Origin of the sequence: Sinomicrobium oceani (assembly GCF_900119185.1) — a bacterium.
In the GTDB taxonomy this organism is placed as follows: Bacteria; Bacteroidota; Bacteroidia; order Flavobacteriales; family Flavobacteriaceae; genus Sinomicrobium; species Sinomicrobium oceani.
This window is the reverse complement of record NZ_FPJE01000002.1, coordinates 139,988-197,658: the sequence shown is the minus strand read 5'-3', so window position 1 is coordinate 197,658 and position 57,671 is coordinate 139,988. Positions and strand designations below refer to the sequence as shown.

49 protein-coding genes are annotated in these 57,671 nt (G+C 45.4%); 32 read left to right on the top strand and 17 right to left on the bottom strand.

Features of this window, described 5'->3' with window-relative positions:
* Positions 1-214 precede the first annotated feature (214 nt).
* The 3 genes from BT112_RS02445 (at position 215) to BT112_RS02435 (ending at position 4,055) form a co-directional block, all read left to right on the top strand.
* Complete coding sequence (locus BT112_RS02445; protein WP_072315779.1) at positions 215-1,222, top strand: EndoS/ChiA family endoglycosidase; 1,008 nt, start codon at positions 215-217, stop codon at positions 1,220-1,222.
* A 139-nt stretch (positions 1,223-1,361) separates the two neighbouring features.
* Positions 1,362-2,363, top strand: a complete 1,002-nt coding sequence (locus BT112_RS02440) for a glycosyl hydrolase family 18 protein (protein ID WP_083564741.1) — start codon at positions 1,362-1,364, stop codon at positions 2,361-2,363.
* Positions 2,364-2,834: 471 nt separating this feature from the next.
* Complete coding sequence (locus BT112_RS02435) at positions 2,835-4,055, top strand: M48 family metalloprotease (protein ID WP_072315777.1); 1,221 nt, start codon at positions 2,835-2,837, stop codon at positions 4,053-4,055.
* 192 nt (positions 4,056-4,247) lie between these two features.
* On the opposite strand, the gene BT112_RS02430 is transcribed toward BT112_RS02435, so the two are convergent.
* Positions 4,248-4,817, bottom strand: coding sequence for a hypothetical protein (locus tag BT112_RS02430; protein WP_072315776.1), 570 nt, complete (start codon positions 4,815-4,817; stop codon positions 4,248-4,250).
* A gap of 193 nt (positions 4,818-5,010) precedes the next feature.
* Positions 5,011-5,427, bottom strand: coding sequence for a DoxX family protein (locus BT112_RS02425; RefSeq protein WP_072315775.1), 417 nt, complete (start codon positions 5,425-5,427; stop codon positions 5,011-5,013).
* Positions 5,428-5,631: 204 nt separating this feature from the next.
* Here BT112_RS02425 and BT112_RS02420 point away from each other — a divergent pair, with 204 nt between their 5' ends.
* Positions 5,632-5,997 carry a winged helix-turn-helix transcriptional regulator gene (locus BT112_RS02420; RefSeq protein WP_072315774.1) on the top strand — a complete coding sequence of 122 codons (366 nt, stop codon included), beginning with the start codon at positions 5,632-5,634 and terminating at the stop codon, positions 5,995-5,997.
* Positions 5,998-6,568: 571 nt separating this feature from the next.
* On the opposite strand, the gene BT112_RS02415 is transcribed toward BT112_RS02420, so the two are convergent.
* The 3 genes from BT112_RS02415 to BT112_RS02405 form a co-directional block, all read right to left on the bottom strand.
* The gene (locus BT112_RS02415; protein WP_072315773.1) at positions 6,569-8,095 is read right to left on the bottom strand and encodes a glycosyltransferase family 39 protein; all 1,527 of its coding nucleotides are present in this window, start codon (positions 8,093-8,095) and stop codon (positions 6,569-6,571) included.
* Positions 8,096-8,467: 372 nt separating this feature from the next.
* Entirely contained in the window at positions 8,468-9,472 is a 1,005-nt protein-coding gene (locus BT112_RS02410; RefSeq protein ID WP_072315772.1) for a helix-turn-helix domain-containing protein, read from the bottom strand.
* 48 nt (positions 9,473-9,520) lie between these two features.
* Positions 9,521-9,913, bottom strand: a complete 393-nt coding sequence (locus BT112_RS02405) for a DUF7793 family protein (protein ID WP_072315771.1) — start codon at positions 9,911-9,913, stop codon at positions 9,521-9,523.
* 353 nt (positions 9,914-10,266) lie between these two features.
* Here BT112_RS02405 and BT112_RS02400 point away from each other — a divergent pair, with 353 nt between their 5' ends.
* The 5 genes from BT112_RS02400 (at position 10,267) to BT112_RS02380 (ending at position 14,055) form a co-directional block, all read left to right on the top strand.
* Complete coding sequence (locus BT112_RS02400; protein WP_072315770.1) at positions 10,267-11,082, top strand: RteC domain-containing protein; 816 nt, start codon at positions 10,267-10,269, stop codon at positions 11,080-11,082.
* Between the two features lie 659 nt (positions 11,083-11,741).
* Positions 11,742-12,206: a hypothetical protein gene (locus BT112_RS02395; RefSeq protein ID WP_072315769.1), complete on the top strand. Its 465-nt coding sequence runs from the start codon at positions 11,742-11,744 to the stop codon at positions 12,204-12,206.
* Positions 12,125-12,643 carry a C40 family peptidase gene (locus BT112_RS02390; protein ID WP_139275954.1) on the top strand — a complete coding sequence of 173 codons (519 nt, stop codon included), beginning with the start codon at positions 12,125-12,127 and terminating at the stop codon, positions 12,641-12,643. Before BT112_RS02395 ends, BT112_RS02390 begins: the two co-directional genes overlap by 82 nt.
* A gap of 210 nt (positions 12,644-12,853) precedes the next feature.
* Complete coding sequence (locus BT112_RS02385; protein ID WP_072315768.1) at positions 12,854-13,492, top strand: fibronectin type III domain-containing protein; 639 nt, start codon at positions 12,854-12,856, stop codon at positions 13,490-13,492.
* Positions 13,493-13,494: 2 nt separating this feature from the next.
* Positions 13,495-14,055: a hypothetical protein gene (locus BT112_RS02380; protein ID WP_072315767.1), complete on the top strand. Its 561-nt coding sequence runs from the start codon at positions 13,495-13,497 to the stop codon at positions 14,053-14,055.
* A 229-nt stretch (positions 14,056-14,284) separates the two neighbouring features.
* On the opposite strand, the gene BT112_RS02375 is transcribed toward BT112_RS02380, so the two are convergent.
* Both BT112_RS02375 and BT112_RS02370 read right to left on the bottom strand, forming a co-directional pair.
* Positions 14,285-14,569, bottom strand: coding sequence for a hypothetical protein (locus tag BT112_RS02375; protein ID WP_072315766.1), 285 nt, complete (start codon positions 14,567-14,569; stop codon positions 14,285-14,287).
* Positions 14,570-14,908: 339 nt separating this feature from the next.
* Entirely contained in the window at positions 14,909-15,496 is a 588-nt protein-coding gene (locus tag BT112_RS02370; RefSeq protein WP_083564740.1) for an RNA polymerase sigma factor, read from the bottom strand.
* 521 nt (positions 15,497-16,017) lie between these two features.
* Here BT112_RS02370 and BT112_RS02365 point away from each other — a divergent pair.
* The 5 genes from BT112_RS02365 to BT112_RS02345 all read left to right on the top strand — a co-directional run bounded on the left by BT112_RS02365 (position 16,018) and on the right by BT112_RS02345 (position 19,233).
* Positions 16,018-16,662: a carboxypeptidase regulatory-like domain-containing protein gene (locus BT112_RS02365; protein ID WP_175545727.1), complete on the top strand. Its 645-nt coding sequence runs from the start codon at positions 16,018-16,020 to the stop codon at positions 16,660-16,662.
* Complete coding sequence (locus BT112_RS02360) at positions 16,625-17,146, top strand: hypothetical protein (protein WP_072315764.1); 522 nt, start codon at positions 16,625-16,627, stop codon at positions 17,144-17,146. The genes BT112_RS02365 and BT112_RS02360 overlap by 38 nt, the downstream gene beginning before the upstream one ends.
* Before the next feature lie 81 nt (positions 17,147-17,227).
* A complete protein-coding gene (locus BT112_RS02355) occupies positions 17,228-17,500 on the top strand; it encodes a hypothetical protein (RefSeq protein ID WP_072315763.1) in 273 nt (90 codons plus the stop codon).
* Between the two features lie 7 nt (positions 17,501-17,507).
* Positions 17,508-17,825, top strand: coding sequence for a hypothetical protein (locus BT112_RS02350; protein WP_139275952.1), 318 nt, complete (start codon positions 17,508-17,510; stop codon positions 17,823-17,825).
* 370 nt (positions 17,826-18,195) lie between these two features.
* Entirely contained in the window at positions 18,196-19,233 is a 1,038-nt protein-coding gene (locus tag BT112_RS02345; RefSeq protein WP_072315761.1) for a TlpA disulfide reductase family protein, read from the top strand.
* A 302-nt stretch (positions 19,234-19,535) separates the two neighbouring features.
* Here the strand turns inward: BT112_RS02345 and BT112_RS02340 are convergent, their stop codons facing one another.
* Entirely contained in the window at positions 19,536-20,657 is a 1,122-nt protein-coding gene (locus BT112_RS02340; protein WP_083564759.1) for an ISAs1 family transposase, read from the bottom strand.
* Positions 20,658-21,819: 1,162 nt separating this feature from the next.
* Between BT112_RS02340 and BT112_RS02335 the strand changes: the two genes are divergently transcribed.
* From BT112_RS02335 to BT112_RS02295, 9 genes are all read left to right on the top strand, one after another.
* Positions 21,820-22,971, top strand: a complete 1,152-nt coding sequence (locus BT112_RS02335; protein ID WP_217652318.1) for a FecR family protein — start codon at positions 21,820-21,822, stop codon at positions 22,969-22,971.
* Between the two features lie 701 nt (positions 22,972-23,672).
* Complete coding sequence (locus BT112_RS02330) at positions 23,673-24,755, top strand: TlpA disulfide reductase family protein (RefSeq protein WP_072315759.1); 1,083 nt, start codon at positions 23,673-23,675, stop codon at positions 24,753-24,755.
* Positions 24,756-24,791: 36 nt separating this feature from the next.
* Positions 24,792-25,979, top strand: a complete 1,188-nt coding sequence (locus tag BT112_RS02325; protein ID WP_217652317.1) for a TlpA disulfide reductase family protein — start codon at positions 24,792-24,794, stop codon at positions 25,977-25,979.
* 255 nt (positions 25,980-26,234) lie between these two features.
* Positions 26,235-28,187 (top strand): protein-disulfide reductase DsbD family protein, encoded by a 1,953-nt coding sequence (locus BT112_RS02320; protein WP_072315757.1) that lies wholly within the window; start codon positions 26,235-26,237, stop codon positions 28,185-28,187.
* Between the two features lie 289 nt (positions 28,188-28,476).
* Entirely contained in the window at positions 28,477-31,269 is a 2,793-nt protein-coding gene (locus BT112_RS02315; RefSeq protein ID WP_083564738.1) for a M16 family metallopeptidase, read from the top strand.
* Between the two features lie 104 nt (positions 31,270-31,373).
* Positions 31,374-32,825 carry an aminotransferase class V-fold PLP-dependent enzyme gene (locus BT112_RS02310; RefSeq protein ID WP_072315755.1) on the top strand — a complete coding sequence of 484 codons (1,452 nt, stop codon included), beginning with the start codon at positions 31,374-31,376 and terminating at the stop codon, positions 32,823-32,825.
* A 77-nt stretch (positions 32,826-32,902) separates the two neighbouring features.
* The gene (gene trxB / locus BT112_RS02305) at positions 32,903-33,856 is read left to right on the top strand and encodes a thioredoxin-disulfide reductase (RefSeq protein WP_072315754.1); all 954 of its coding nucleotides are present in this window, start codon (positions 32,903-32,905) and stop codon (positions 33,854-33,856) included.
* A gap of 360 nt (positions 33,857-34,216) precedes the next feature.
* Entirely contained in the window at positions 34,217-34,765 is a 549-nt protein-coding gene (locus tag BT112_RS02300) for a hypothetical protein (protein WP_072315753.1), read from the top strand.
* An 87-nt stretch (positions 34,766-34,852) separates the two neighbouring features.
* Complete coding sequence (locus BT112_RS02295; protein WP_072315752.1) at positions 34,853-35,830, top strand: AraC family transcriptional regulator; 978 nt, start codon at positions 34,853-34,855, stop codon at positions 35,828-35,830.
* Positions 35,831-35,872: 42 nt separating this feature from the next.
* Here BT112_RS02295 and BT112_RS02290 read toward each other — a convergent pair whose 3' ends face one another.
* From BT112_RS02290 to BT112_RS02280, 3 genes are read right to left on the bottom strand one after another with little or no spacing between them, the layout of a single operon-like run.
* Positions 35,873-37,702, bottom strand: coding sequence for a heme ABC transporter ATP-binding protein (locus BT112_RS02290; RefSeq protein WP_072315751.1), 1,830 nt, complete (start codon positions 37,700-37,702; stop codon positions 35,873-35,875).
* Positions 37,703-37,722: 20 nt separating this feature from the next.
* Positions 37,723-38,766 carry a FecCD family ABC transporter permease gene (locus BT112_RS02285; protein ID WP_072315750.1) on the bottom strand — a complete coding sequence of 348 codons (1,044 nt, stop codon included), beginning with the start codon at positions 38,764-38,766 and terminating at the stop codon, positions 37,723-37,725.
* 4 nt (positions 38,767-38,770) lie between these two features.
* Positions 38,771-39,625, bottom strand: coding sequence for a heme/hemin ABC transporter substrate-binding protein (locus BT112_RS02280; RefSeq protein WP_072315749.1), 855 nt, complete (start codon positions 39,623-39,625; stop codon positions 38,771-38,773).
* 386 nt (positions 39,626-40,011) lie between these two features.
* Here BT112_RS02280 and BT112_RS02275 point away from each other — a divergent pair, with 386 nt between their 5' ends.
* The 7 genes from BT112_RS02275 (at position 40,012) to BT112_RS02245 (ending at position 47,612) form a co-directional block, all read left to right on the top strand.
* Positions 40,012-40,728, top strand: a complete 717-nt coding sequence (locus tag BT112_RS02275) for an HmuY family protein (RefSeq protein WP_072315748.1) — start codon at positions 40,012-40,014, stop codon at positions 40,726-40,728.
* Positions 40,729-40,748: 20 nt separating this feature from the next.
* Positions 40,749-41,540 carry an HmuY family protein gene (locus BT112_RS02270; protein WP_217652316.1) on the top strand — a complete coding sequence of 264 codons (792 nt, stop codon included), beginning with the start codon at positions 40,749-40,751 and terminating at the stop codon, positions 41,538-41,540.
* Between the two features lie 30 nt (positions 41,541-41,570).
* Positions 41,571-42,326 carry a hypothetical protein gene (locus tag BT112_RS02265; protein ID WP_139275950.1) on the top strand — a complete coding sequence of 252 codons (756 nt, stop codon included), beginning with the start codon at positions 41,571-41,573 and terminating at the stop codon, positions 42,324-42,326.
* A gap of 196 nt (positions 42,327-42,522) precedes the next feature.
* On the top strand, positions 42,523-43,311 hold the full coding sequence (locus tag BT112_RS02260) for a hypothetical protein (RefSeq protein WP_072315745.1): 789 nt from the start codon (positions 42,523-42,525) through the stop codon (positions 43,309-43,311).
* 74 nt (positions 43,312-43,385) lie between these two features.
* Positions 43,386-44,369, top strand: a complete 984-nt coding sequence (locus tag BT112_RS02255) for a hypothetical protein (RefSeq protein WP_072315744.1) — start codon at positions 43,386-43,388, stop codon at positions 44,367-44,369.
* A gap of 115 nt (positions 44,370-44,484) precedes the next feature.
* The gene (locus BT112_RS02250) at positions 44,485-46,839 is read left to right on the top strand and encodes a TonB-dependent receptor (protein WP_072315900.1); all 2,355 of its coding nucleotides are present in this window, start codon (positions 44,485-44,487) and stop codon (positions 46,837-46,839) included.
* Positions 46,840-47,042: 203 nt separating this feature from the next.
* Positions 47,043-47,612, top strand: a complete 570-nt coding sequence (locus BT112_RS02245) for a biliverdin-producing heme oxygenase (RefSeq protein ID WP_072315743.1) — start codon at positions 47,043-47,045, stop codon at positions 47,610-47,612.
* A gap of 238 nt (positions 47,613-47,850) precedes the next feature.
* On the opposite strand, the gene BT112_RS02240 is transcribed toward BT112_RS02245, so the two are convergent.
* The 6 genes from BT112_RS02240 to BT112_RS21550 form a co-directional block, all read right to left on the bottom strand.
* Positions 47,851-48,156 carry a hypothetical protein gene (locus tag BT112_RS02240; protein ID WP_072315742.1) on the bottom strand — a complete coding sequence of 102 codons (306 nt, stop codon included), beginning with the start codon at positions 48,154-48,156 and terminating at the stop codon, positions 47,851-47,853.
* A 406-nt stretch (positions 48,157-48,562) separates the two neighbouring features.
* Positions 48,563-49,507, bottom strand: a complete 945-nt coding sequence (locus BT112_RS02235; RefSeq protein WP_072315741.1) for a DUF4625 domain-containing protein — start codon at positions 49,505-49,507, stop codon at positions 48,563-48,565.
* Between the two features lie 139 nt (positions 49,508-49,646).
* On the bottom strand, positions 49,647-50,600 hold the full coding sequence (locus BT112_RS02230) for a DUF4625 domain-containing protein (RefSeq protein ID WP_072315740.1): 954 nt from the start codon (positions 50,598-50,600) through the stop codon (positions 49,647-49,649).
* 22 nt (positions 50,601-50,622) lie between these two features.
* Positions 50,623-51,108, bottom strand: coding sequence for a DUF4625 domain-containing protein (locus tag BT112_RS02225; protein WP_072315739.1), 486 nt, complete (start codon positions 51,106-51,108; stop codon positions 50,623-50,625).
* 42 nt (positions 51,109-51,150) lie between these two features.
* The gene (locus BT112_RS02220) at positions 51,151-53,541 is read right to left on the bottom strand and encodes a TonB-dependent receptor (protein WP_245776964.1); all 2,391 of its coding nucleotides are present in this window, start codon (positions 53,539-53,541) and stop codon (positions 51,151-51,153) included.
* Between the two features lie 195 nt (positions 53,542-53,736).
* A complete protein-coding gene (locus tag BT112_RS21550) occupies positions 53,737-53,991 on the bottom strand; it encodes a hypothetical protein (protein WP_139275946.1) in 255 nt (84 codons plus the stop codon).
* A gap of 753 nt (positions 53,992-54,744) precedes the next feature.
* On the opposite strand from BT112_RS21550, the gene BT112_RS02210 reads away from it, so the two are divergent.
* A complete protein-coding gene (locus BT112_RS02210) occupies positions 54,745-56,529 on the top strand; it encodes a hypothetical protein (protein ID WP_072315736.1) in 1,785 nt (594 codons plus the stop codon).
* 297 nt (positions 56,530-56,826) lie between these two features.
* On the top strand, positions 56,827-57,671 hold an 845-nt coding region (locus BT112_RS02205; RefSeq protein ID WP_245776963.1), incomplete at its 3' end, for a M12 family metallopeptidase.

The following is a 57,671-nucleotide window of genomic DNA, read 5'->3' as shown; positions in this document are numbered from 1 at the left end:
AATAATATGTTTCTCACGACCGGATCACTCCATTTCCGGGAATGCGAATAATCAGGATATCATTTATAATACCAGGCTTTTTCCCGGAAAAGATGACTACGCTACACCTTGGTGCCATGGGTTCTTGTTCATGAACCGTAGATATGGCTTATCATCATGTTTCTAATACCAATACGTTTCTACCTCAAGATCGAACCTAATAAATACTTAAACTATGAAAACAAAACAGTTTTTTGGATTAATCATGTTAACCGGGCTTTTCGTGAGCTGTGATTTTCCCACGGCAGGAGAAGAAGAGATCGTGGAAGAACAGCAGAATTTTTCCGCGCTAAAGGCCTATAAAAAGAGTGATCACCAGATGATGGCGGCCTACTTCAGAACCTGGAGAGACCGGGCTACCGAACCCGGCAACCGGACTTCGATGAAAGAATTGCCGGATAGCCTGGATATCGCTATTGTTTTCCCGGCTTATACCCCGCCCGAAAATGCATTCTGGGATTCGCTGACCTCCTCTTATATTCCGCATCTCAGGGAACGGGGAACAAAAGTGATAATGACTATAGGGCAGGGGATACTCGTAGACGACACGTATGAGAATACCGAAGAAGGATATGAGAAGAAGGCCGGGGAGATCTATGCCATGGTCATGAACTACGACCTCGACGGACTGGATGTCGATGTGGAAGGTGATCTCTCGGATACCGACCTTCAGAAAGCTATCGGGGTCTTCCGGGCGTTGTCCGCCCGGTTGGGCCCTGAATCGGGCACCGGAAAACTGCTGGTTCTCGACTCTAACAGTCCCGTGGCCTCGGGAGGAGAATACGGCAGGAGAAACATCGATCTGATCGTAGGGGTGTACGAGTACATCGATTATTTCTTTTTGCAGGCTTATGGAAGGTCGGTTTCGGGAATAGCTACGCCTTTACAGACTTTGCAAGCCCGTATCCCGGGATTTGATACCCGAAAATTCTTCGTCGGCTTCTCCTTCTATGAAGAGCGCGGGGCAAGATGGGGAGACGTCAGTACCCCCCTGGAGGGTAGCAGGGCTTATGACTATGCCACATGGCAACCCGAAACGGGAGAGAAAGGAGGGATATTCAGTTATGCGGTAGACCGAGATGGCGTACCGCAGGGAGAGGATGAGATCCTTCCTACCGATTATCCCGTGACCCGTGCTTTGATCTCCGCGATGAACCCGCCTTCGGCAGATACGATGCCATAAACGGATTTTTCGGATTACAGGGAACAGCGTCCGTATTAAAAAACAAAATATTAACCTGTGAAATGCCTGTAGATGATATGGGCATGCTCACTGAAATGATTCTGAGCAGGCATTTCTCTTTTAAAAACAAATCAAAACGATGAAAACAATCCGATTATGGTTATTAGGCCTTTCAGTCTTAATGTGCAGTGTCACCGGCTGTAGTGAATACGGATTCCCCGGGGGAGGAACCGATGCAGAAACAGAAGGGAACAGCGATACTTTAGTTATCGAAGGTGAACCGAGATCACCCCTTAGTGTAGTATACATAGAAACCAAAAACAGCCTGCTGACCAATGCCGATTGTATTCGGATGGAAGACGGGAAACCGGCTTTTGATATAGCCGTCATTTTTGCCGGGAATATTAATATGGATGCAAACGGTGAAGCAGAAGTAAGACTAAACCCCGGTGTAACCGAGCTTCTGGAAAACAATATTACGCATGTAAAACAGCTCCAGGAAGCCGGAACGAAAGTACTACTGAGTATCCTGGGGAACCATGACGAAGCGGGATGGTCCTGTTTTGAGAGTTATGCCGATGCCGAGGCCAATGCGGTAAGGGTCAGGGATGTCGTTGAAAAATACGGGCTCGACGGGATTGAGATTGACGATGAGTACTCCAAATGCCCTGCCCAAAGTAACAGCAGGTCATTGATATGGGCATGCCATGCCATCCGGCAGGCAATGCCGGGTAAGATTATTGCCAAGGCCCTGGGCGTTTACGGGGGTGGAGCCCATGAAGACCTCTCCTATACGTATGAGGGAGAAAAGCTCTCGGATTTGCTGGACTACGGATGGACCATGTCTTATTGGGGAGTTTCCGAAAGTGAGATCAACAGTTACCTAAATAACGGTTTCTCTACATCGCAATTGGGAGAAGGTATTGCCGTGAATTTAGATGCATCCTACAGTACCTCAAAAGAAAATGCGGTTGCTGCTGCAGAATATGTCAGAAGTAACGGTCTGGGGATTCTTATGTTCTTTGAGTTGAAATACAACTCCGATCGGGACAATTATCTCACTGATGTATTTGAAGCACTTTACGGTCAAAACATCGAAATCTCCCCGGATTGCCTTGAAAACAGTGGCTACGAAAACTAAACCGCTATGACATGGAAGTCCATAGGTTTTGACAAGCAAGGACATGACTGTTCTGGTTTCTCCTCATCAGGTTGTTCAGGTAACGATCTAATGCCCGATAACCTTTAAACCCATCCATTCGGACGATAATTTTTTTAGAAGCTAAAGCGATAGGTATCAAAGCACGCAGGGCTGACCCCGGATGAGACCACTACAGTCTATGTAGCCACATCGTTTTCATGAGGTGTGTAATGTAGCGGGCAGCGGTCATGATGTTGATGACTGACACCCTCGTTGCCTGCTACATTTTAAAGAAGCGGTGTATCTGGTCTTTCGCCTATTTCTGAAATAGCCTAACATCCCGCATCCCGAAAGCCCCTCGCCATTTTAAGAAACAAATACGATGAATAAATTATAAACCAAATTTTATATGTTATGAAAATACGTAAAACATTGTTCTTGAAAAGCTGTTTTAAAACAGTACCCGTTGCGATGATGTTCATGTTTGTGTCTTGTAATAAAGATACGAGTGAAACGGATTTAGGAGCGGAACAACAAAATACACCGGATATATTACAAACGCTGGCTCGAAATACCGCTGTTTTTAGCCTGGTGAATATCTCTCCCGTAGACATCGATAATACCTGTGATATTTCGGAAAGCCCGGTTCATAACGCCTCAACAGAAGCGTTGAGAAATTATGCGGGGGTACTGAATACTACGCTAACGTCTGCTGACCGTGAAACCCATCTGGAGCGAATATTTGACTTGGTTTCGGATTTCAATACGTTTAGTTTTCTGGGGTTACGGGACCCTGTCGGTGAGCCATACCGGGAGGTTGTCGAACATCACGAAAACAGGTTAAGAGCCCTGTGGGACATGAATGAGGATGAAATCATAATTTCCGGGATCAGGAGTGATTTCGGGACGCAGGAACGATTTGACCGGGCATTAGAACAAATTGTAGCGAATGACGTATATACCGGTAATCCCCAAAGGGCCTTTAATTATGTATATGAGAATTATCCGGGTATTTTTTCACATCCCTATTTTACCATAAATGCTAATGCCGTTACGCTTCAGGGAACACATTATATCAATTTGGGAGATGGCATGCTTGATATCCTCGATAATGAAGCAGGTGATAATGGCGTGCTGTTTGTTTTTGCCCATGAATGGGCGCATCTCGTACAAAACAACAATGAAAATTGGGAGCGTGATTACGAAGGAGAACCGACAACAGCAGAAATAACCAGGTTCAAAGAGATAGAAGCCGACTTCCTGTCGGCTTATTACCTCTGTCTCAACGATGATAAAGGAGGAGTTGGTCTGGACTGGGAAACGATGTCCCGGGTTTCGGAAATGGTCGCCGGAATAGGAGATTGTAATTTTGAATCGGATGGTCATCACGGAACTCCGAACCATAGGAGGGCAGCAGCATGGTTAGGCTACAGGATTGCTGCAGGACACGTAAACACCGGTTTGACCGGCGATATTAAATTTACCGCGCAACAATTGCACACCCTGCTCATGGCCGTCTTTGAAAATATACTGAGAAACGAATACGTAGAGCCGGAACAATTACAAAGACCTTTCTTTGAAGATCAGGAACTGAACGCTATATACAACGAATTGGTGCGGGATAAAGATGAATTATGGAAAATTTATCGGGGAAGCACCGGTAAAGAAGAATCTATAAGCAGCATAAAATAGCAGCTGTGGAGCAGTTTGTTTTAGCTGGCATTACTCCCCCCCGATAAGCTTATCGGGACCGGGAGTAATGTTTTTTTTGTGCGCTACACGGGTGTGGAGTTGATCAGAACACACGCCTTGTACCATGGCCTCTCCTTTCGGCTTTGCCCGGGCAGGGACCCGGATCCGAAAGATTTCGATGAGCGGCTGTTTTTATTCCGTTACGTTAACTTTACGCTTTTTATACCATGTTATCGCATGTAAGTAATCGATAGCGCCTTCCATACTCAGATCATTGATAAATCCGTCCAGTTCAGGATGGTTCAATTTCACCCAATTCACCAGGGCATCCCTTTCCTTTTGCCATAGCTCCCAGTTTACATCCTCGCAATCCAGAGTTTCGATTTTGCTTATTTTTCCGGACTCAAAATGAAATCGATGTCTGCAGGTCAACGGGTTATTTTTTAAAAATTCAAACCGTAAAGAATGTACAGTTACCGTGGCAACAACGTGCTCCTGCTCATTCTTCAGATCAATTAACGTATAAACCGGCTTAAAGACAGAATCCCATTTAAAATGGTCGTAATAACCCTCCGGTGTAAAGGCCATGATATAATCGCCCTCGATAATGGTAAGACTGTCGGATATGGTGCTCTTTATACGGTTATAATCAGAATTTTTAAAACCTTCGTAGTAAGCCGTTACGTGCCCGGATTTCGCGTTTCTTTTTTCGGTGCAGCCGGCAATGCATAGCAAAATACAAATAAAAAAAATTGTCCTCATCGGTTGGTCAGCTTTTGGTACCGGCTGTTCCCGAATAAATGTACAAAATTCTATCGTAGTGTAATGTTCGTAGTATGCCCCGTATTTTCTCCATCCGGAGCTATGGCACGGATGGGGAAAGTTTGGAGAGCACTATCGGAAATATCGGTGACGGGTGTTATTGCTAATGATGAGTATATGTAGAAACGCCGGTTCAACCCCTTGTTCTCTTTTCGCCCGCAGTTCCTTTATCAGACGTCCGGATCAGATTTTTGGACGTAAAATATGATATCACAATCAGAATTAAGGCGACAACTGCAAACCATTGCCCGTTATCACTAATCATAAGGTGCGCAAAAGCAGCTAAAATACAGTTATAAAAAAAGCCCGCGTAGGCCAGACCATAAAGCAGGTTGTGCTTTCTGCTCCAGATCACAACAAGCCCGAGAATTTTAACTGCTGCCAAAGGGTAAATTATATATGTAGGATACCCCATTTTAATAAAACCCTCCCGGATAAAATCGTGGTTAAACAAATAATTCCCTACAGAGAATACCATGATCAAAGTAAATAATAGGGTAGCCATATAATACGACCATTTCAAAAGGCGTGAACTGTTCTTTTTTTGCATTGTTCCTGTTTTTTTGGTTTTACTCACTAAGTGTCCCGATATTCTTATCGGGATTGTCCCGAGGTCGTTGACTGATCTGATTATTAAAATGCCATAAACATGTTTTCGGGTACATAAGTCACTTCTGCTGATGCAATATTACGTATATTTGATTACTAATAATTAGTACTATACGCTTAGTAAGTACTATACAAAAGGTAAGTAATGAGTGCTGGAGGAGATCATAACAAATGTGAGAACAAAGACCTGTTGGCTGTTCGGGATGCATTGGAGGTATTGCATGGAAAATGGAAATTACAGATTTTGATTGCCGTTTTAAACGGGACAAAAAGATTTAAGGAAATAGGCAAAGAGGTAGAGGGGATCAGTGACAGAATGTTGTCCAAAGAACTTAAAGAACTTGAAATGAACGAACTCGTAAGACGTAAAGTCATAGATGCATTTCCTCCCGTTGTCGAGTACAGCGCTACACCGCATACGAGATCTCTTCATCCGGTAGTCGAAGCACTCAAAGTATGGGGGTATCTTCACCGCAAAAAGATTATAGGAGGAGTAGAAGACCGAGGCTAAGAATACCGGGTAGCTATTATAAAAGCCTGTTATTACCGTAAGGCGGGTTTTAAAATTACTTTTTTACGCGTAACTGTCAGATTAAATGGTAGTTTGGGTTACTGAGTTATTGATTGCTGTCTGAATAACCCTCAACCTATTAACCCATTAAGGAACTCATGGTTATTGAGTTACTGAATTGGTACTTGGTGGTTAATTAGTGAGTAGGGAAAGGGTAAGCAAGTTATTTGGATGTTCAATGATTGGCTTACCATATCAAATCTCTGATTTCTGACAACATAAAGGCGGCTGGGTGTTCCGGCTTCGCCGGAATGTATCGAGCCACCGGGTTTAAAAGGAATGATTAATACGTTATCGAACGATGAGGTTGCATCCCAGATAATTAAGCAACCAGAACAGCAATTATATTGTTTACCGAAATCTACGGACTTCAAGTTCATGTCGGTTTATATATCTGTAGCTATTTGCGCAATGCTGTGTTAATCGCTTGTCTTATAAGGTTAAAAAACGATCCTCCGATACCTCATAAGAGAAGGGGCCGAATGCTATTTCCCGACAAAGTTCACAGCAGTTACCTGCGATCCTTTATTGGGTTCAGTTCTTCTTTAATCCTCTTGTTGATATCGACCTTAGATCCCTGAAAGATAAAAATGGTCGTACCGAATTCCCGGGCATATTTCGTGGTCACGGAATCCGAAATTACGGAATGCTCAAAATAGGGACTTGTTTCCATGAGTTCCTGCGCTCGTTCCCATGCGTTTTTTACCCGTATCAGGTGGGTATACTCTTTTTCCAAATCGAACCAATTGATATAATCGGCAGTAAACGAAACAGCTTTTATTCCATGTTCGGAATAAAAGTTAATAGCCCCGGCTTGCCCGTAATTATCACAAAGCACCAGAGTTCGTTCCGGATCATTTAAAAACAGATAGGCCTTATCCGTCTTAGCGGCTAATTCTTTCCACCCCAGCATATCTGCATAATCCTGGGGGATCTCATGGTCTTTCCCGTCTTCCCATCGAAGCAGTCCCAGTGCTTTATACGTATCCTGACGGCTGATTATATATGCCGGTGTTTTGTTTGGAAATGCTACGTTAAAACTCAAAATGAATAGCAATACCGGTACCATAACCAGTATAGGTTTTATAATTTTTCCGAATGTACAGTCCGTAATTGGACATAGATAAACGGAGCCTATGGCAATATAAACGGGGTATAGCCCGATAGCATAATAATCCTTTGCTTTCAGATAAGTAAATAGGGACAATATAAATAGGAACGCCCAGAATAAGAACCGGAACTTTTTAAAATACCCGGAAAAGAGGAGCCCGTAAAGCGCGCTGATCACGACGACGATCGAGCCGGTAAAAAACAAAAGCTGGTTTTTGAGAAATAAGGTTCTCGATACATGAACAAGCTGTGAATTGGCCAATTCATTGAGGTGATGAAATACAGGGAAGCCGTTTTGGTATTGCCATATCAGATTCGGACTTACGATCAGCAATGCCAGTGCGATGGCCAGGTAGATTTCCTTTCGGAGAAACAGCCCCCTACTTTTTGTAATCATCAGGGCAGGTGCTACCCCCAATGCTAAAAAGATGATATTGTATTTATTGAGAAAGCCTAAGGCAAAAACAATAGCCGTACCATAGATCCATTTGCTATGATCTGTGTTTATGTATTTGATTAAAAAGAAAAAAGTTGCAGTCCAGCATAATACATCAAAGGAATTAGGCTGATACAAGGTGTTTAACCGGAGTAATACCGAAAACAGTACACAGGTAGCTCCCAGTATTCGGGCATACAGATTGCCTTTGAGCTCCGATATGGTTGCCCATGTCACCACTATGGTTAATGCTCCGAATAGCACAGGAAAAAACTTAATCCAAAATATGCTGTTCCCGAGAAGTTTAATGATCCAGGAAATCCAGGATATAAGAGGAGGAACGGAAGCGAATCCGAAAGCCAAATGATTGGCCTGGTCCAAATGAAGAAATTCATCGCGTTGCAAATCGTATTCGGGAGCTATCAGGAAATAGTGCAGCAAAAATTTCAGCAGTACAAATCCCGATAAAATAATAATGTTCGTTTTCCCCATAGTAATGCTATTATATAGTACCCGTCTTGGGTTGTTTCCTTTAGGCGAACCTGCCCTTGCGCCAGCTGGCTCGTTCGCTAAAACAGCCCACCGGGCTGTTTCGTAACGCTCTGCCCTGTGCCCGGATGAAGGCTTTTTTGAGTCCCATAGCCATAGCTATGGGAAAGAAAAATACAAAATATGGGTGCAAAAAATGGTTTTGCAGCAAATTATAATAACCTAAGACAAGTTCATACAGAAGACGAGAATTGTCGGATTATGTTACGGATTTTTTTGTAATGTGGGGTTTTTGGTTGTTAAGTTGCTGGTTTACTGAGTTATTGGACTGTCTGAATAACGATCAATCCATGAACTTAATAACCAATGCTTCCATTAACACCCCCCGTACTTCCGGTTCGGAGTACTTTTGCCATTCTTCCGGTCCTTTGGTAAACGTTTCTTTTGCAGCTGCTTCGGAGAGTGACCGAATTTCTTTTTGAATGCCCTGGAAAAATTCGGGTAATCCCTGAAACCGCACTTTCGGGCTATGTCCGGTAGCTCCATGCCCGAATGTTCGACAAGCAACCGGGCTTTCCGGAGTCTTTCCTGGTGATAGCACTGGAATATGGTCTTTTGAAAAACCTGTTTGAATTCCTGTTTCAGCTTGTATTCGTTGGTCCCGAAATTATGGGCAAGTTGTCTCAGGGTCGGAAGGGGTTCCCCCAGGTTTCCAAGGATATAATCGTACACTTCCTGGAGCAGGTGTATATCAGGGGTGCCGTATGGGACAGCTGTTGTCCGGAATGGGGTTTGAGCATTTTTAATAGTATCACGATCATATATCCCCTCCTGCCGGTTAGGCAGATCTGTCTGTAAGACCGTCTCGGTAGAAGTCACCAGGATACCCGAAGGATGTCCGCGGGTATCACGAAGCTCCGAAAAGGTACAAAAGGCAGGGACGAGGAACTGCCTGCCGGCGGTAAATACCAGTGGTGTCGTATAGGGGTCGTCCTGTTTTATCCGCGCTTTGGCCGTTTTCCAGACCTGGAGGGACTCCGCAGCGAGCAATTCCTTAAAAAGCCTGCCGTGCAAAGCGTTTTCCTCATAGCCGAGGAGGTCGGTTACCGGGGTGTTATATGCCCGGATACGGTACCGGTGGTCCAGCACAAAACACAACTGTACCAGGTATCGGTAGGAGTCACGGGGGTGGATGTAGCTGTAGTGCCCCAGGGTTTCCCGGAGCTCTTCCGCAGCCATATTAAACCACATGATCAGGGTTTCCAGCTGGTCGTTACATCCCGTCCGCGCTATTTTGCAGGAAAAATTTCCCCGCGATATGGCAATCAGCATATGGTACAGGTCCTGCATCCTTTTTTCGTTAATATCTTCCGGTTTCATAATGTGAGTGGTGTGGGTTGGTTTTCAGGGTGTCTTTGCCGGCAGGGGTTATAAGGTGTAAGGTTCCAGGAACTCCATAGCAGCGCTTTCTTCCGTAAACAGGCGGATCGGAATGTCGGGCCGGGGCTTATGAATGTCTATGAAATACTGCATGAGCCCCATACTTACCGGAATATCGGCCAGGAAACTGACGGCTCGGGTCAGAACAAAGCCGTTCCGGGCAATATAATCCCGCCCGGGCTTGTCGGTGTCCGTAATCCCCCGGACATCGCAAAGCACGGGATAGGTATGATGATGCTGAAAAGCTATACGGTCTGCAGTAATGATCCGGGCGGCACGCAGATCTATGACCGTATCGGGTTTATAAATATGAAAAAGAATGCCCCCGGAGATCCGGTAGCATACATATTCATTTTCGATATGATTTTCGGATACATACATTTTGGTGTCAGTGTCATCGAATAAAAACTACAAAAAAATCCGGTTTTCCGGAATAAATTTAACATTTATAGGGAGTTAAAAGGTGAGATTTTAAGAAAACAAGCCCGTATTTGTCAATAGTGGAGGTGTTTTTGTGTAATGAGGATTTTAACATTTAAGGGAGGAAGGGACCCCGGCAATTTTTTTTAAATTCGGCAAACCCAACTTCCGCTCCGGACCGGTTTCAGGTCCGGTTACCCCATCGACACCAGGTGGAGTTCCCCGGGATCATCCACGAAATACAGGAGGAGCCCTTTGAGGTAACCTGTCTGGCACCCCTATGCCCCGAAAGTTTAACAGAGATACTCCACGTTATGGTATATGATGCGGTTATTGCCGGTTTTCACCGGGAACTACAAGATATAAAACAAGTCCACCAATCCCCTCCGGATAACCGTCGTGGTGTATTGTTGTGCCACCGGACCCTGTCGCAGTTACGGGAGCTCGTAAAACAGACGGGGCTGGATTCCGGGGAAGCCGAGATCCGCTTTTTTAAAGAGATCAAGGTGATCCCGCTGAGCTGGCTGATCTGTTTTACCGAAATGAGTTCGTATGAACTCCAAAAACCCAGGGCGGGGAAGGAGTTGCAAAAGAAGTTCTACAAAAAGCAACTCCGCAAAGCCGATAAGTTTTTCTGCAGGCACCGCGATTTTATCAGTTATATGGAGCAGGGACATACCTACCGGGATACGGAATATTTTACCCGGAAAAACCCGGATCACGTTTTGCCCTGGCCGGGAGAGGCCCATTACCGTGACCCCGACTTTTCCACCTCTCACGACCTCCTGTGGGGCAGGGTCCTCGGGATGCAGCGGGTGGTGGAATACCTCCGGACGACCGGGCATACTCCCGGAGGTGGTTCTCCGGGACAGCATCAGCTGGACTGGACCGCATCTAAAATCGCCCTTACCGAACTGGTCTATGCCCTGCACAACGGTAAAGTTTTTAACCATGGAGAGGCAGATATTGCCGATATTACCGCTGCATTCGAAACCTTTTTCAATGTCCGCCTGCCACAGGTGTACAAAACCTATACCGATATCCGGGCGCGCAAAGGGCAACGGGTACGCTTTTTAGAGGAACTGATCTTTCGCCTGTCCAGAAAAATGGATGAGGACGAGGCTTTATAGCTTCGGGGGCAACTATACCCGGTATTGCTTCCCAACGCTTACAACCATAACACCTGCACGTCTCCCGATACCGATACACATCGGGATTATCGGGAGCGATGCCGGGTATAGCAAGGGGACAATCTCCCGGAAGCAGACAGGTCGCCTCAGGAGGAGAAAACATAATATGCTGTACGCTAAATCTCACCAACCCAAGAAAGCCACCACCCGCACTGGCAGAAACCAAAGCTTTAATCTCTTTTAATAGCTCCTGAAGCTCCCCTCTTGAGAGGGGCCGGAGGTGTGGCCTTTATAGCACATCCCCCTTCAAACGAACAAATAAAAAGTAGGTTTTTTCTTCGGAATTACTAAAGAAATCCGTAAGAAGAAAATTGGAGGGTTTTCCGTGAAATTTAGTGCGGTTTGCCGGGTTATTTCAAGGAATTTCACTTCAAAACCTTATAAATACTCCCCAAACGTATTAATGTTAAAGTTTATCGTAATGGGGAAAAACCTTAACATTTCACCGGGAGCTTTGCATGGTGAAGTTGATGAGTTGGTGAGTTGGTGAGTTGATGAGTTGGTGAGTTGTGAGTAACATCCTCCAAAACTCCAGGACTCCCCAACTCCAAGACTCCAAGACTCCAAGACTCCAAAAATGAATATTAAAAAAACAAAAGATGATGAACACACCAAAAGAAAACCAAAGACCCCCGCGTCCGGAACGGTTCCGGCTGCGGAAAGTAACGTGGGAAGACGACTATGTCGATTTCCTGCACAACCGGGCCCAGGGCCCGCGACACCGGCACCTGCGAAGCTGGGGGAGCCAGTCCGCCCTGATCCTCATTCTCCTTTCGGCCTTCCTGTATGCCGGCCCGCTGCTGCGGCTGGCAGACCCCATGGCGGCCGTAGTAGACGCCGGCACGCTGAGCCTGCTGCTCCTGGTACTACTGGGCGCAGCCGCCTGCCACCTGCTGGCGGGCCTGTTGGCCGCACAATTGTACCGCAGCTTTATAAGGCTGCTGGATAGCTCCTTTATCACACATTCCATAACACTGACCCCATGGCAACACGTAGGTATGTACCTGGGTGGTTATATCTCCTTGTTCTGGGGTATGGCCACCTGGCTTTCGCGAATGATGTAAGCACCCTGCGCCGGGTCTACACGGCCGAAGTGGGTGTCAGGGAAGCCACCGGGCATAATGATGGCAAGCGAGTGGCGGAATACCTCCGCTATACAGGGCTGGATGAGGGGTACGACTGGTGCGCCGCATTCGTCAGTTTCTGCTTTGGCCAGGCAGGCTACACCGTACCCCGCACGCCCTGGAGCCCTTCACTGTTCCCGCAGCGCAAGGTGATATGGACGGTCAAAAAAGGAGGGAAGGCCCAAAAAACCCCCCGTGCCGGCGATGTCTTCGGCCTTTATAAGGCCAGGCTTGGGCGTATTGCCCACGCCGGTTTTATCGACCGGTGGTCGGGCAACTGGGCCTGTACCGTAGAAGGTAATGTCAACAATGCCGTAGTACGCAAACGCCGTCCCGTACGTACCCTTAGCGTTATTGCCCGGTGGACGGGGGATTAGCCCCGTCACTGCCAGCGAAGCGTCGGCAGTCTGGTAGCTGGTATGCGCCTGCCATTGGGAGTTGCTGCCAGCCTGAAGAGATTGCCACGGGCAAAGCCCTCGCAAAGACGCATACTTGTAAAGATTTCGGGAGTTAAGAAGGACCTCCTCCAAAACTCCCCAACTCATCAACTAAAAACCCAAATGTTTAACATTTAAAAATTTAAAAAAATGAGACGACCAAAATTAATCACGAACTATGCCCATCTCACGGATGGCGAACTGGCCGTACTGGCCACACGTACTTTGGATGCGTTGAGCACGAATACGAATTTTCCGGACCTGGACCCGCCGTTTGCGGAATACGAACCCGTAGCACGGGATTACCTGGAGAAGCAGGCTGTTACGGCCGCGGGGGGCAGCCTTCGGGAAACCAAAGAAAAAGATGAGGCCCGTGCAGCCCTGGTGACAATGATGCGCCGGGTGGCCACGTATATCAACAACAGTACCGATCTGGCTTCCGTACAGCTCAGTTCAGGCTTTTATCCCGTAGCCCGCCCCGGCAGGATTGATGTCCCCCGCGCTTGTGAATGGACCCGTATCCGCGCTTCGCGCAGGCCCGGTGAGATCTTGCTGGACTTCCCGGCCATTCGGGAAGCCTATGAGTACGAGAAACAGATCGCCGATACGGTGGACGAGAACGGGCAGCCCGTATGGCTGTCCGCCGGCAATAACTCCAGTTCCCGTGGTAATTTCTATGCACCGGTGCAGGATGGCGTGACGTATTATTTCCGGGTACGGGCACGTAACAAGAACGGCGTAAGTGCCTGGAGCCCTGTATCCTCCATGCGTGCCACAGTACAGGAATAATCATGGATACCCTGCCAAAGCTATGTATCCTGTGGGCCGGTTGCTGTGTGGTGGCCTGTAGCAGTACCTCCCGATATTTATCGGGACACCACCGGCAAAGCGAAATCCAACAGCATTCGGAAGCACGAATAACCGACTTCCGCGCCATGTCCGTAGAACAACTCGACAGCTTGTCTTTGGTACAGGTACACCAGGCCTGGCAGGAATTGGAAGCAGTGGCTATCCATCCTGTAGGACGGTTTAGCTATCACCGCGATTCGGGCTTTAGCGGGCAGGCCGAAAAGGTGGTGATCTACAACCGGCGTAAGGTAGCTTACGACGCGTTGCAAAATGAGCACCATAGCCATACCTTACAGGAAAGACACCAACAGCGCGACAGCACCCATACCCGGGAAACAGTGCAATACAGGACCAAAACCACAGCACGTACCGGTACTTCCGGCTCCGGCCGGTGGTTGATCTTTATAGCGGTTATCGTCCTTATCATCCTGGCCCGGGTACTTGGGAAGCGCTTCTCATTGGGGAAATTATTGAGGGTTTTATTCGGGAACAGGTCCGGGTAATACCATTTAAGGGATTGTGTTGACACCGAACAGGGATGGGTTAGCCGTTAAAGCAACCCGGTGAGCGGCGAACTGGTTTCAGTTCGCCGCTTTTGTTTTCCTGTTAACCGCTAACCCAATCGGTTAAGCCGTCCACACCACCCGGTCAGCGGTCCACATAGCCCTGTTTGCGGTTAACATAACCCCGTTAGCCGTCCATACAACCCTGTTTACGGTCAACAGAACCCAGTCAGCGGTCCACATAACCCTGTTTGCCGTCCATACAACCCTGTTTGCGGTTAACATAACCCCGTTTGCCGTCCATACAACCCTGTTTGCGGCTAACATAACCCTGTTCGCCGTCCATACAACCCTGTTTGCGGTTAACATAACCCCGTTCGCCGTCCACACAACCCTGTTCACCGTCAACACGACTCTGTTTGCGGTCAACATAGGCCTGTTTGCGGTTCACATAACCCTGTTCACCGTCAACACGACTCTGTTCGCGGTCAACATAGGCCTGTTTGCGGTTCACATAACCCGGTTCGGCGTAAACAGGGGTGTGTTTATGACGGTTTCCGGAATCTGTGGGGAAATATCGATAGCGGTGAATACCCGGGATTTTACCTTATAGCGATCATGATTTTGATGTTGTCACTGCTTTCCGCTTCAGCGGGAATACCGTTATTGTTCCTTATAACATGAACCCCCTGGGGCTGTATACTGCACTATCGGGATTATCGCAGAAACTTTGGTGTCTGTACGTTCCTTGCCGCGAATACATGAGCCTCTTCGCATCATTTTTGAGCCATGTAAAAAAAGGATTCCGGAATCTCCCGGTTTAAGATAGGAACACGCTTTGGCAAACAGTTTTTCAGTTTTTATCCAGTCTGTATATAAGCAGGAATAGCGTATAGAAACCTTTGGTAAGATTTTTTCGCAAGATCTTAAATGCCTTACCGATCTGGTTCTCTACAGTATTGACGGAAATACCCAGGTATTCCGAAATTTCAATGTGGGTAAGGCCGCTCTTTTTGCTCAACATAAATATTTCCCTGCACTTCGGGGGGAGCTGCTCGATAATATCGAAAACCTGTTTTAAAAGCTTCTCGTTTCGCTCCGTATTTTCAGATTCTACCAGGGTATTGAGATGTTCGATATACCGTTTTTCTACATTGAGCAAGGCCACATTTTTCCGGTATTGATCGATATACTCATTATAGACCGATTTGTATAAAAAACTTTTCAGGGAAATACGAACCGTCAGAAAGTCCCCTTTTTTCCACAACCGGATAAAAACGTTCTGAACGATATCTTCCGCAGCCAGGGGGTCGTTGACCAGGCTGTCGGCATAAATGCACAACCTGCGGTAATACCTGTTCATAAGGTATTCATAGGCTTTTTCGTCTCCCTGTTTTAATAAGGAGATCAGGGTATCATTATCATGCAGACCTGTGTTCAAATCCTCGGGTATTTAGTGAAGGGTTAAAAAAAATGAAATGGCGATCTGGAGTGATTTCAGGAATTTTTTGTCAATATTAAGAAAAATTTATTAAAACGTAGTGGTATTGTAAACCGGTTCCGTCATAGTAACAAAGAAAGTGAAATTGATGGCAGATTCCGGGTGGGAAGTAAAACGATTACTATAAACAAATGTAAAGGAAATAATGTGAAAAATACTAATTTTTTTCGAATGTATGGCTTTGGATATTTTGTAATTGTTAAAGAAAGACCGGGAACAAAGAGTAACTTTTTTTGCCAGGTTGTCTTATGAATATATGGCTAAAAATAATCCGGAAGCAGCCGTCTTTTGATATACCAATATAAAAGGAAATGAAGCAGGCATCTTTTTCCACGGGCGTCGCTTTGTTTTTCGAATTCGATCTTATTAACATAAAATTTAACTAACCAAACGAGAAATTTATGAGAAATAAATGGGTGAAGGAGGTGCTCCCTTATGGGAGACAATTCTTAACAGTTATCATGAAAGCATTTATATTCTGTTACTGTATAGTGGCATTTAGTTTCGGGTCCTATAAAGGGTTTTCGCAGGATGCCAGGATCAAAATTAACAAGGATCTGACCTTATCCGTAGAGCAGATTTTCCACCTGATCGAAAATCAGACCGAGTACAGGTTTATTTATCGGCATGATCTGGTGAGACAGGCGCCACCGGTAAATATCCGCAAAGGAGTGATCCGTGCAGGCGATCTGCTTCATATGGGGCTGACCCCCATAAATTATACCTACGATTTTTTCGATAATACCATCATCGTAAGGCGAAAAGAACCTATCTCCGAAACTCGTGTGGTCCCCCAAAGCATTCGGGTAGAGGGCGTGGTTACCGGTACGGACGGAGAGCCGATAGGAGGAGTAACGGTGTATGTCAGCAACGTCCAACCACGCGGACAACATCCTGCACCTTCCGATTTTATCGTAAGAGGGACGACAACCGACTTTGACGGCCGTTTCTCACTGGCTGCAGAACCCGGGTATTTCCTGGTTGTTACCAGCCTCGGGTATGAGATGACCTACCCCGGAAGGTATTTTTCACTATCCGTCGGGGAAGAATGTCCCGAAACAAATACCGATGTGGCGGGTTCAAAAAGAGGGGTACCTGGAGGCTAAGGGCTATAGAGTTGGCATGGTGTCCCGCGGCGATGGCTTTTTGGATTCGCCCGATGCCGAATATATCTCCAGCGGCGTAAATACTAAAGATGTAGGTGCCGTAGCCATTGGCCGTCACGGTAATTTCTTTTTATGGGGATTTTCGGGTTCGCCGGACTACATGACCGAGGAAGCCAAACAAGTGTTCGCCAATGCCGTGGTCTATATGAAACAGTTTAAAGGGCAAAAACCCATTGCCAGAAAGTACAACGACCGCATTGCCACTAAAGATTATATAGACAATGTCATTGGCATGCTTAACAAGGAATCTTTTGAACATACCGTACAATACTATAAAGACCTCAATGTCCAGTCGGCCAAAATGTTTAAGGAATTAAAGGAAAAGAAAGCAAAAGGGAAACAATTAACAGAAATGGAAGAGGCTATCATTAAAGCACAATCCAGACCCATGCCCATCCCTGATTGGGAGCAGTACGTTCAGTAAACGGCGAGGGAATTCTTTAAGCCTGAACATGTTGAAAACACAGAAGCCTTAAAAGTATGGTTAAAAGAGAACCGGCCATTTATGTATTCGGAGCCCGGCGCATCTTATTCTTTAAAGGTAGACGAGGACCTGAAGACATTGGGTATAGGCAATGATACACCGGCATTTTTTGAGACCAGTATCTCTTTACTTGGCGATCCGCAAAAATCCGAAATAGCCAATCGTGTACTCTTGCGATATACGGGGATGGAGAAATCCCAGGCCGAATGGGAGCGTTGGTACAGTACCCTCAAAGACAAACTGTTCTTTACCGAGGCGGCAGGTTACAATTGGATGGTAGATACCACTAAATAAACAACAGATGCGGACTATATTGATGTATGTAATGTTAATGTGCTGTAGTGCAACCATAGCCCAGACAGCGGTGGTGGCAGATCTGGCGGCGAAAGTGGAGGAAACCTCGCAGGAAATGTATGTAGAAGACCCCGTATTGCAGGACCCCGTGTCATTAAATGCAGCATTAGTGTGGAGCAATGACAAAAAACAACTGGCCGTTGTGATGAAGGTTCGGGTTTTGGAGGGCTGGCATATTTATGCCTATGTCCCCGATTCCCAACCTTACCTTACTGCCGAATTGAAACTGTCCGCTCCCGATGGGGTAACTCCCATAGGCGAATAGGAAAAGCCAGGTGCATATCCGTCTGCGGACGGGGTTTATGTCTACGAGGGAAACCTGGTTTTCGTACATTATTTTTCTGTGGACAAACCGGTAAAAGAAAAGCAAATAGAGACAGGACTTTATTACCAGACCTGTGATTTGAAACAATGTTTGCCACCTGTGACAAAGACCAGGAAACTGACGATATGAATTTGAAATTAAAAATAAATATACCTAAGCCATGAATTATATATGTATGTCAAGCATTGTTGTCTCAACATTCCTCATGGTATGTAATCCGGGCAAAAAACAACTTCCCGAAGATATCTTTCTTATAGAAAGAAGTATCAGGGGGATATAAAACGGGGAAGTTAAGATCGCCTGTACCGATATGGACAAAAGGAGCTCGGTAACCCTTGATTCCACACAAATTGAAAACGGAAAGTTCACCCTGGAGGGACCATTGGCTTCTCCGCGGGAATTGAATTTGATGATCCCGGTGGAAGGCATAACGTATTATGCCAGAGTCATGGCTGATAAAAGTGCCATGGAGGTGAAGCTGGATACCGCCGGTTACGAAAGAAAAATGAATAATTATGTAAGCCTGGTGCCCGAAGTTACGGGCTCGGCTTTCAATAAGGAATATGGCTCATATGAAGCCCTCATTAAACCTTTTGTGGATAAACTTTCCGCAATATCAGAATCGTATAATGAACTGAACGGCAAATATGCCACTGCTTTAAAAGAAAAAGATGAAGCAACGGCAGATAAATACAAAGTACGGTTGGAAAAGTTAAAGCAGGATATGGATCCTTTCCGGGAGCAAATAGACTCGGTTACCGATAGGTATATCAAAAAGAACCTGAATAATGTTTCTGCTTACCTGATGTCTATGAAAGTTGTGGGTTACGGGCTGGAAAAGACTATGGCCTGGTACGACCGGATGCCCCCCGAAATACAAAACGGATTTTATGGGACTTCCGTAAAAAACCAACTTGATAAATTAAAAAAAGCATCAACCGGGGCAAAAGCGGCGCTGTTTGCCGCTACCGATATTAACGGCGAGGAATTAAAACTGGCCGATTACAGGGGGCAATATGTCCTGCTCGATTTCTGGGCCAGCTGGTGTGTACCGTGCCGCAAAGGAAATCCCCATCTATTAAAGGTTTATGAAAAATATCATGATAAGGGATTCGATATTATCAGCGTCTCGGATGACGACATCGGTGTGTGGAAGCACGTCCTTAGGGGGATGAAAGTAGACAGAAGTGAAGGGTTTAAAATCCTGGGTGATGGAATAAGTAAAGGTTATGATATTCACTATTTGCCGACAAAAATCCTTATCGATCCCAACGGGATCATTATAGGAAGGTATGACAGCGAAGAAGAACCGCTGGATGCCAAGCTGAAAGAGGTATTCGGGGAATAATCCATAATACAAAATATGCAGGGATGAAATCCGGATGGGGTTACTCTGAAGTGGTAAAATGATATGGTGTTAGCATTTTTGTATTCGTAACTCCAACCTCTTTCTTATCCGATAGGTACTTGGGGTGGGAGCAATTAACGCATACCACCCACACCTTGTTTTGTTGTAATTTGAAATGGTTGTGGAAGGACTTTCCAATATCAAAATGTTAGAATGTGAATATCTCCATTATGGAGATAGAGATGCAATAACAAAAGTACCACATTAAGAAATTAAAAGACACTCACGACAGGGCAAACGCATTAAGTTTTCATCAAGTTGAGCACTTTAATCAGATAATGGTTATCCCACCCCGCCTTTTTCCTCTTGGATTTAATCCCTACTTTGGATGATTTTTCATTTTTAAGCAAGTTGAGGGCAATTTTATTTAAGATGGAAAAATTCTGTGCGGCATTATTGGCCCTCTTTCTGGATGCATCTTCGGAAAAGGCAACATCCAAGGTCCAATGCAGTTTGTTCTCAATACCCCAATGTGAACGGATCGCTTTTTGAAAATCCGCAGCATTGGCCTCCAGGCTGGTGATATAATATCGGATAGTAGTTTCTTTAGCCTTGTCACTGTTTTTGAATTCCCGGACACTTTCGATTTTAATGATTTGTTTTAAACCGCCCCATTTTTTAGTGATTTCCGGGGTTATAAATTGAAAATCCTTAATAACCTGGCATACCCTGGTTTCTATCCTGCCGTGCCCCAAATCTTCCCAGAGGTGTTTTTCTATCTGTTTACTAAAGCGAAATTCATCTTCTATATCTTCCTGAAGTTGGGGTTGGTTTTCTTTGACGGCTAAAATATAGTCTGCTTCTCTGCTGGTGATTTCTTTGGCAATCTCACTTTGACAGCCCATAGCATCAATGGTTACTACGGTATCTTCTAAAGAGAGCACCTCCAGCAGTTTGGGGATAGCGGTAATTTCATTGGACTTTTCATTGACTCTAACCTGTCCTAAAACAAGATTGTTTTCATTGGCCCAGGCACTGACCATATGAACAGGGGATTTTCCTCCACGGGCTTTGGCACCCTTGATCGTTTTCCCATCTATGGCAATGACTTCTCTGGGTTGTAGTGCTGCCAAGGTATGCACCCATTGGATAAAACACCGTTCAAATTGTTCACTGTCAATATTGGACAAGACCCGGTTAAAGGTATCATGGGACGGGATGCCGTTGGGTAAATCAAGGAAACTACGCAGGAAATCTTCTTTTGCGTAAGCATAGTCTTCCATATCATTCCAGGATTCTGCTCCACCAATCACTGAAATTATTCCGATAAGGAGGATGGTTTCTAAGTCGTAAAGTTGTCTGTGAGGGCGCCTAAAGTCGGTAATTTGACCGAATATGGTCTTTAGTTTGTTTGCGTTTTTCAAAGTATATAGTTTTCTGATAATCAGAATAATATACAAAAATTCACAATGAAAAGCAAGAAGAAAAGTAGTGTTTTTTTACGAATTTACATCCATTTTAAACCCATGTGGGGTTATATTTTTTTAATGCGTTTGCCCTGACACTCACGATTACGCCGCCACATTCAAACAAAAAATGTCCCGTTAAAATCGATAACACAGAAATAAGGTAAACAGGAGGAGGGGAACTTCCCCAGGTTGTCAGTCAGGCCTATAAAGTTTATATTGGGCTTGACATATCTTGAGAATATAATTTCTAAGAGATTTTAAAAAAAGTACTTACGTTCAATCAATCCCAATCCGGATTCAGACACCTATCTCCGTTCTCAGTGGGAATACATATTAAACCTTCACAACATGGAAGATACTCATGATGACATATGTGAGCTGCGGGAACGCACTCCATACTACCACTACTTCCATAAATAGATTTTTGTTCATCTTTACTTAAGACTGTAGAGCCTTTTAAACTTTGTAATTTTTTCATAACATTAGTATTTAAAATACATTAATTGACTATCTTAAAAACCTTAGGACTTATGTCTCAATTTTGTCAAATCTGTATGATGCTATAAGAATGATTATGACAAGTGGTTGATATTCAGATGAAATTTATTCATAGTTAAATATAATAATAAAATTTCACAAAAAAAAACTTTTTGATTTGCACACAATTTATTTTTATAAGTTGTTGATATGTTATGACGTATATCCCTTTGTGATCGTTGAAAAAATATGCTTTATAGGTGGAGCAAACTTAAAAATCAAACAAGTGACTTAGCTTATTTTTCCTGTTGTTCAAAAAACAGAAGCTTTTGCCTGAACAAGATTGAGTCTTATCGATCCGTGGGATATCATAATAGGCAGGTAGGTATGATAGCGAAGAAGAACCGCCAGATGCCAAACTGAAGGAAGTATTCGGCGAATAAACCATAATGTAAAATATATATCGTGAAATCTGGATGAATTACCGGCATTATTTGAAGCCTGGCACAGGAATAATTGTATAATCCCAGGTCTTTGAAAAACAAAATTGTGATTCAGGGAAAAAAGCAGTAAAAAAGTAGTGGTAATGTAAATCGGTTTCGTCACAGTAATAAAGAGCATAAAAATGGCCCCGGAAAAATTGGAGGAATTAATTGTAAAGTATATAACCCGTTCCATTACCGGCGAAGAACTGGAACTATTGGAAGAATATCTCGAAAATCCGGTTAACGACGGGATCTTCAGGACTTTTACAGAACTTAACTATGCTCTGGATGACCTCATGAGTGATTATAAACCGGAAGAAGCCAAGCAAAAGATACTTTCTGTGATCAGGAAAGAAAGAGATCGTACGAAGTATAAACAACGGCTTGTGTATCTCAGATATGCAGCCGCAGCCGTAATCCTGCTTTTAATTTCCCTGCCCTTTGTGTTTAATGACAGCTTTTCTGATAAGCCTGTGATAAATGCGATGGAGGGGATTACCGAAATTCCCCCTGGAGAAGATAGAGCCATATTGACCTTGGAAGACGGCAGCAATGTTGTTTTGGAAAATGGGGAGAAGTACACTACGGAAAAGCTAAAGAGCGATGGCAAAAGCCTGGTGTATGAGAAAGCTTCTCCGGGAGCGGAAGAGGAAGCAGCTTTTAACTACCTGACCGTGCCGAGAGGAGGACAGTTTTTTGTACGGCTTCCGGACAGTACGGGCGTATGGCTGAACTCGGAGTCCCGGCTGAAATATCCGGTACACTTTACAAAAAACCGGCCACGGGAAGTGGAACTGGTATACGGGGAAGCTTATTTGGATGTTTCGTCCGCTGCCAGACACGGTAATATGGCTTTCAAAGTAAAAACAGGAGCACAGACGGTCGAAGTACTGGGGACGGAATTTAATATAAAGGCATATCGCGACGAACACCGGGTAACTACTACACTGGTGGAAGGCCGGGTAGCCGTAGACAATGAGGAGATGAAAAAGATGCTGTCTCCGGGACAGCAGTCCGAAATCAGGGACGGAGACAAAGATATAGAAGTACATGAGGTGAATGTGGCCATGGAAATTGCCTGGAAGAACGGGTTGTTTATGTTTGACAAAATGCCATTGGAAGAAATGATGAGAATATTGTCGAGATGGTACGATCTTCAGGTGAAATTTGAGGATGAAAAGAAAAAGGAAATGGTCTTTTCCGGTTTTCTGAGTCGTTCGGAAAATGTAAACGAGCTTTTAAAGAATATAGAGCGAACCGGAGAAGTAAAATTTCTGGTAAAAGAAAAAACAGTTATTATACAATGAACTCAAAACTTTTTTAATAGAAGCGAAAAATAGCAATTTTTGTTCCACAGGCAGGCTTTTTTGAGTAACATAGCAGCGCTACGTTGCGAGAAAAAGACAATCTGTGGGGCAAAAAGGGCATTTTGCAGCCAATTAAGGAAAGTTTAAACGAATTCAATAAAAAAAGGAACAAAGCTGACATCTTTCCACGGGCGTAGCTTCATTCCTCTGAATCCGATCAATTAAAGCAAACTTTAACTAACCAAACTACAAAGGTATGAAAATAAATCAGTTTTTATAAATCGACTTCCCGGGCATGAAGAATAATAAGCATTCACCATCTTCGTGAACCTCTGTGTAAATCTTTGTGTATTTCTGTGTTATAACTACTATACAAACCTGCCTGTCGGCATTATCCGGAAAACCGGTAATAGGCGTATTGGATCAAGAGGGCAACTTCCTGAGGATATAGAAGATCAGAGGTGGAATTAAGCCTGCCTGTCAGCTACAGGCCGAATGATCTGTATGGATGAAACCGTAAAAATACGGGAGCTAAACCACATCGTATGGTAAAATCCGGAATGCAGGATTTTCAGAACAACTACAGGAAATTATTGAAAATTAAAAATAAACAGATGAAACACCCATGATAAAGTTTCCTTTAACACAAACAAGCATGAATATGGGTGTTCCATGTGACCGTTGAAAAACAAATAAAAAATATGAAACAGTTATTTATAATGGCAATATCCGCTGTATTATGCGTCGGATGTGCACAAAAGGCTTCGGAAAAAGACCATAAGGCCCGGGTATCGGCCCATATCGAAGGCCTGGAAGATACGCAGGTTTTGATCTACTACAGGGATAAGGACGACCGCAAAACCGATACCATCCGGGTCACGAACGGACAGTTTACCTGGGAAACCGATATGCCGGAGCCACAAAAGGTGACCATGATGTTTCCGAAACGGTATGTCGAAATTTTTATAGAAAGCGGGAACATTGAAATCACCGGAAATTCCGATGCCCTGCAGGAACTGGATGTAAAGGGATCCGAACTACAGGACGAAGCAAATAAATACTACCTGACATTAAAAGACCTGACCGACCGGGAATCGGTCATATTCGGGCAATACGGAGATGCCGGTGAAGAAGAAAGGCATGACCTGCAAAAAAAGCTCGGAGCTATTCGCAGTGAAAAAAGAAAAAGAGGTAAGGCCTATATTACACAGCATCCCGAAAGTATGTTTAGCCTTAGCCTGGTATCGGACAGGGCAATGACGGGAAGTTATGAAGACATAAAACCGCTTTATGGCCTTCTGGATGCATCGGTGCTTAAATCCGGTATGGGAAAATATCTTACCGAACGATTGGATGTATTGAAACGAAGTGCTATCGGTGAAACCATCCTCGATTTCACGCAAAACGATGTAGAAGGCCGTCCTGTAAGTGCTGCCGATTTCAGAGGTAAATATGTGTTTATCGATTTCTGGGCAAGCTGGTGCGGACCGTGCCGTGCTGAAAACCCTAATGTATTAAAGGCCTATAACACCTATAAGGACAAGAACTTTACCGTTCTCGGCGTGTCGCTGGACGACGACGGGGCAAGATGGAAAAAAGCTATAGAAGAAGACGGCCTTCCCTGGGTACAGGTGTCCGACCTGAAAGGCTTTGAGAACGAGATCTCCGGTTATTACGGCATTCGCGGAATTCCAAGTACGTTATTGGTGGACCCGGAAGGAAAGATCATCGCAAAAGACCTGCGGGGCGATGAACTTCATCAAAAACTCGAAGAGATACTTTAATAAGACGGACATATTTTTAATTATAAACGTGTAATGATGAAAACCAGGTGTAAAATAATATATAGCTTACTGTTATTCGGTATGCTGATGACGGGATGTACAGAAAAAGTAAAGGACGGGTATACGGTTAAGGGAACTGTTGCCGGAGGGGATAACAGTGTGGTGAAAATGACTAAATACGATTACATAACACGTACTTCCTCGGTCATTGACAGTACGCATATGGAGAATGGTAGCTTTGAGTTCAGCGGGAAGACGGATGCTCCGGATATGGTTGTGCTGAATTTTAACAACAGGTATTTTGCTAATCTTTTTCTCGAAAACAGTGCCATAGAAATGACGATAGACCCGGAGCAGAAAGAAGGTAATATGTCATCTTCCGTGAAGGCTGTGGTAAAAGGTTCTGTACTTCACGATACCTATACTGCCATTACCGATGAGGTAGCATCGATAAGAGATGAAAAGAAATATAAGGCACTGACAGAACTGGGAATAGCTTATAATAATGCAGCCCGGAACGGTGAAAAGGAAAAGGCCAAAAAGCTCTACGCAGAACTGGAATCTCTCCGGGATTTGAGTGATGAAATGCAAAGCAGGATTCTGGCAAAAAAGATCGGGTTTTTAAAACAAAACCATGCCTCGCCCGTGGCCCCCGTACTACTGGGGTTTGATTTTTCGGAAAGAAATCTCTCGTTTGAGGAAATGACCATGATCATGGACACCTTACAGGGAAAAGCCACCGGGACAAGAATGTACGAGTACTTTGCGGATGAATACGAGGCGATCAAAAGAACGCGCCCGGGGGTCAAAGCACCGGATTTTACCCTTAAAACCCCGGAAAATGAGGGGTTTTCTTTGTCAGACATCAAAGATAAATATGTATTGATCGATTTCTGGGCCAGCTGGTGTAAACCTTGCAGGGCATCGTATCCGCACTTAAAGGAATTATATGCAAAGTACAAAGACGACGGATTTGAAGTCCTGGCCGTATCCACAGACAGCGATCACGATGCCTGGAACAAAGCCATTGAAGAAGACCAGACCACCTGGGTCCATGTGGTGGACACGTTCTCCAGGGAAGGATTCCCTTCGGATGTTTCGACGCTGTATGCCGTTCCGTTTTTGCCTACGACTTACTTACTGGATAAGGAGGGCCGGATTATCGCTAAAAACCTTCACGAAGAAGAACTCGATAAAAAACTGGAAGAGCTGTTCGGGAAATAGCTGTGTATTAGTTTCGGTTTGTCGCTTAAAACCGTGTTCCCGGGCAATTGTAGTCCGTATACATTTTAATCACGAATACACGGGTATAAATCTTTAGTTAAGGAGTGAACAATATTGGGTTGTTACCCCAATAACGCAGTAACCAAACAATCAATTTCATCCCTTGTTAAAATAGAGACTTCAGACCCATAGCGGTTTGGTCCTGCCGGCAGGAAGTTTCCTGTCTCCCTATGATATATTAAAACGTAATTTACAATGAAGAATATAGCCCTGTATATTGTTTTTCTGCTTGGTTTTACCATAGGCCACGGACAGGTTGCAGAACCCGTAAGATGGCAGGTTCGTACAGAAAAACTTTCCGAAACGGAGTATCATTTAATTTTTAATGCCTCTATTGAACCTCATTGGCATTTGTATTCCCAGAACCTTCCCGAAGGCGGGGCCTTGCCCACGGTATTTACCTTTGAAGGTGCCGGAGAGGATTTTGAACTGGTGGGAGACACAAAAGAAAGTGACCCGGTAACCGAACACGACCCGGTTTTTGATATGGAACTCTCGTTTTTTGATATGAACGCCACCTTCACGCAAAAGATAAAACTCCTGCAACCCGGTAGAAAAACAATTAGGGCACATGTGGAGTTCCAGGCCTGTGACGACCAGCGTTGTATTTTTGACAATGCCGACCTGGCCTTTGCATTGGATGGGGGAAAGGCGGAAGTAAAACAGCTTGAAGTGGACGGGAGGAGCGCCTTACTGTCCCGCAAACTAAAACTGGACCTGAAGAACCCGGAACTTTTAAAAGGTGAAGACCGGGAACAGGCAGGAGGGAACAGCCTTGTGGCGATTTTTGTATTGGGCTTCCTCGGGGGGCTTCTGGCCCTGCTGACCCCCTGTGTTTTCCCCATGATCCCGCTAACCGTATCTTTTTTTACCAAACAGTCCGGAACACGTAAGAAAGGGATATCCAATGCCATACTTTACGGTACTTTTATAGTACTGATCTATGTATTGCTGAGCCTGCCCTTTCATTTTCTGGATAGCCTGGACCCGGAGATATTGAATACGATTTCCACGAACGTTTGGCTGAACATCGCCTTCTTTGTTATTTTCGTCTTTTTTGCCTTTTCCTTTTTCGGGTATTACGAACTCACCCTGCCGAGTTCCTGGGGCAATAAGATGGACTCGGCTTCGGGTACGGGAGGAGTGATCGGTATATTTTTTATGGCACTTACACTGGCTATCGTATCGTTTTCCTGTACAGGGCCGATTCTCGGGTCTTTACTGGTAGGGTCACTGACGGCCGAAGGCGGGGCTACCCAGCTTACCGCAGGGATTACAGGTTTTGGTTTTGCCCTGGCCCTGCCTTTTGGCCTCTTTGCGCTATTTCCCAACTGGCTGAATTCGTTACCGAGATCGGGAGGGTGGATGACCACGGTTAAAGTGATTCTGGGCTTTCTCGAACTTGCCCTGGCGTTTAAGTTCCTTTCCAATGCCGACCTGGTAGAACACTGGGGGCTGCTTAAACGAGAGGTCTTTATAGGGATCTGGATCGTGATCTTCGGATTGATGGCCCTTTACCTTTTCGGGAAGATAAGGTTTCCGCATGACGGCCCGCTAAAGAAGCTTGGGGTCTTAAGGGTAAGTACCGCTGTACTGGTCGCTGCTTTTGTGGTCTACCTGATCTCGGGAATTTTCGGGGGACATTTAAAGCTTCTAAGCGGCTTTCCCCCACCTGTGTTCTACAGTGTAGCAGCACAGGAGAACGACTGCCCGCTGGGACTGAACTGCTTTAAGGATTTTGAAGAAGGACTGGAATATGCCAAAGCACATAACAAGCCCATATTGCTGGATTTTACCGGGTGGGCCTGTGTGAACTGTCGTAAGATGGAAGAGAACGTATGGAGCGTACCCAAAGTGTACGAACAGCTCCGGGACAATTATGTACTGATCTCCCTTTATGTGGACGATCGCAAGGAGCTCCCGGAAGACAAGCAATTCAATTACCAACTGGAATCGGGCCGGGTAAAACAGATCCGGACCATAGGAGAGAAATGGGCCACCTTCCAGGCGATCAACTTCCATACGGCATCACAACCGTATTATATCATCATAACCCCGGATATGGAACTGCTGGGACCACCCCAGCAATATACGGATACGGAAACCTATTACAACTGGCTGAAAAAAGGAATTTCAGGAACAAAATAAATATTTTGAAGATTTCAACTTAAAATATCGGGACGTTTTAACCTGGCTGGTGTATTATAATAATAGGGGGAGTTGCAATTACCCGGTCTTTTTAAAAATAAATGATAAAACCTTTCCACCCATTTAGGGATTTTGGAGTCATATAAAAATTAAAAAGAACACATGAAGCCGGCATGATCAAAATAATTATTTTCCTATGTATATTAAGGATTATTTTGATCGTCAAAGGTTCCATTCCTGTGCTGAGTCTATCAAAGCATGACCATCGGAAAACAATAAAAATAAACGCATGAAAATATTAAAAACCCTAAGCTTGTTTTTGTTAGCGGGTATTTGCTTGAATACGAATGCCCAGACCAAGGAAGAAGTTCCATTTGATCCATCCATCCGTCATGGGGTTTTGACCAACGGGATGACCTATTATATCAAACACAATGAAGAACCCAAAGAAAGGGCTTCCTTCTACTTTGCCCAGAATGTGGGATCTGTCCTCGAAAAGGAATCCCAAAGAGGGCTGGCCCATTTTCTGGAACATATGGCCTTTAACGGCTTGGAGCATTTTCCTCAGAAGAAGATGCTGGAATACCTGGAAAAGAACGGCATAAAGTTCGGGAGTGAGATCAATGCCTTTACCTCTTTTGATGAAACCGTATACAACATCAGTAAGGTGCCGGTGACCAACGAAAAACTGCTGGATTCCACCCTGCTGGTGCTGCACGACTGGTCGGGTTCCCTTTCCCTGACGGAGCAGGAGATCGATGCCGAAAGGGGAGTGATCAACGAAGAATGGCGAACACGCAACACCCCCGGTTTCCGGGTCTCGGAAAAGGTATGGACCGAAGGGGTAATGCAGGGCTCGGTCTATGCCGAACGTATGCCCATCGGGCTTATGGATGTGGTCAACAATTTTAAATACGACGAACTTCGGGACTATTACAAACGCTGGTACCGTCCCGATCAGCAGGCGGTTATTGTAACGGGGGATATCGATGTGGATGCCATGGAATCGAAGATCAAAAAGGTCTTTTCGTCTATCCCCCTTAAAAAGGACCTGCCGGAGCGAAAGGACTTTGATGTTTCTTTAGATGGGGATATCAACTTTATAGCATCGCTGGATAAGGAGATCGGAAGTACAAGTATCGAATTTATCGTACGGAACAAGGCCAAAAAACGAAAGGGATATGATTACCTGGATCATGAGATACTGAAAAATGTGGTCTCGTATATCCTGAACAACAGGTACAAGGAACAGACCGTAAAGAAAGACTGCCCGGCATTATCGGTCCGTTATTCCTGTTCGAATTTTATCAGGCCGCTGGATATTCTGGGCCTGTATATTCAGCCCAAGACCGACAAGGAACCGGAGAGTTTCGAATTTGCCCTGACTGAACTCCTGCGGTTTGTAAGGCACGGGGCTACGGAGGGTGAATTGCAAAGGGCAAAACTGTCCATCAAAAACAGTAGCCTTTCCTATCTGAAGAATAAAGACAAGATCAGCAGTGACCGTTATGCACAGCAGATTTACGAGCATTTCTTTATCCGCAACCCTTTACCGGACGTCATGCGGGAGGTGAACTATACGGTAGATCACCTGGAAACGATTACCAATGCGGATATCCTGGCCTATATGCGTACAATATACAAGGAAGAGGATATCGTAATAGCCCTCAAAGGTTCCTCCGAACATACACACCCGGCCAAAGACGAATTCATAAAGCGTTTTGAGAAAGTCAATGCACAGGAGTTGAGTCCCTATACGGATACCACGGACGACCAGCCTTTGATCGCTGCCGATCTTAAGGAACAGCCGGTAGTAAAGACCACGGAGATCACCGGGCTGGATGCCCGCCGTTATACACTGGGCAACGGGGCTAAAATCATTGTTTACCCGACTCCGCATGATAAAGACAGGATCTATATGCAGGCCTATAGCCCGGGAGGAAGTTCCCTGCTGGACCGGGACCTCTTACCTTCTGCGGATGTAGCGACTTATATAGCCTCGCAGTCCGGGTTGGGAAGCTTCGATAAAATAGCACTGGAAAAAAAGCTGGCCGGTACGGACACCGCTTTGGAACTTTCCATAGACGAGTTGTCGGAATCCCTGTCCGGGAACAGCACCAAATCCGATATCGAAGTATTGTTCCAAAAGATATACCTCAGTTTCGAGGCCCCGCGGTTTGACCGGGAAGCTTACGACCTGGCGATGGAAAGTTTTACCAAAAACCTGGAGCAGAGACAAAAATATAAAAAGAGTATTTTACAGGATTCCATGTCCCTGGCCCTGACCGCACATCACGCAAGAACGCTGGTATTCAATCGCGGATTCCTGGACCGGATAGCTTTTGAAAAATTAGAGAATATCTATACCGACCGGTTTCGGGGGATTGATGATTTTACCTTTGTCTTTGTAGGTGATATCGATGAAGCGCAGTTGTTAAAACTGGCTCAGAAATATATCGGGAATATAAAACCGGACAAGCGCACGGAAAAATATGTAGATCACCATTACGGACCTGCTGAAGGTAAGACCGCGTTAAGGGTTGTGGAAGCTATGGAAACGCCACAGGCCACGGTCAATATGATTTTCAAAGGAAAAATGGCTTACAGTTTTGAGCATCGTTTAAAGGTAGGTATGGTCGGGCAATTGCTGCAAAAGGCTTGTCATGATGTGATCCGGGAAGAAGAAGGCGGAAGCTATGGTGTTGGTGCCCGGGCCCTGTTAAATGATATCCCCGAAGCACAATATACCATATCGGTAGGTTTTGATTGTAACCCGGATATGGTGGACCGGTTGGTGAAGGTGGTGTATGACCAGGTGGATAAACTTTCGGATACCATAGATACCGAGGATTTCAAAGAGGTTAAAGAATCGATGATCAAGGCGCGTAAAGAAGCTGTTAACACTAATAGTTACTGGATGAATGTACTGACGTCCCATGTTTTTTACGGCAGGGATATCCATACCCTGGACGATTATATCCATGCCGTTAATGCCATAACCCCGGCAGCTATAAAAAAAACAGCAGGTCTGATGCGTAAAAATGCTGATGTTGTTGAGGGCGTATTGGTCCCGCAGAATTAAAACTGCGGATTATTCGCTGTATTTCCGGGAATATAAACGACCGGGGCAGGAAGAAAGTACGACAGTAAATCAGCGTTGAATTTATAAAAACGGATGACCAGGACATGGAGACCGACTGTAATTTTAAAAGTTTTAAAACACATATTATCGGCGGGCATCAAACTTTTGACTCCCCCTACGGCCGTCAAAAGGTATTATATGCCGACTGGGTTGCCACCGGAAGGTTATACGGGCCGATAGAAAAGAAGATTGTAGAAGAAGTGGCGCCGTTCTTTGCCAACACCCATTCCTTTTCGAGTGAAACCGGGAAAATCACGACCCATATCTATAAAGAAGCGCGTAGAATAATTAAAGAGCATGTTCATGCTCATGAAGATGATATTTTAGTGACTACAGGTTCGGGAATGACCGGGGCGCTGGCCTGCCTGCAACGGATCATGGGACTCCGGAAATACCAGTACCGGGGTTCCGGAGAAAAGCCGGTAGTGTTTATAAGCCATATGGAACATCATTCCAACCAGGTATCGTGGCTGGAAACCCATGCCGATGTTGTTATTGTCCCGCCGGATAAAAACTTAAAGCCGGAGGCAGGACATTTGGAAAGCCTGCTGGAAAAATACAAAGACCGTAAACTGAAAATAGGCTCCTTTACCGCATGCTCCAATGTCACCGGGGAGATCGTGGATTACAAAACGCTGGCTAAAACCATGCATGCCCATGACGGACTGTGTTTTATCGATTTTGCCGCCTCGGCCCCTTATGTTCATATGGACATGCACCCGGAAAACAAAGACGAACAACTGGATGCCATCTTCTTTTCCCCGCATAAGTTCCTGGGCGGTCCCGGAGCCTGTGGTGTGCTTGTCTTCAATAAAAGACTGTACCGGAATGAGGTGCCTGACCACCCCGGGGGCGGTAACGTAAAGTGGACCGATCCCTGGGGCGGCTATGCGTATTTTGAGGATATAGAAGTAAAAGAGGACGGGGGAACTCCCGGGATTTTACAAACCATAAAAGCCGCACTGGCCATCAGGCTCAAGGAAAAGATGAACCCCGACCTGATGGCGGTAAAGGAAGAAGAACTGCTTCAATTGTTTTACAAGGCACTGGAGGACACACCAGGGATCAACTATCTTGGAGATTGCCAGGCTCAACGTATCGGGTGTATTGCCTTTAATATTGAGGGAATGCATTACAACCTGGTGGTCCGCCTGTTAAATGACCGTTTCGGTATCCAGGTCCGGGGAGGCTGGTCCTGTGCCAGTACCTATGCCCATTACCTGTTTGGCCTTGATAAACCTTCTTCGTCGGTTGTCATGAAAGCGATAGAGGAAAAGAACCTGGAACACAAACCGGGCTGGGTACGGGTTTCCCTGCATCCCACTATGGAAGCCGGAGAAGTAAAATATATCGCCGGGGCTGTTAGGGAGATCATCCGGAACAGGGAAGACTGGTCCAAAGATTACAGGTATAACCCGGCAACGAATGAGTTTGAACCTGTAAATGGTACCGCTTATCCCAATATACGTTTGGCAGGGATCTTTGATATTTCATAAAAAACGAATAGAAAAAATAACACAACCATAGCTCCCGGAAGGGAGGAATAATAATATTGAGCAATCAAAAAAATACGATGAACGAACGCATTACGTGCCTTGTCATAGGATCAGGGCCCGCAGGATATACGGCGGCCATCTATGCCGCCAGGGCGAATATGAACCCTGTTCTATACCAGGGGACCCAACCGGGAGGACAATTAACAACCACCAACGATGTGGAGAATTTTCCCGGGTTCCCGGCAGGCATCACCGGCCCGGAACTGATGGTTCAGTTACAACAGCAGGCCGAGCGTTTCGGAACGGATATCAGGAACGGGTGGGTGACACGGGTAGATTTTACCGGTCCGCTACACAAAGTGTGGATTGAAGAAGACACAGAGCTTCACTGCGATACGGTGATCATCGCTACCGGGGCCTTGGCAAAATACCTGGGCTTGCCTTCCGAGCAAAAATACCTTGAATCGGGAGGCGGTGTTTCGGCCTGTGCCGTATGCGACGGTTTTTTCTACAGGAACCAGGAAGTTGTTATTGTGGGAGCAGGCGACTCGGCCTGTGAAGAAGCCCATTACCTGTCAAAACTCTGTAAAAAAGTGACCATGCTGGTCAGGCGTGACGAGTTCCGGGCTTCCGACATTATGGAGGCCAGGGTCCGGAATACAAAGAACATTGAGATTTTATTCAATACGGAAACGGAAGAAATTCTGGGTGATGGCCAGTTGGTAACGGGAGTCCGTGTTAAAAACAATGACACAGGGGAGACCACGGAAATACCGGCAACCGGGTTTTTCGTGGCGATAGGGCATAAACCCAATACAGCTATTTTTAAAGGGCATATCCGCCTGAATGAAACAGGGTACATCATTAATACTCCGGGTACGGCACAGACCAGTGTGGAAGGTGTTTTTGTATGTGGGGATGCGGCAGATCATGTGTACCGGCAGGCTATTACGGCGGCCGGGACCGGGTGTATGGCTGCACTGGAAGCCGAACGGTATTTGTCTTCCGTGGAGGTTCATACCACGGGGTAAGGGGATAAAACCGGTTTTCTAAAATAATGTTCAGTTTTTGTTAGTATTAGGGTAAAACTGATGTTGTCAGAAGAAACTATATTCAACTTTTGTTCTCATGTCATTTTATCAAAGGTTGGTTATTTGAATTAGCTACGGTTTCTTTTGGAATCAACCCGGGGTGAAGTAATGTACTCCGGGTTTTGATTTTTATGTCAGTTTCCAGGGATCACGGGGAAACATCCGGTATGATGTAAGACAATTTCCTACTATTTATGGTAAAAATGAAAAGTAAAACAACGTCTCAAAAAGATATACTATATTTGATCGTGTATAGGTACTTTAGTCGTTTACTTCGCTGTAAACAGGAAACCCGTATTTATGGAACATACCGTATCGGATTATTTCGAAGCTCATAAGATACTTGCCAAAAGAATCAGCGAGGTAAAAGCCATGGAACAAGGTGTTAAATCCTGGCAGGACATCAGGAAAACAAACCCGGAGGTAGCTATGGCAGCCGGCAGGATAGAAGAACTGATCGAAATATTTACCTGGGAAACCAGGGAAACCGACCTGATCCGTCTTGCTTTTATCGATGTAGGCACCGCAATAGAAAAGCAACTGGAGGATATCTCAAAGGCCGGTTTGTGGCCGGATCCCTGTAATGGAGGGATATCCGATGATTTTCGGTTATGCCGGGATATTTCCGGAGCTTTCAGGGCAGCTCTTTACAGTCACGGGAGATATGCCCCGGAAATCGTAATTAAAACAACGGCTACGGCATGGGATGTGTATAAGATAACGACATATATAGAAAATATGCTTCGACAACTCGGGTGTGCTACATTTGACAACCTTCTGGAAGCGGTGACCTATTATGAAAAAAGTGAGACCCTATTACAACTGATCTTCCGGGACTCCGATAAATAGCTGTTTATTATTTAGAATCTTTTTAAATAAAGTGTTATATTTGCTTTAATTGTTTAGCCGAATGATCTGTTGTAAACTTACCCGACCATGTTAATCAGAGCAAGGATAGAAAATCATAACGAGTGGCTCTTTCTGGAAGATATTCCGGAAAAATATGTTTCGAACCATCGTTTGTCCGAACGGCAGGTAAGTATCAGGCACGCTCCTGTGCATATGAAAAACTACCAACTGTCTACCAACGGACTTTTTCTGCTGTACTCCGAAATGAATTTTAGTGAGACGGTACGTATAGAGACCGAAGTAAGCGGAGATGCTATAGCGAGCCAGTTTATTTTTTGCAAAGACAAAACAGGGGGGGCTTCGAGGGGGAGCAGATATCGTCAAAGCCGGCATAATATACGTTATATTCCGGCACAAAGGCAGTTTTATGAAGTAAGACCGGACCAGGAATACATTTATTTTCTCATTGTACTTTCGAGGGATTATTATTTTAATCTGGTGGATACGGGCACTCCCATACACGAGAATTTCATAGGAGAAATAGACAAGGGCACTCCGGCTTCGTTTATCGGGGAGGATCTTTATGTGACCCCGGAGATGCGGAAATCCATCGACGGTATACGGGAATGTAAACAGGATGGAGATCTGAAACGCATGTTTACCGATGCCCGGGTTATGGAACTGATCATGTATCAACTGGAGCAGTTCAGCCAGTTTCTGAAAGATGAGAAAAACCTTTTGCAGGATGAAGATGTTTCCAAGCTGGAGTATGTTCGCGAATTCCTGGAACAGCACTATATATCGCCACCGACCCAAAGGGAGTTATCGCGGATGGCCGCTATCAACGAATCCAAGTTAAGAACAGGCTTCAAACGTTATTTCGGAACAACGATTTACGATTTTATTACCCGGCTTCGTATGGTAGAGGCTAAAAGACTGATCGTCGAAGAGCGCAAAAACAATATGTATGAAGTAGCCACTTCGGTAGGGTTTAAGCACCAGGCCAGTTTTACGAACGCCTTTAAGCGCTATTATGGTTTTCCTCCAAGTGGGGTAAGGACCTGAAAATGGACAGGGGCAAGCTATTGTTGCAGGCGGGTTTGCTGCTTATATCGTCGTATTGCCGAGTATCTTTTTCCAGGTTTCGGGATTTTCCGAATGGTGTACTCCCGAGAACTGTACAATCATTTGTCCTGTGGTATCATAGAGTTCCAGCGTATCCGTGCAGGTATTATGTACGGGTCGTATAACATGCCATACACTGTGAACCGCATCTTGGTTGAGTACCGTATTGCTTCCGTTGGATTGTGTGATTTCCAGCCACTGGTCTTTTTGGTATATATCGTGTAATTGTCCTGTGCTTTCCTGTTGGCAATTTTCATTTCCTGTAGTGATAGCGACAGGGATTCGGTCCGACAGGCATTGTGTGATGGTACGACGGAAAACCTCCAGGCTCACCTGCATAGCCCTTCGGGGAGGGGCCAGCCGAAGTGCCTGCATGGGAGTCAGCCGGAAACGCGTTACCAATTGGGAAAATTCTTCTGCTCTTGTTAGGGTATTCCACGCTTCATGAAAGGCCATGATATTGATTTCGGCATCACGTCGCTCTTTTACGGGGGGATGTTTTTTCTTTTCGATTTCGGGCCGGTGAGGGAGATGTTGCTTATAGGTGTCGAGTAGCTCTAAAAAGGCGTTCCGGTTACCCGCATCGGTCAGGAAAATTTTATGGATAGCCTGCCCGCTTGCAGTGAAGAACTGCAGGCTTTCTTTTCCCTGGGCTTCCACGGCAAGGATTATTTTACATTGTTCCGTCGAGATTTTCAAACGGGTGTCTTCGCCCTGAAAACAGCTGGTGTTTTCCTCCTTAAAGAAATCGCGGTACACCCCGGTACAACAGATATGACAATGGACATTCCGGGTCATACCTTGTACCAGTCCCATTTCCCCGATAGCTTTGAGGATAGCATCTGGCCGGGCAGATAATATGGTAACGTTTTCTTCGAGCCCGAGCAAAACAAGATCAGCTTCGCTTACCCCCAGTGTATCGGCAATATGCCACAGGGGTCTGGCAGGATATTGGTCGCGGTAAGCAATAAAACGTTCTTTCAGTGATTGCCGGTTAAAAATTTCGGACAGGTTAGAATTGAATGCTGCGGCATCATATTTTATACTGCTCGGCGTTACCCGGGTGATCAGGGTAGCAGGATCGGTCTGCACGGAAGTGTGCAATCCGAAAGCCGTATAGATATTCCGTGTGGTCAGTACTTCCTCCGGAGCGCCGTCCCACCATTTCCGCCCTCCTTTGAGCATAATGATACGGTCGGCATACTGGGCAGCCAGGTTAATTTCGTGTAGCACACAGACAATCATATATCCTCTTTTGGCCAGGGCATTGGCAATGGCAAGCGTCTGGTGCTGGTAGCGCATATCCATGTTGGAAACGGGTTCGTCCAGTAGTAACAATGCGTTTTTATTATCCCATACCTGGGCCAGTACCCGCGCCAGGTGCACCCGTTGCTGTTCTCCTCCGGACAATGTGAGCATGGAGCGTTCGGCCAGGTGGCTGACACCGCATATTTCCATGGTTTCGGAGAGCGCCGTGCTGTCGGACCGGTGGTCTCCGTGCTTGCTGTTATACCTTCCCATCATAACGATCTCCGCCACGGTAAATGCCATGCTCACGGTATTCTGCTGGTACAGGGTAGCACGCTTTGCAGACAGTTCCCGTGCCGTATAGGTATTCAGGTCTTTCCCGTCGTACACCACGCGTCCTTCGGTAGGCTTTTTTTCCCGGCAAAGGATCTTCATCAGGGTTGATTTTCCGGCTCCGTTAGCACCGAGTATGGCTGCGATTTCACCCTTTCTGATACTAAAGGAAATATCCTTTAATAAATACCTGCCGTTTATTTGATAGCTGACGGACTCTACCCTTAACATGTCTTTTTGGTTTTGATGGTTTATGGTGTTATTTTCTTTTTGTCCCTGTAGAGTATGTACAGGAAGGCCGGAGTTCCTAATAGTGCCGTGATAACTCCTATAGGGAGTTCGAGAGGTGCGGCGATAATACGGGCCAGCATATCCGAAACCGTAAGCACAAGGGCGCCGAGCAGTGCTGAGGCGGGCAGGACAAACCTGTGATCCACTCCACCGAGTAGGCGTACGATATGTGGCACCAGCAATCCTACAAAGCCGATGATCCCGCTCACCGATACACAGGCACCCACTGCCAGGGTAGACAGGATGATTACGGTATTCTTGATCTTTCCCGGATCTGCCCCGGCCTGTTCGGCCTGGTGCTCTCCGATGGAGAACAGGTTAAGTCCCTTGCCAAAGAGCGGAAGAACCACTACCGGAATCAGGACAAAAGGGAGGATACCCAATACGATATTCCAATTGGCTCCGCCCAGACTGCCCAGCATCCAGAACGTAATGGTGCGGAGCTGCTGTTCGTCAGCGAGATAAGAGATCAGTCCGGTCAGGGCTCCTGCCAGGGCATTGATAGCAATACCGGCAAGTAACATGGTAGCTATATTGGGTTTGCCATCCGTCCTGGAGAATCGGTATACCAGTATAGCTGCAATTCCCGCCCCTGCAAATGCAGCGAAAGCCAGCAGGTAGAACCCCAGAAACTGCCCTAAGGAAACCAGCAAAACCGATTCCATACCAATAACAAGGGCGGCAAACAGGGAAGCGCCCGCCGAGATCCCTATAAGTCCCGGTTCGGCCAGGGGATTACGAAAAATCCCTTGTACCGCCGCACCGGATATTCCCAGGGCTGCCCCGACCAGTACACCAAGTAATACCCTTGGCATTCGCACATACAGCAGTACGTTTTCAGCCAGATCGTCCGTAGCTGTCCCGATAGAAAGTCCCAGTGATTTGGCAAGGATATGCAGCATATCCGTAATTGATATGGTCATGGCCCCCATACCCATAGACAGGAGGATCGCCAGAAAAAGGGCTGCAGTGAAAACTACGTAAATACCATTTTTTTTATCCATAATGTTATTCCCTCGTTTTTATGAACTCCTGATGTACCCGTAGTATGGCCTCGTCGAGCCGGGTGGAAAAACTGATCATAAGCGGCCCGTCGAGGGCCACGATCCGTTGATGCTTTCCGGCGTTGGTAAAAGCCACACCCGGCATACCGAGAACTCCTTTACGGCCTCCGAGACTTTCCATACCGAAATCGAACAGGAGAATTATATCGGGATTGGCATGCACCAGGGCTTCGGTAGTATAAGTCTTAAAGGCATTGAACTCCCGGATAGCGTTACGGCCTCCTGCCAGTCGGATCAGGGCATCCATATTACTGCCTTTGCCTGCTACCGTCATGGTGCCTGTACCCCGGGCGTAGATAAACAGTACCGTCGGCCTTTTATCAGACGCTTCCACGGTTTGTAAAACCTCTTCGATACGTCTTTCGGTTTCTGTAGCGAGTTGCGATGCCTGGTCTTTCATACCGAGCGCTTTTCCCACATCCCGTATAAATGCCAGGGCTCCTCTTGCCGAAAAATCCTGTTTTATGGCAACAAAAGGTATTCCCGCTCCTTTAAGCGCCTGAACCACACTATAGGGTACATCACCATAGGGAGCCAAAACGAGATCGGGGCGAAATGCCATCAGACCTTCCGCAGAGACCGAACGGTTCTTGCTTACTTTGGGAAGTTTTTTTATCGATTCCGGGTATTCGCTGGTGACATCAACAGCAACAATACGATCTTCCAGCCCCAGTGCAGCCACCGTTTCTGTAATAGCCCCTCCGAGGGTGATAATACGGTGTGGTTGAGCGTTGGCGGACATGATACATAAAAATATCGATATGGTGACAGTAATACTCGGAAAACGGATGAATAGCATAATGTTTTTTATTTGTGTTTTTGGCCGGGATCAAGGCTGTTTTCGAAGTACAAAAAAAGTACTTAATCAATCTAAATACAAATAGTAAACGGAGTGTATAAAACGGATTGCTTAAAAAACAGCGTTTGGGTTTTAATAGTTGTTCGGGTTTTAAAGTGTTTGTTATAAGAGTTTTACGTGATTTGTTTTTTCATATTTGGACCTGACTTGCCCGCTATCAAGAGGATTAAAAAAACGGATTGCACAAAAAATAAAACGGATCGCACAAAACAAAGAACGGATTGCACAAATCATCTGTAAAGGGATATGAGTAATATTGCAACATCATTTATTTAGATTAATTACAAATAAAAACCAAACCTTATAAGGTGCTAAATCCGGGTATTATGAAGCTGATAGCTGCAATACATAGAAGATCTGTTTTTTGGGGACTTATGGTCTGCATTTTAACTTCCTGTTCCGGCAATGACGATACGGTGGGGGAAACTACTATCGATGACGGGATCAGTACGGTGATCCGGGATCTTCCGGGCGACACCAATGGCGCTATGGGAGAAGAGGTGGATGGTAAGACCAGGCAGGGATTCCATACCTTTTTGTTCCGGCTGAGCGATCAGAAGCAGATCTGGTTGCGTAATGAAGCCGACTCCGCCCGCTGGATGAAGACCCTTGAATGGGACCTGGCCTTTACAGGGCCCTACAATAGTGAAGTTTTTGTCAATAAAGGAAGCTATGAGTTTAATCCTGGTTTTGGAGGCCCTGCAGACAGTGCGATCATATTGGTGGAAAAACCCTATGATGAAGTCGACGAGGCCCCGTCTGACGAAACGTTCGAAAGCAGTACCATCAACAAGATCGGATGGGCCTCTGACCAGTATGAGGTAGGTTGGTTCTTCTACAGTCTGGATACCCATATCATGATTCCCATAAAAAACCGCACTTACGTTATCCGGTTGCCGGACGGTCTGTATGCCAAACTGGAACTGATCAATGCTTACCAGGGTAATCCGCCCGAAGTGACCAATATGAACTGGCCTGCACCTTATTTTACCTTTCGCTACCATGTACAGGAAGATGGAACCAAGAACCTGAAAACAAGATAAGCACAATAATTATGAATGTAATGTACACCATTTCAACCTGGTTAAACAGATTTTCGTTGATACTGCTGGCCTGTAGTCTGCCCTTGTGGTTTATGGCGTGTGGCGGTAGCGATGACGGTCCGGGACCGGATCCTGACCCTGACCCGGTGGAGGATACCACTGCTGTGGATAACGGCATGTTCTATAAACTGCATCGGGTAGAAAACTTTGCAGGAGACACGGAATATGACGGTCCGGTAGACGGTAAAAGAGCTGCGATCTATTTCTCACTGGAAAATAAGGAAGGTGTCAAGGCATCGTACCAGAAGAGCAATCTGTGGGACCTTTCGTTTTCCGGTATAGCCAATTCCGATATCGATGTCAATAACGGTTCGGTACGTTCCAGCCTGGGTTACGGGGCCACGGGAGTAGGAGCCATCTACATTACCGACCGTTCTTTTGAAGAGGTCACGGATATCCCCGACGAGAGCCAGTTCCGGTACAGGGTTTCCCTCGATGAAAACGGCGCTTTCGGAAACGGACTGGGATGGGCCCTGTATGACTGGGGCGGAGAAATTGTTGCCGATGCAAGCTATGAAAAGCAACATGTGGCCTATGCGTTAGGGAACCCGCTGACCCTGAATAACGGGAAAAATCTTGTGAGAACCCTGGTGGTTAAAACAGCCAAAGGATATTATGCCAAGATAAAGATGATCAGTGTCTATAAAGATATCTCTGATCCGGAAAATATGATGCGCAACAGCACGTACCCGTATTTTACCTTCGAATATGTTCTTGTACCCGGGGACAGTGAAACATTTGAGATCAGATAAGCCGAAGACATGTCCAACAAAACAGATGATATGAAAAACGATTACTCGATAACACCATATACCGGGGTCCGGAAAGAACAGGGACACATAGGTATGACATTACTTTGTTCTATGTGTGCACTACTGCTTTTGTGCAGCGCTGGGTGTACCAGGGAAGAGGATAACCTGATCATTACGGAAGAAACATGGTACGATACCATAAGTTCCGTTCAGGACAATCGCATCCTGGAATACCGTATAGGTAATGTAAACGATGATTATACCATATACAGTGCCATAGACGACAGTACCGGTACTATTACCGTATACCTGCCGGCCTATTACGAACTGGGGGTGATACAGGCAGAAATAAAACTCCCCGAAGGTACTACAATCAGTCCCGATGCCGATGTACCTGTCCCGGTTTTTGAGGAAGAACCGTTTGTATATGAGGTGACTTCTGCGGAAGGCTTAAAAGCCACATATACCGTGGATATCGTAATACAACAGGAAGATTTTTCCCTGAACGAACTGAGCAGGAACCCGGACTCCCCGGTAAGTTTCAGTGCCAAAGAATCTTATATACGGGTTACCGGAACTAATATACTGGGCAACTACGCCATTACCAGGGGATACCTGACCAATGAAGCAGGAGAACGGGTCTATACCATGGGTGAGGCCCAGACACCTCCGACTTCCAGACAGATTTATCTTTCCTGTATCGATGTGGAACCGGGCTTATATTGGATTGAAATCACCAGCTACGCGCTGACAAGGCGTATGGAAAACCCGATTAATCTGCGATAGATAAAACAGCCCTCGAATCACGATCGTACAGGTCAGCCTTTTATTAATACTTAATCTATAACCGTATGGAGACAATCAGAGCATCACCTTAGTCGGTGACCTTGGTATGCCTCGTGGCAAGCCATCACCGGAAAAAAATCAAGTCTAACGCCGTTCCCTGCCAAAAAAATAAAGGGGAACACAATACTTATAAACCATGAAAACTTTAACTATTAAATCCTATATCAACAGAAAGCATACGGTACCGGGTACCAGGTCCGCAGGTATGCTGACTACAGCGTTTTTCGCTTTCCTCATATTGTCTATGACCGGTTGTGAGCAACAGGAAGCGGAGATCGACACCCCCGAATTATCAACTGCCAATGCGACTTTCCTGGTTGATACCGATTGCGATTGTTGCGGAAGCGGGACAGAGACCGTTTATTTTGACAAAGATCTGAGTGGCCGTGATATCGGCCAGTATGGTACCTGGGGAACGCTGCAGACCGTGTTGTGTGAGAATGGTCTTGTCTTGCAGAATGAAGGTCAGTTCGGTTCCTTTTTCCGTGTAAATGTCAACGGACAGAGTGGCTGGACCCTCGGTACGATAGACGCGGGAATTACCAGTACCGATTTCTGTACCTTAATTGCGGACGCCAGCTTCGAGCAGCGTTGTGATAACCCCGGAGCCCCGACTGTTCCGGCATATAGTCCTGCCACCCCTTATGAAGAAGTCATAGGAGCAGATGGTTTTGCATACGGAACAAGCCTGGGAGATTACGGGCTGGGATATTATTTGTATCCTTCTACGGCAAACGTACAGGTTATCCGCGATATTCTGATCTGGAAAGAATGCAGCACAACAGACTCCTGTACCCTGCCTGCCAATGCTACCATTGCCTATCGCATTAAAGATATAGATGTAACCCCTATCGAGGTTAGCCCGGGTGTATATGACAGCGAGATTACCTTTAGCTGGGAATGCCTGAGTATCTGTAGCGAATAATTTAAAATCTGGACGGGGAGAGACCGTAGCTGGTGCGGTCTCTCTCTGTTGTTTTATCATCTAACCGAAGAAACATGATCCCTTACCTGAAAGAAAGTAGCGTTGTGCTGAGCATAATATTGAGTATTGTTCTCACAAGTTCCTGCGACACGGAATACAATGATGTTTATGAAACCCGGTATACCGATACCATACAGGTCCGGACGGACAATTATCTCAAGGCATTTTCCGTGATCGACCAGATTAATAAGGATACTATAAAAGCTGCCCTGACTACGGACAGTATCATCGTGTACTGGCCGATATGGAAGGAAAAACCGGAAAAAACCGCACCCCTTCTTCGCATTCCGGAAAAGGCGACGGTGACTCCGCTTATAGGAGACAGTATTCCGTTTCTGGACGATACCGTCTATACCGTGACAGCAGAAAACGGTGACTCCAGGGTATATACTCTAAAAGTTATCGATTTGCAGCATCCGCCCGTATTCAGGCTCAACAGCTATTCCCTGATCCAGGGGAGCGGGCTGGCGCTTAACGGAGATTATTTTAATCCCGGGCTGAGCGTCAGCGTATTTCTGGAAGAAATCGGCGGAGAACGGGAATACGAACTCCCGGACCCCGTACTTCGTCCTAACGGACAGACTATTGCCACACGAATACCCGCTACCGTAGATACGGCCTTTTACCGCGTTCGTCTCGAACACGGTGCGAGACGGGTATATGTGGCCCAGGAATACGATACGCTGCAGGTAGGATACCGCAACCTATCCATATCGGGGATCGATCAGAATTTAAATCTGCAAAAAGGAGAAAGTTTTACGATTAACGGGGCTGATATAAGATTTTTAAAGGGGGTAAGTCTCTTTAATCTTTTTGATTCCTCCGTAGGTTATCAGCCACTGATTATCGAAGATTTTACCGAAACGAGCATTACAGTAAGACTACCTGAGGATGCCAAACCCGGAACTTATGATTTTGCAGAGTTCAGAAGTACGGTGATCAGTACCAGCGGAAAACAAAGTTATCCACTGAACGGTAACCTGGTTATTATGGAATAGTAGAAATATCTTTTTGCCCTAAATTTTACCATGATGCTATCCTGTAAAAAACCATATCAATTTTTGATTATTCATACTTATAATGATAAGAGCTGTTGACAGATGCTTATTTCTGATGTTCCTGATAACAGTTACGGTATTTTGTCATGCCCAAAAAGACATAAGGGGCTCGCTTACCGGGCGGGTACTGGACGACCGTGGTACTGCCGTAACAGGAGTAAGCGTATACCTGGAACCTGATATGCACATCACTCAAACCGATGATGACGGAAATTTTGGGTTTCACGATATTATCGCAGGTAATTATATCCTGCATATATCCGGATTGGGCTATGTAAAACGGGCACTGAAAATACATGTGGAGTCCGCCCGCACCAAAGACATCACCATTGCATTGACAATGGATAAAAATCAGGATCTCAACGAAGTGGTTGTAGAAGGACGGACAGAAACCCCGGATAACCTGCTCGATATCCGGGGTGGCAGTGCCATGCCCGTAACGGTTATCGGAAAAGAAGCTATTGCACAGATGGGCAGCCGAAGGCTGGACGAGGTTCTTAAGGAACAGACGGGTATTGCGATAGTCAATGATATAGGCGGAGGTGCCCGGGCCACCGGTGTACAGATGCAGGGGTTCAGCAGTGATTATGTAATGATACTTATAGACGGGCAACCCATGGTAGGGCGTAACCGGGGGAACTTTGACCTCTCGCGTATCAGTGTGAGTAATATAGAGCGCATTGAGATCATTAAGGGAGCTTCTTCATGTCTTTTCGGAAGTGAGGCTCTCGGAGGGGCCATCAATATCGTTACACGCCATGGTGCCGTTCAGCCACAGGGTATGGTTGCGGTACGCTATGGCTCATTGAACATTGCAGATATTACCCTGGAAGGAGAGACTCCGTTTGATCATCAGCGTGGTTCGGCCAATATTTCGGCCAATTATTACCGTACCGATGGTTTTAATACCGATCCTTATATGTCCGGGGGGACGACTGCTCCTCCTTATGACGATTATACGCTACAGGGAAGAATCAGGTATCGCCTTACGCCTACAGGAACCCTTGGCGGATCGTTCCGCTACGCGCTTCGAAGGTCGTTTATGGAACAGGTTTTCGGGACGGGCGCACAACAAAACACGGCAGGGGACAACCAGGATATTACCGATATCAATGCCTCCCTGACCTATGATAAGACGTTTAAGAACGGATTGCGCAGTATGAGCCGCTATTACCTTACCCGTTATGTGTCGGATATGAGTGTATTATGGCAGGAGACCAATGCTAAAGCCGGTGCCGAGAAATTTGCGCAGACCCTGCACCGTGCAGAACAGCAGTTTGCCTATACCCCGCATAATGAATTGAAATTTACGGCCGGGCTGGGAGGAAGCGTGGAACAGATGGATAACCGTGATTTTAATGTGCCCGGAGGACTGTGGAGTGGCTTTGCCTACCTTCAGGGTGACTGGCATATTAACGATCGTTTTGAGGTAGTAGGCGGACTACGTTACGATCATCACAACAGTTTCGGAGGGCGACTCAACCCCAGTTTCGGGCTGCACTACAGGTTGTTTCCGGAGCTGACTTTTAACCTTGCTATGGGGAGTGGTTTTAAAACACCGGATTACCGCCAGCGCTATCAGGTGTTTATGAACCCCGTAGCCAATTACCTGGTGATCGGTACCGAGCTGCTTCGGGAAACCCTCGAAGCGATGAAGGATGCCGGCCAGATCAGTGAAGTGAGGGAGTACCTGATCAACCAGCTCGATCAGAACCTCAAAGCAGAAAAGTCCCTGTCGCTCAACGGCGGGGTTACCTACACCCCTAAGAAAAATGTAAAAATAGATATAAACGCTTTTTACCATGATATCTCAAACCAGATCAACAGTATACGGGTAGCTTCCGGAACCAGTGTCCGGGATATATACACCTACCAAAACCTGCCCCGGTCCTTTAATACGGGACTGGAGGCATCTGCATCCGTGACATTGCCTTCCGGACTCGATATCAAAGCGGGATACCAGTACCTGGTGGCCAAAGACCGGGGAGTGATGGACAGTATACGCAATAGTACAGGGGCCTATGCTTACGTCAGGGATAATGCCTCGGGTCTGTTCCGCGAATCGAGACTGTCCGATTATTTCGGACTGGAAAACCGGTCCAGGCACATGGCCAATGCCAGGATAGCCTATCACTATTCACCGTGGAATATTTCAGCCAATATACGTGTGAATTACAGGGGAAGATATGCCTTTGGAGACAGGAATAACAACCGGTTTATAGACCCGTATGATACTTTTGTAAAAGGACATTTTCTGGTTAATGCCGGGATAGAGAAAAAGCTGTTGAAGGAGAAAGTGAGTATACAACTCACAGCCGATAATATACTGGATTATACCGACAGGCTTATGCCCGGACAACCGGGACTGGTCATACTTGCAGGAATTTCCTATAGGTTTTATAAGGAATGAAATTGTTGTACCGGTTATTCGTTATCCGGTTATTCAGGTAATAACCCATTAGCCCAATAACTTAGTAACCCGATAAAACCACTCCATTCGGATCATAACTTTTTTAAAAGCTAAAGTGGGATGCACTAAAATACATAGGCTTGACTTAGAATGAGACCATTAAAATGAATTACCTATTTTTAACCATATAAAGAAGACTAAAAATGGAAAAATTAAGCGCAATAATTAAAGAATCAACCAGGGCACATCATCAGGAAACAGAGAAAAAGGTTGTACTTCGTATTAAAAATATCAGGAATAACGAAGATTATGCCGCATTACTGAAATGTTTTTACGCTTATTTCGGTGCGGTTGAAAAAGCTATTGCACCCTATATCAATGATATTTTACCCGATTATGCAGAACGCCGGGATTCTTCTTTTATCAGGAAAGATATCGAGGCGTTGGGAGGGAGCACTGAAAATCTCCCCCGGGCCATAGCTCCTGCCATAGCGAATGGAGTACAGGCTATGGGGGCCCTGTATGTGCTGGAGGGCTCGATAATGGGAGGGCCTTATATTGTTCAGATGCTGCAAAAAAAGGGCATAGACAAGGGTTTTGATTTTTTTGGCGGATACGGAGAGGGGTCTGCCGGGAAGTGGGCAGCCTTTACCGAAGTGCTCGACAATTTGCCCGGTAGCAGTGAGGAACAGGATATGGCAGTACGGACCGCTTCGGAAACTTTCAAACGTTTCGGGGATGTTTTTGATGAAGTAGCGGTTACGGGCATCTGACAAGAAAAATCCGATATCGTACCCATCATGCCCCTTTACCGGTAACGAAAAGGGGTATTTGTTTTGTTTGAAGTAGCCTTACAGGTAAATTATGAGGCTAAACAAATAGACAATCACCGGAAAATATAGCAAAGAAAATGTAAAGGTCCGGTCTTTGTACGTGATCTTTATATGTTGTTTGTTCTGGTTGTTACCGTCTTGAACTCCCTACAAAAAATTTAGATAAGCGATACGAATATCATACCGATTTTGAAAAAATTACTTCATCCTTTCCTAAATGAAAGGTGTCTTGTTTTTGGGTGGAGAGGAGATAGGTGATGACATCCCTTTTTGAAAAGGTCGATCTATATTCGAAGCGGACAGTACTACTGTTGGCATAGCATAGGTTATGTTCGTCATTGCCATCCGGCAGATAAGGGATGTCATAATACCGGGCCAAACGTTTTACAAATTCCATTTTTACATCCAGGGACAGGAGTTCGTCTCTTGAGTACATAGATCGGTTGGTGGTGTTCCCGAAAATTTCTGAAAGTTTGACCTTCATAGTATCTTCCTTAGTTGTTGTTCTGATAATACTCAATTTTCAATTGGAACATCTCCGCCATCTTTTCCGCCCGACACTTGGCATCAACAGCTTTTTAACCTGTAAAGTTTGCATCTGCCGTTTCCATAAAGAGCTGCTTCCACCAGTCAGAATGTATTCCTTGGGCGATGGTTTTATATGGGGGCTCGGGGACTGCCCTAATAAGTGTATTCTCCCGGTAGCACTGTTTGTCAAAATCGGTATGTTTTTTCCAAATATGCTGGCTGATTATTCTGGATCACCCCATTGAAAATATCCACTAATTTATGAATTTTTTTGGCAGGATTGGATGACTGGAATGGTCGGGTAGGGGGTAATGACCAACCATCCTGTCAAACACTAATACCTTTAGGTTAAGGTACTATCATTAAAAACCTTCTACGGTCACCTCCATATAATGGTGCATACTGAGATGATGCGTGGAATTGGTGTACACCACCCCAAAATAGTATGTGCCGTTTTCCCAGGCCTTTTCTCCGCTGACCGGGTTGGCCTGCGGGGCATTATTGTCATTTTCGGCACCAATGGTCAATTCCGGCCAGCGCTCATAGTCCCCGATACTGCTGTTATAAGGGGTGTTCCAGAACGTAAATACTTCTTCCTCGTCGTTGTGCTCATAGACATCGAAAACAATGGCTTTGGAAAAGTCAATGTCATTAACGGTTTCCGGGAGATGATTCTGGTCTTTCCTGATGAGCAGGAGGTACATAATGCCGTCATCTTTTACATTGCTGATTTGGATATTGGAACTCAGGGTGTCATTTTTAGTGAATGTGACATTCTCCGGGTTTTCAAGTGTTTCATTCACAAAGTAGAAATCCCCGTTGCCGTTTTCTATGCTCCAAATGTATAATTCGGGGTCAACAGTGAGATTCGCCGGATCAATAAGCGATACTTCACCTTTATCTTCAGCGGTGGTACCATTTTCATCCGTCACGGTAATGGTGTATGCATAGGTGCCCTCCGGAGCTTCTTCGGGAATATCAAAATGTTTGTGCACTGTCGCATTTTTCATACCGCTAAACTCGTCCCACGAGATTTCAAAAGACCATTCCCGGGTGTAGTCCTCATCGGGGAGCTGATCTATATTGAGTCTTACCGTACCAATTTTATCGCCGGCCATGATTTCTACATTAAAATGGAAATCCCGTCCTATGATCCCCTGATTATCGGAACCTACTTCGATTTCGGTCATCGTGGGTATGGGGAGTTCCACGGTATCATCGTCATTGCTGCAGGAGGTGAACCATAGGGTTACACCCAGGGTGAAAACCAATAAGAGGATGGATTTGTGTGTTCTAAGTCTTTTCATTTGTTGTTTTACTCTTTTGTTTGTGATGTGAATTTTTAAGGTTTATCCTTATCTGCATGGCATCGTCAGTGCCAGTGAGATCCGCCGGTTCCCGATACTGGTATGGGCTACGGAGACCGGCAAATCATTTTTTAAAGGGTTAATCGAATCCTTCAATTTTAAATTCGATATAGTAGTGGAAATTGAGGTCATAGGTGGAGTTCCGATATACCACTCCAAAATAGTAGTCCCCGTTTTTCCAGACTTTTTCCCCGTCAATAGGGTTGGGCTGGGGTACGTTGGAATCGCTGTCGGCCCCGATAACAAATTCCGGCCCTTTTCGTTCGTAGCCTCCTAATTCGGTACTATATGGGAAATTGGTAAAAGTGAAACCTTCTTCGTGCCCTTGATGTTCGTAGACATCGTAAACTATGGCTTTGGAAAAATCGATATCATCGACGGTTTCCGGATAGTGTCCCGTGGCTTTATGGATCAGCAAGAGGTACATTTTTCCGTCCCCTTTGACATTCTTGATATTTACCTGCGATAGCAAGGTGTCGTTCTTTGAAAACGTTTCGTTTCCGAAATCATCATTGTCATAATAGTCATAAAAGGGGACATCCCCTTGTTTGCCATTTTTATAGACGTTGAAGATCCGTATCTGCGGATCTACGGGTAAATTTTCGGGAAGGATGAGCGTGATATGCCTTACTTCTTCCAGGGTTGTTCCGTTCTGGTCATTGACGATGATAACAAAATCATATTCTCCTTCGGCTGCATCTTCGGGAATGGTAAGGTGCTTGTGCACATTGGTATTTTTTACGCCCTGGTATTCATCCCATATCGTTTCATGCGACCACTCATGCGAATAGGTTTCACCACTTCGTTGTTCTATACTGATCCTGACATCGGCAATCCTTTCCCCGGCGACAACATCCATTTCAAAGTGAAAGTCCCTTCCGATAACGCCAATTTCATTGTTGCTTGTGCCAATTTCTACATTTTCAATGACGGGCTCTTCAAGAATGATCTCGTTGTCGTCATCGTTACTACACGCGGTAAATAGCGCACCTGTTACAAAGGCCAGCGCCATGAGGTAAATGTTTTTTTTCATGTTGATATATGTTAGTTATAGATTACTCGATAATTTTAATGTCGACCGATGTTCGGGATTGCCATCCGGTCTGGTCTGTCACAGAGAACATACAATGGTAATCGCCGGTATCCACATTTTCGGAAATGGTAATGGGAATGTCGATCTCGTAGGAGACAGGCCCATCCGCAAGGGAAAAATTTTCCATATAAAGCATCGGGTTGACCGCTTCTTTGACGGGCTCCAAATCACATTGTGCACCCTGGTCATCATGGGTATGATGATCGAAGTTGTGGTGGATATCCAGACTATAGGAAGCCAAGGCCATATTGTCGGTTATTCGGGCCCTGAAATTATAGGTCTCCCCTTTGACAAGTTCGGTACAGGCCTGTGGAAATCCTCCATCGTAGTTAATGGTTATTTCAGGTTTTTCTTCATCCTTGGCCATGCTGTCATCATCACTGCTGCACGAGGTAAAGAAAATTCCGGTGGTCAGAACAATAGTCCATAGTTTCAGATTTGATTTCATAGATTTTTAATTTTGAGTTATACTTCATTGAATACATACGGTTTAAAAAGGGATGGTCAGCGACAACGACACATTCCTGCCGGCTTCGGGAACATCGATCATCCGGTAAAAACTGGTATGGTTAAAATACCTGGTATTAAATACGTTGTTGAGCTTGAAACGCAGTTGCACCTGTTTGAGGGAGCTGAATAGATCGAGATCGCTCATTACGGAGAGGTTCAGCACCTGGTAGCCATCTGTTGTGTTTTCCGGGGGGACGATCTCATCTTGTTTGGCGGTGATGCGGTAATCTGCCGTTACCTGCAGATGCCTAAAACACAAAAGGTCTTTTCTGAATTGATAATTTCCGGAAATCAATCCTGAAAAGGGAGGAGAAAAAGGTAAGGTAAAGTTCTTTTTCGGCCCGTTGAGCTGTCTGGAATGCACATATTCCGCAGAGGCGTCCATTCTCAGGTTTTCGGTAAGGGCGTAGCCAAACCTCAGTTCACCTCCAATTCTAAAGACCTTGCTCTGGGTGTATTCGTAAATCTGTACGGTTTCGTAATAGTTTGGCGTAGGGTTGAGATAGATGAAATTTTCAAAGAAGTTCACAAACGGACTGATTCCGAGACTGAAGTTTTTAGTATTGTGGTCAACATCAATATCTAACTGGTAGGATGCTTCGGGATCCAGGTCAAGATTTCCCTTTTCATACCTGAACATATGGTAATTCACCCCATCGGAAGCCAGTTCGTTAGACAAGGGCATCCTGAAGCTTTTACCGATATGGAGTTTATAGGAGGTGTTCTTCGTCGTATAACTGATCCCTGCCGAACCGCTGATATTGCCGAAACGGAGGTTTTTGTGCTGCGCCCGCTGTACGTAAACGGAAGATGTGGAGCCGTCGCTTTGTTTTACGGTGGAAGGGAACCAATCCACGTAAGGCCTGGTGTCTACGAGGCCGAAATCGTACCGTAACCCTCCCTGAAAGCTTAATTTATCCGAAATCGCTATGTGGTCGTAGGCAAATATCCCCGCGGTAAAACGATTGTATTTGGGAATTAAAAATCCCCACCCGCTGATGTTGTTGTTTTGAAATTCGGTATTGATACCAAAGACAACCCGGTGTTTTTCATGGGGTGTAAACGTATTTCTTGCATTCAGAGAGAAGGTCGTTTTGTCAAAGACCCGCTCCTTACTGTGGTCGGGTTTGGGCATGTACCCATGAGGTACGGGTTCTGAATGCTCTTCCCTGTGATTGTTTTGAAAGCCTAATTCCAGATCTATGGTATGCTGCCCCTCATAAAATGTGGTATTATTGATTACCTTAAAATGGTTCACCAGGTGAAAAGGCAGATCGATATCCCTCTCGGACCTGTCATAATCTATAGAAGATGTACGCACTTCGAGTCCGTGGGCATTGGCAAAAAAGCCGTTTTTTGCGTACACATTGCTAAAAAAAGTTTCCGATTTAATGTTGCTACCGATATACCCGATACTGAAAGCACCATTGACTTCATTTCCGGCGGTGTTCCTTAAACGGTTTTTGTGCAGTTCAAAAATATAGCTCTCATAGTTTATCCTGTCCGCAGGCACTTTATAGTCGGCATAATCCCGATAGGTAAAACGTGCCCTGTAAAACCAACGGTCCTTCCTGCTTTGTACCCCGGCGGAAACACCGAATAGGTTGTTATTGCTTTCACCCAGGAGATTGACTTCACCGGTAAACGATCGGGCTTCCGGAATTTTCGGAGCTTGTAGGTCTACTACGCCGGCAATAGCATCGGAACCATACAACAGGGACGCGGGCCCTTTTATGATGCGGATATGCTCAATACCATACTGGTCTATTTCCAGCCCGTGGTCGTTGCCCCATTGCTGCGCTTCGTGCTTTACGCCGTTCTGCACCACACTGACCCTGTTGAACCCCAGCCCCCTGATGACCGGTTTGGATTGTCCGGAACCAATATTTATCGTACTTACCCCCGGGATTTTGCTCAAGGTCTGCATGAGACTGTTCTCCCGGTTGGCTTCTAAAAATGCCCCGGAGGCTTCTACTGTGGAAAGGGGAAATTTCCGGGTGGATCTTTCTTTCGCATTTCCGACCACCTGAACTTCCTCCAGTTTGGTGTTTGTTTCCGTTAATTGCACTACAATTCGTCTGTCCCTATGATCTGCTGGTATGGTGACAAATGCAGGGGAATATCCTAAATGAGTGACCTTGATCACAGTACCTGTGCCTACATTTTCCAGGGTAAATTCCCCGTTTTCCGAGGACACGGCGTATAGGCGGTCTCCGATAATATTTGCTCCTGAAACAGGAGTTTGCGTTTGAGCATCGACAACAACTCCTTTTACGGTAGAAGATGTCTGCGCAAATGACAGCAGGGATAGACCAATGCTAAACCATACCGCCAGTATTTTGTCGGTCATTAAAGAAAATATGATATTCATGAATAGGCCGGTAGATCAACAGACCTGGGTACGGATATATCGGTAGCGCACTATGAACGGTGATTAATAACATATAATGAAGTCTTCCCCGGCCGGTTGAAGACTTTGCACCGTTATACATAAAATATGGCCTCCCCTGTCTGGAAATTTAAGGATAAACCCGTATTAAAAAAATCAAATATAGCTCCCAGGAAATTACAGACGGGTAGGTGGTGGCCTGCAGAAAAGGTGATGAGGTACACCGGTATCGGAATATGCGAAATGAAATTCCCCGACAGCTTCCTTTTTTGTCGCGAAAACGACCTGCGCTGTATCGAATTGTACGATTTCCGGTGAAAGTATGGGAGTATGATTGCCGGCAATCGTGTAGTCACATACCACACAATGGGCGATACCATGATCATCATCGTTGTCGATATGAGCCAGCACATGCAGCCCGGCTATTTGCATAGAAACAAATAGAGCCAGGAACAGGTAAACAACTCGATTTTTAATGCGACTAATTCCCATTAGGGAGCAAAGCTATTGAAAATAAATTTTAAATCAAGATGATTAGTCTGTTAAAAAGTATATTTTTTCTTTATAGTATGATCATGGTATCATAACGAGGAGGTTTTTCTGTCATTTCCTATGGTGTTGTGGCTTACATTATGCGATCTAAGCGCCTACGGTTTAGGGTCACCTATGCATAGAGGCCCATGTGGCAGTTCCCGGGATGGATCATGGTGGGTTTGGCCGGATTGGTTTCCGGGGAAAACTGGTAGTTACCTATAGTTGGAAAGCTGTTATCCTGAGCCCTGTCCGAAAGGTTTTAAGATCAATTTTTACCGTGATCGGAAATTAGGTTACGGAGCTGTTGAGTTTATAGATTAATAACCCGCGACTTATTATCGATTTAAAGCCGGGGTTTCGATTCTCTACATTCCGGTGGAACCGAAGCGCTCAGCCGCCTCCGTTTTAAGAAAAATCATAGATGGTATACGGTGCCTTAATGACTTAAAATCCAAGAACCTAATAACTCAATAACCTATGAACCCAATCCATTCGGATCATGATTTTTTTTAGAAGCCAAAACAGGATGTACGAAAGCGCAGTGGTTTCACATCGGATGAGAACACCAAGACCATAATATAGGGTCTTGGGTGTGGGGCAGGATCACACTGTGGCGTTTTAGCTATTTTTAAAAAAAATGTATTTTTGTTTATGCTTCTTTTACGAAGCAGTACCCTGAAGCGCCGGCCCATGAAAAAAGTCTACCCTTGTATTTATTTCCTCCTGTATAGCTTTTTGTTACATGCCCAGCAATATTCCGACGAGACAGCCCGTTTGCTGGAAGGGCGGTCGTCTATAGAGAGGGTCCGGGTGCTAAACAGGTATATCACGGCAAATAACGACAGGGAAAAAATAAATACACTATTGCAAAATGCCACTTCTTTTGCCCGGAAGCACCATGATGAATACCTTCTAAAAGAACTCCGTTTTTTAAAGCAGAGGCGGGCGGCCCTGTTTGAGACTGACAGTCATAAACGGATTGATGTCTACCGGCACATACTGAGAGACCGTGAATTTAAGGATCATGCCTTGTACAAAGCAATCTGTCTCCACCAGATCGGACAAAACCAGTTTGTGCTGGAAAAATACGGACAGGCCCTTGAAAACTCTTTGAGTGCCCAAAAGATCTTCCGGAAGCTGGGGTATGAAAATGTACCCAATATCGGCAAATACCTGCACGACCTGGCTCTCGATTATTATTTTTTCCGGAACTACGAAGAGGTTATCAAGGTCATGAAGACTTCGGTTGAACTCCCGGCGTTTGACGATAATCTCGATATTCAGCGTTATAATACGCTGGGGATGGCCTATTTGAAATCGGGTGTAACAGACAGCGCTGTCACCTACCTGCGCATGGCTTATAAAAAAGCAGCACACTACCGCGATACGATCTGGATGGGCCTGGTATCGGGCAATATCGGTGAGGTGTATTATGCAAAGCAGGATTATCAAAAAGCGTTGCCTTACTTCCTTAAAAACTATGAATGGAACAAAAATACCTATCAGCATTTTGAAATTCCCCTGGAGGCTAACGCAGACCTGGCCAAGACGTACCTTAAAACCGACTCGTTACAAAGGGCCTATCAACTCATGGTGTTAACCGAAAGTTATTTCCCGGAAAACCAGGTATTTCAATTCGGGGAACAACAGGGTGTGGAGGTTGCCAAAAGGCAGCATTATGAAAATTTGTACCTGTACTATCTCAAAAGCTCCGATTATAAAAAGGCGATACTTTACCGGGATAGCCTGGCAGCAGTAGAAAAAGCCGTGAATGGCAAATACAATACCGCCCTGGCCAAAATGACACAAGACCAGCTACAGATACAGGAAAACCGTGACAGGATAGCCCGGCAGGAAAAAGAGAACATTGCCATACGCTTTCGTTACAGTGTCTTCATAGGAGTAGCTTCTTTGTTGGCGGTATTGGGGTTTACGCTGTATTATATAGTCCGGTTAAGAAAAAGGAAAGAAAAACAACTTTGGGCTCGCCAACAGCAAATCGAAGCACTGGAACATAGGAATACCCGGCAGGCCTTGAAACATGCCCGGTCGAAACTCGATAATCTTGCCCAAAAAATACGGGAGAACCGCCAGGTGATCGATCAGCTTCAGGAAACACAGAATACGACTAAAGACAGCCTGCTCGACGAACTGAAGAACAGAAGCATTCTCACCCCGAAAGACTGGAATACCTTTAAAAAATCGTTCAACGAGGTGTATCCGGACTTTATCACCCGGCTGACTACTTTATATCCTGATCTTACCCGCGCCGAACTGCGCTGTTTATGCCTGGGAAAACTGGAAATTACCAACAACGAAATGGCATTGATGTCGGGCGTATCGGCCAATACCATTTTGGTAACCCAGCATCGTATCCGAAAAAAACTGGACCTCAACGACCGGAAAGAACTTCACCGGTTTGTTCGAAGCCTGTAATAGCTACTACTATTTACATAGCATTTATTTCCCGATAACCATGCAGGGCATGGCTAATGCCGTTTTTTATTTTATTGAAAAATAGGGTATTGTGGTTTTAAATCGCGAATTGTAAGGTTTTTGTAATCTTGGTTTTTTGGTGTTTTTTCAGGTTATATCCAATTTTGGTATGTGAAAATGCTTAAAAATTTACCCCATGAAAACACCTAAATTACCCTTTCAGTGCCAGTCCCCCTTACTACTGTCTTTTTTCAAGACCAGTTATATACATGAATTAACCTATAAATACTAAAAACAATGGCTTCAATTCCTCAAAACGTAACGCTATGGCCCTATCGCAGGATACCATATACATTTGAACCAGGATTTCCTTTTAAGAAAGATGTTCGCAAAGCAATGGATAAATGGCAGAACGCTGCTGGTGTATCTTTTGTAGAACGGGTAAATGAACCAAACTATCTGATGATATCCAGACCACAAAAAGGTGGCAGCAGTAGCGCAGTCGGAATGAAGGGAGGTCGACAAGATGTTATCATTGGTAATGATTATATAGGGCTCCATGAACTGGGACATGCGCTGGGATTAATCCACGAACAATCTCGATGTGATAGAGATGATTATATCGAGGTACTATGGTACAATATTGAAAAAGGAGAAGAAAATGTAAACTTTAAGATTCATACTAAAAGTCATAATTTAACAGAGTATGACCGGAAATCTGTGATGCACTATCCGGCACCTGCAACAGGCTGGCAAGGGAGACCTTCGGGTAGTAACGTTTGGACCATGTTATGGAAAAAGAACAACAAAACTAAACTTGGCCCCGATAATTGGTCAGATCTTTCTCGTCTTGACAAAAATCCGAAAGGGCTTCGAGCAGCATACAATAAAATTCCTGTGCCTATGGGGCCCGAGACCGACCATGGATATTGGAAAAACCCGTATGCAACTCAGTTTCCTTTCACAGTTAACGGAAAACAGTTTTTTTATGGACAGAATCAGAATACTAACTACTGGTTTATTCAGGAATTACTATCCGATGGAAAGATGGGACCGGAGACAGACCACGGAAAATGGAGGTTCGCATATGGGACTCAATTTTCGTTTACAATAGGTAATAGAGTTTTCTTCTACGGCCAAAA

Coding starts and splice junctions, on each gene's coding strand:
- BT112_RS02250 (WP_072315900.1), top strand. CDS start 44,485: ATGTTCCTGATAACAGTTACGGTATTTTGTCATGCCCAAAAAGACATA.
- BT112_RS02440 (WP_083564741.1), top strand. CDS start 1,362: ATGAAAACAATCCGATTATGGTTATTAGGCCTTTCAGTCTTAATGTGC.
- BT112_RS02310 (WP_072315755.1), top strand. CDS start 31,374: ATGGAGACCGACTGTAATTTTAAAAGTTTTAAAACACATATTATCGGC.
- BT112_RS02275 (WP_072315748.1), top strand. CDS start 40,012: ATGAAGCTGATAGCTGCAATACATAGAAGATCTGTTTTTTGGGGACTT.
- BT112_RS02270 (WP_217652316.1), top strand. CDS start 40,749: ATGTACACCATTTCAACCTGGTTAAACAGATTTTCGTTGATACTGCTG.
- BT112_RS02285 (WP_072315750.1), bottom strand. CDS start 38,766: ATGGATAAAAAAAATGGTATTTACGTAGTTTTCACTGCAGCCCTTTTT.
- BT112_RS02240 (WP_072315742.1), bottom strand. CDS start 48,156: ATGAAGGTCAAACTTTCAGAAATTTTCGGGAACACCACCAACCGATCT.
- BT112_RS02210 (WP_072315736.1), top strand. CDS start 54,745: ATGCTTCTTTTACGAAGCAGTACCCTGAAGCGCCGGCCCATGAAAAAA.
- BT112_RS02395 (WP_072315769.1), top strand. CDS start 11,742: ATGATGAACACACCAAAAGAAAACCAAAGACCCCCGCGTCCGGAACGG.
- BT112_RS02435 (WP_072315777.1), top strand. CDS start 2,835: ATGATGTTCATGTTTGTGTCTTGTAATAAAGATACGAGTGAAACGGAT.
- BT112_RS02315 (WP_083564738.1), top strand. CDS start 28,477: ATGAAAATATTAAAAACCCTAAGCTTGTTTTTGTTAGCGGGTATTTGC.
- BT112_RS02405 (WP_072315771.1), bottom strand. CDS start 9,913: ATGTATGTATCCGAAAATCATATCGAAAATGAATATGTATGCTACCGG.
- BT112_RS02400 (WP_072315770.1), top strand. CDS start 10,267: ATGGTATATGATGCGGTTATTGCCGGTTTTCACCGGGAACTACAAGAT.
- BT112_RS02445 (WP_072315779.1), top strand. CDS start 215: ATGAAAACAAAACAGTTTTTTGGATTAATCATGTTAACCGGGCTTTTC.
- BT112_RS02385 (WP_072315768.1), top strand. CDS start 12,854: ATGAGACGACCAAAATTAATCACGAACTATGCCCATCTCACGGATGGC.
- BT112_RS02430 (WP_072315776.1), bottom strand. CDS start 4,817: ATGAGGACAATTTTTTTTATTTGTATTTTGCTATGCATTGCCGGCTGC.
- BT112_RS02230 (WP_072315740.1), bottom strand. CDS start 50,600: ATGAAAAAAAACATTTACCTCATGGCGCTGGCCTTTGTAACAGGTGCG.
- BT112_RS02320 (WP_072315757.1), top strand. CDS start 26,235: ATGAAGAATATAGCCCTGTATATTGTTTTTCTGCTTGGTTTTACCATA.
- BT112_RS02280 (WP_072315749.1), bottom strand. CDS start 39,625: ATGCTATTCATCCGTTTTCCGAGTATTACTGTCACCATATCGATATTT.
- BT112_RS21550 (WP_139275946.1), bottom strand. CDS start 53,991: ATGCAAATAGCCGGGCTGCATGTGCTGGCTCATATCGACAACGATGAT.
- BT112_RS02355 (WP_072315763.1), top strand. CDS start 17,228: ATGTATTCGGAGCCCGGCGCATCTTATTCTTTAAAGGTAGACGAGGAC.
- BT112_RS02420 (WP_072315774.1), top strand. CDS start 5,632: ATGAGTGCTGGAGGAGATCATAACAAATGTGAGAACAAAGACCTGTTG.
- BT112_RS02330 (WP_072315759.1), top strand. CDS start 23,673: ATGAAACAGTTATTTATAATGGCAATATCCGCTGTATTATGCGTCGGA.
- BT112_RS02415 (WP_072315773.1), bottom strand. CDS start 8,095: ATGGGGAAAACGAACATTATTATTTTATCGGGATTTGTACTGCTGAAA.
- BT112_RS02380 (WP_072315767.1), top strand. CDS start 13,495: ATGGATACCCTGCCAAAGCTATGTATCCTGTGGGCCGGTTGCTGTGTG.
- BT112_RS02365 (WP_175545727.1), top strand. CDS start 16,018: ATGAAAGCATTTATATTCTGTTACTGTATAGTGGCATTTAGTTTCGGG.
- BT112_RS02235 (WP_072315741.1), bottom strand. CDS start 49,507: ATGAAAAGACTTAGAACACACAAATCCATCCTCTTATTGGTTTTCACC.
- BT112_RS02425 (WP_072315775.1), bottom strand. CDS start 5,427: ATGCAAAAAAAGAACAGTTCACGCCTTTTGAAATGGTCGTATTATATG.
- BT112_RS02265 (WP_139275950.1), top strand. CDS start 41,571: ATGAAAAACGATTACTCGATAACACCATATACCGGGGTCCGGAAAGAA.
- BT112_RS02345 (WP_072315761.1), top strand. CDS start 18,196: ATGGACAAAAGGAGCTCGGTAACCCTTGATTCCACACAAATTGAAAAC.
- BT112_RS02390 (WP_139275954.1), top strand. CDS start 12,125: ATGGCAACACGTAGGTATGTACCTGGGTGGTTATATCTCCTTGTTCTG.
- trxB (WP_072315754.1), top strand. CDS start 32,903: ATGAACGAACGCATTACGTGCCTTGTCATAGGATCAGGGCCCGCAGGA.
- BT112_RS02245 (WP_072315743.1), top strand. CDS start 47,043: ATGGAAAAATTAAGCGCAATAATTAAAGAATCAACCAGGGCACATCAT.
- BT112_RS02360 (WP_072315764.1), top strand. CDS start 16,625: ATGTGGCGGGTTCAAAAAGAGGGGTACCTGGAGGCTAAGGGCTATAGA.
- BT112_RS02410 (WP_072315772.1), bottom strand. CDS start 9,472: ATGAAACCGGAAGATATTAACGAAAAAAGGATGCAGGACCTGTACCAT.
- BT112_RS02220 (WP_245776964.1), bottom strand. CDS start 53,541: ATGAATATCATATTTTCTTTAATGACCGACAAAATACTGGCGGTATGG.
- BT112_RS02260 (WP_072315745.1), top strand. CDS start 42,523: ATGAAAACTTTAACTATTAAATCCTATATCAACAGAAAGCATACGGTA.
- BT112_RS02350 (WP_139275952.1), top strand. CDS start 17,508: ATGCGGACTATATTGATGTATGTAATGTTAATGTGCTGTAGTGCAACC.
- BT112_RS02295 (WP_072315752.1), top strand. CDS start 34,853: ATGTTAATCAGAGCAAGGATAGAAAATCATAACGAGTGGCTCTTTCTG.
- BT112_RS02325 (WP_217652317.1), top strand. CDS start 24,792: ATGAAAACCAGGTGTAAAATAATATATAGCTTACTGTTATTCGGTATG.
- BT112_RS02300 (WP_072315753.1), top strand. CDS start 34,217: ATGGAACATACCGTATCGGATTATTTCGAAGCTCATAAGATACTTGCC.
- BT112_RS02290 (WP_072315751.1), bottom strand. CDS start 37,702: ATGTTAAGGGTAGAGTCCGTCAGCTATCAAATAAACGGCAGGTATTTA.
- BT112_RS02225 (WP_072315739.1), bottom strand. CDS start 51,108: ATGAAATCAAATCTGAAACTATGGACTATTGTTCTGACCACCGGAATT.
- BT112_RS02255 (WP_072315744.1), top strand. CDS start 43,386: ATGATCCCTTACCTGAAAGAAAGTAGCGTTGTGCTGAGCATAATATTG.